The 57,671-nt window shown below is 61.8% G+C and carries 53 protein-coding genes and 2 tRNA genes (2 of these 55 cut by a window edge); 6 read left to right on the forward strand and 49 right to left on the reverse strand.

Annotation, left to right across the window (positions count from 1 at the left end; genetic code table 11):
- The 14 genes in view from GDJ93_RS05425 to cobM are tightly spaced (at most 1 nt apart) and all read right to left on the reverse strand, a layout consistent with a single transcriptional unit that may run on beyond the window.
- Positions 1-1,039: the 5' portion of a cobyric acid synthase gene (locus tag GDJ93_RS05425; RefSeq protein WP_226812487.1), read on the reverse strand. It extends 461 nt beyond the left edge of the window; the window shows 1,039 of its 1,500 coding nt (coding positions 1-1,039); it begins with the start codon at positions 1,037-1,039; its stop codon lies beyond the left edge, outside the window.
- Entirely contained in the window at positions 1,032-2,255 is a 1,224-nt protein-coding gene (locus GDJ93_RS05430; protein WP_193221463.1) for a pyridoxal phosphate-dependent aminotransferase, read from the reverse strand. Before GDJ93_RS05430 ends, GDJ93_RS05425 begins: the two co-directional genes overlap by 8 nt.
- Positions 2,252-3,226 (reverse strand): adenosylcobinamide-phosphate synthase CbiB, encoded by a 975-nt coding sequence (cbiB, locus tag GDJ93_RS05435; RefSeq protein ID WP_152068034.1) that lies wholly within the window; start codon positions 3,224-3,226, stop codon positions 2,252-2,254. Before cbiB ends, GDJ93_RS05430 begins: the two co-directional genes overlap by 4 nt.
- Positions 3,226-4,227 carry a histidine phosphatase family protein gene (locus GDJ93_RS05440; RefSeq protein ID WP_152068035.1) on the reverse strand — a complete coding sequence of 334 codons (1,002 nt, stop codon included), beginning with the start codon at positions 4,225-4,227 and terminating at the stop codon, positions 3,226-3,228. The genes cbiB and GDJ93_RS05440 overlap by 1 nt, the downstream gene beginning before the upstream one ends.
- Positions 4,224-4,991 (reverse strand): adenosylcobinamide-GDP ribazoletransferase, encoded by a 768-nt coding sequence (locus tag GDJ93_RS05445; RefSeq protein WP_193221464.1) that lies wholly within the window; start codon positions 4,989-4,991, stop codon positions 4,224-4,226. Before GDJ93_RS05445 ends, GDJ93_RS05440 begins: the two co-directional genes overlap by 4 nt.
- Positions 4,988-5,536 carry a bifunctional adenosylcobinamide kinase/adenosylcobinamide-phosphate guanylyltransferase gene (locus GDJ93_RS05450; RefSeq protein WP_152068037.1) on the reverse strand — a complete coding sequence of 183 codons (549 nt, stop codon included), beginning with the start codon at positions 5,534-5,536 and terminating at the stop codon, positions 4,988-4,990. The genes GDJ93_RS05445 and GDJ93_RS05450 overlap by 4 nt, the downstream gene beginning before the upstream one ends.
- Entirely contained in the window at positions 5,533-6,675 is a 1,143-nt protein-coding gene (locus GDJ93_RS05455) for a nicotinate-nucleotide--dimethylbenzimidazole phosphoribosyltransferase (protein ID WP_152068038.1), read from the reverse strand. The genes GDJ93_RS05450 and GDJ93_RS05455 overlap by 4 nt, the downstream gene beginning before the upstream one ends.
- Positions 6,668-8,050 carry a cobyrinic acid a,c-diamide synthase CobB gene (locus GDJ93_RS05460; RefSeq protein ID WP_226812488.1) on the reverse strand — a complete coding sequence of 461 codons (1,383 nt, stop codon included), beginning with the start codon at positions 8,048-8,050 and terminating at the stop codon, positions 6,668-6,670. The genes GDJ93_RS05455 and GDJ93_RS05460 overlap by 8 nt, the downstream gene beginning before the upstream one ends.
- Positions 8,047-9,327, reverse strand: coding sequence for a precorrin-6y C5,15-methyltransferase (decarboxylating) subunit CbiE (gene cbiE / locus GDJ93_RS05465; RefSeq protein WP_152068039.1), 1,281 nt, complete (start codon positions 9,325-9,327; stop codon positions 8,047-8,049). Before cbiE ends, GDJ93_RS05460 begins: the two co-directional genes overlap by 4 nt.
- Complete coding sequence (gene cobJ / locus GDJ93_RS05470) at positions 9,315-10,058, reverse strand: precorrin-3B C(17)-methyltransferase (RefSeq protein WP_152068040.1); 744 nt, start codon at positions 10,056-10,058, stop codon at positions 9,315-9,317. The genes cbiE and cobJ overlap by 13 nt, the downstream gene beginning before the upstream one ends.
- Positions 10,058-11,191, reverse strand: a complete 1,134-nt coding sequence (locus GDJ93_RS05475; RefSeq protein WP_152068041.1) for a cobalt-precorrin 5A hydrolase — start codon at positions 11,189-11,191, stop codon at positions 10,058-10,060. Before GDJ93_RS05475 ends, cobJ begins: the two co-directional genes overlap by 1 nt.
- A complete protein-coding gene (locus GDJ93_RS05480; protein ID WP_193221465.1) occupies positions 11,192-11,425 on the reverse strand; it encodes an SAM-dependent methyltransferase in 234 nt (77 codons plus the stop codon).
- Positions 11,418-12,602 carry a cobalt-precorrin-5B (C(1))-methyltransferase CbiD gene (gene cbiD / locus GDJ93_RS05485; RefSeq protein WP_226812490.1) on the reverse strand — a complete coding sequence of 395 codons (1,185 nt, stop codon included), beginning with the start codon at positions 12,600-12,602 and terminating at the stop codon, positions 11,418-11,420. The genes GDJ93_RS05480 and cbiD overlap by 8 nt, the downstream gene beginning before the upstream one ends.
- Position 12,603: 1 nt before the next feature.
- Positions 12,604-13,395: a precorrin-4 C(11)-methyltransferase gene (gene cobM, locus GDJ93_RS05490; protein WP_152068042.1), complete on the reverse strand. Its 792-nt coding sequence runs from the start codon at positions 13,393-13,395 to the stop codon at positions 12,604-12,606.
- Positions 13,396-13,853: 458 nt separating this feature from the next.
- On the opposite strand from cobM, the gene GDJ93_RS05495 reads away from it, so the two are divergent.
- The 5 genes from GDJ93_RS05495 (at position 13,854) to GDJ93_RS05515 (ending at position 19,396) form a co-directional block, all read left to right on the forward strand.
- Complete coding sequence (locus GDJ93_RS05495) at positions 13,854-14,780, forward strand: sirohydrochlorin cobaltochelatase (protein WP_152068043.1); 927 nt, start codon at positions 13,854-13,856, stop codon at positions 14,778-14,780.
- A 144-nt stretch (positions 14,781-14,924) separates the two neighbouring features.
- Positions 14,925-15,458, forward strand: a complete 534-nt coding sequence (locus tag GDJ93_RS05500; protein ID WP_035138217.1) for a hypothetical protein — start codon at positions 14,925-14,927, stop codon at positions 15,456-15,458.
- A gap of 4 nt (positions 15,459-15,462) precedes the next feature.
- Positions 15,463-17,034: an ABC transporter substrate-binding protein gene (locus GDJ93_RS05505; RefSeq protein WP_152068044.1), complete on the forward strand. Its 1,572-nt coding sequence runs from the start codon at positions 15,463-15,465 to the stop codon at positions 17,032-17,034.
- Positions 17,035-17,056: 22 nt separating this feature from the next.
- Positions 17,057-18,079, forward strand: a complete 1,023-nt coding sequence (locus GDJ93_RS05510) for a FecCD family ABC transporter permease (protein WP_152068045.1) — start codon at positions 17,057-17,059, stop codon at positions 18,077-18,079.
- Positions 18,080-18,130: 51 nt separating this feature from the next.
- Positions 18,131-19,396, forward strand: a complete 1,266-nt coding sequence (locus GDJ93_RS05515) for an ABC transporter ATP-binding protein (RefSeq protein ID WP_226812491.1) — start codon at positions 18,131-18,133, stop codon at positions 19,394-19,396.
- Between the two features lie 112 nt (positions 19,397-19,508).
- Here GDJ93_RS05515 and GDJ93_RS05520 read toward each other — a convergent pair whose 3' ends face one another.
- The 10 genes from GDJ93_RS05520 to GDJ93_RS05565 all read right to left on the reverse strand — a co-directional run bounded on the left by GDJ93_RS05520 (position 19,509) and on the right by GDJ93_RS05565 (position 30,345).
- Positions 19,509-20,120, reverse strand: a complete 612-nt coding sequence (locus tag GDJ93_RS05520; RefSeq protein ID WP_055286458.1) for a TetR/AcrR family transcriptional regulator — start codon at positions 20,118-20,120, stop codon at positions 19,509-19,511.
- 116 nt (positions 20,121-20,236) lie between these two features.
- Positions 20,237-21,544: a lysylphosphatidylglycerol synthase transmembrane domain-containing protein gene (locus tag GDJ93_RS05525; RefSeq protein WP_152068047.1), complete on the reverse strand. Its 1,308-nt coding sequence runs from the start codon at positions 21,542-21,544 to the stop codon at positions 20,237-20,239.
- 150 nt (positions 21,545-21,694) lie between these two features.
- A tRNA-Glu gene (locus tag GDJ93_RS05530) sits at positions 21,695-21,771 on the reverse strand.
- A gap of 22 nt (positions 21,772-21,793) precedes the next feature.
- Positions 21,794-21,870 (reverse strand) — tRNA-Glu (locus GDJ93_RS05535).
- A 127-nt stretch (positions 21,871-21,997) separates the two neighbouring features.
- Positions 21,998-23,392, reverse strand: coding sequence for a CCA tRNA nucleotidyltransferase (locus GDJ93_RS05540; RefSeq protein ID WP_152068048.1), 1,395 nt, complete (start codon positions 23,390-23,392; stop codon positions 21,998-22,000).
- A 195-nt stretch (positions 23,393-23,587) separates the two neighbouring features.
- Positions 23,588-24,520 (reverse strand): 1-phosphofructokinase family hexose kinase, encoded by a 933-nt coding sequence (locus GDJ93_RS05545; protein ID WP_152068049.1) that lies wholly within the window; start codon positions 24,518-24,520, stop codon positions 23,588-23,590.
- Between the two features lie 188 nt (positions 24,521-24,708).
- Positions 24,709-25,641: a 1-phosphofructokinase family hexose kinase gene (locus GDJ93_RS05550; protein ID WP_006233969.1), complete on the reverse strand. Its 933-nt coding sequence runs from the start codon at positions 25,639-25,641 to the stop codon at positions 24,709-24,711.
- A gap of 74 nt (positions 25,642-25,715) precedes the next feature.
- Positions 25,716-27,419, reverse strand: a complete 1,704-nt coding sequence (ptsP, locus tag GDJ93_RS05555) for a phosphoenolpyruvate--protein phosphotransferase (RefSeq protein ID WP_152068050.1) — start codon at positions 27,417-27,419, stop codon at positions 25,716-25,718.
- A 133-nt stretch (positions 27,420-27,552) separates the two neighbouring features.
- Complete coding sequence (locus GDJ93_RS05560) at positions 27,553-27,816, reverse strand: HPr family phosphocarrier protein (RefSeq protein ID WP_022094575.1); 264 nt, start codon at positions 27,814-27,816, stop codon at positions 27,553-27,555.
- A gap of 525 nt (positions 27,817-28,341) precedes the next feature.
- The gene (locus GDJ93_RS05565) at positions 28,342-30,345 is read right to left on the reverse strand and encodes a fructose-specific PTS transporter subunit EIIC (RefSeq protein ID WP_152068051.1); all 2,004 of its coding nucleotides are present in this window, start codon (positions 30,343-30,345) and stop codon (positions 28,342-28,344) included.
- A 272-nt stretch (positions 30,346-30,617) separates the two neighbouring features.
- Between GDJ93_RS05565 and GDJ93_RS05570 the strand changes: the two genes are divergently transcribed.
- Positions 30,618-31,475, forward strand: coding sequence for a MurR/RpiR family transcriptional regulator (locus GDJ93_RS05570; protein WP_226790721.1), 858 nt, complete (start codon positions 30,618-30,620; stop codon positions 31,473-31,475).
- Positions 31,476-31,696: 221 nt separating this feature from the next.
- Here GDJ93_RS05570 and recN read toward each other — a convergent pair whose 3' ends face one another.
- The 25 genes from recN to ileS all read right to left on the reverse strand — a co-directional run.
- Entirely contained in the window at positions 31,697-33,325 is a 1,629-nt protein-coding gene (gene recN, locus GDJ93_RS05575) for a DNA repair protein RecN (RefSeq protein WP_152068052.1), read from the reverse strand.
- Positions 33,315-34,175 carry an NAD(+)/NADH kinase gene (locus GDJ93_RS05580; RefSeq protein ID WP_117746039.1) on the reverse strand — a complete coding sequence of 287 codons (861 nt, stop codon included), beginning with the start codon at positions 34,173-34,175 and terminating at the stop codon, positions 33,315-33,317. Before GDJ93_RS05580 ends, recN begins: the two co-directional genes overlap by 11 nt.
- Positions 34,172-34,975, reverse strand: coding sequence for a TlyA family RNA methyltransferase (locus GDJ93_RS05585; protein WP_226812498.1), 804 nt, complete (start codon positions 34,973-34,975; stop codon positions 34,172-34,174). The genes GDJ93_RS05580 and GDJ93_RS05585 overlap by 4 nt, the downstream gene beginning before the upstream one ends.
- A gap of 35 nt (positions 34,976-35,010) precedes the next feature.
- Positions 35,011-35,250, reverse strand: a complete 240-nt coding sequence (locus GDJ93_RS05590) for an exodeoxyribonuclease VII small subunit (RefSeq protein ID WP_006233978.1) — start codon at positions 35,248-35,250, stop codon at positions 35,011-35,013.
- 2 nt (positions 35,251-35,252) lie between these two features.
- Positions 35,253-35,837, reverse strand: coding sequence for a transcription antitermination factor NusB (gene nusB, locus GDJ93_RS05595; protein WP_152068054.1), 585 nt, complete (start codon positions 35,835-35,837; stop codon positions 35,253-35,255).
- A gap of 3 nt (positions 35,838-35,840) precedes the next feature.
- On the reverse strand, positions 35,841-36,203 hold the full coding sequence (locus GDJ93_RS05600) for an Asp23/Gls24 family envelope stress response protein (RefSeq protein ID WP_006233982.1): 363 nt from the start codon (positions 36,201-36,203) through the stop codon (positions 35,841-35,843).
- Positions 36,204-36,227: 24 nt separating this feature from the next.
- Complete coding sequence (efp, locus tag GDJ93_RS05605) at positions 36,228-36,791, reverse strand: elongation factor P (RefSeq protein WP_117806186.1); 564 nt, start codon at positions 36,789-36,791, stop codon at positions 36,228-36,230.
- A gap of 159 nt (positions 36,792-36,950) precedes the next feature.
- Positions 36,951-38,081, reverse strand: coding sequence for a M24 family metallopeptidase (locus GDJ93_RS05610; RefSeq protein ID WP_152068055.1), 1,131 nt, complete (start codon positions 38,079-38,081; stop codon positions 36,951-36,953).
- 132 nt (positions 38,082-38,213) lie between these two features.
- A complete protein-coding gene (locus tag GDJ93_RS05615) occupies positions 38,214-39,323 on the reverse strand; it encodes a hypothetical protein (protein WP_152068056.1) in 1,110 nt (369 codons plus the stop codon).
- Entirely contained in the window at positions 39,320-39,853 is a 534-nt protein-coding gene (locus GDJ93_RS05620; protein ID WP_006233986.1) for a shikimate kinase, read from the reverse strand. The genes GDJ93_RS05615 and GDJ93_RS05620 overlap by 4 nt, the downstream gene beginning before the upstream one ends.
- 8 nt (positions 39,854-39,861) lie before the next feature.
- Positions 39,862-40,359, reverse strand: a complete 498-nt coding sequence (locus tag GDJ93_RS05625) for a YqeG family HAD IIIA-type phosphatase (protein WP_152068057.1) — start codon at positions 40,357-40,359, stop codon at positions 39,862-39,864.
- A gap of 1 nt (position 40,360) precedes the next feature.
- The gene (mltG, locus tag GDJ93_RS05630) at positions 40,361-41,794 is read right to left on the reverse strand and encodes an endolytic transglycosylase MltG (RefSeq protein WP_226812493.1); all 1,434 of its coding nucleotides are present in this window, start codon (positions 41,792-41,794) and stop codon (positions 40,361-40,363) included.
- A complete protein-coding gene (gene ruvX, locus GDJ93_RS05635; RefSeq protein ID WP_152068058.1) occupies positions 41,787-42,215 on the reverse strand; it encodes a Holliday junction resolvase RuvX in 429 nt (142 codons plus the stop codon). Before ruvX ends, mltG begins: the two co-directional genes overlap by 8 nt.
- A 17-nt stretch (positions 42,216-42,232) precedes the next feature.
- Positions 42,233-44,890 carry an alanine--tRNA ligase gene (alaS, locus tag GDJ93_RS05640; protein WP_152068059.1) on the reverse strand — a complete coding sequence of 886 codons (2,658 nt, stop codon included), beginning with the start codon at positions 44,888-44,890 and terminating at the stop codon, positions 42,233-42,235.
- Positions 44,891-45,042: 152 nt separating this feature from the next.
- Complete coding sequence (locus tag GDJ93_RS05645; RefSeq protein WP_152068060.1) at positions 45,043-46,452, reverse strand: AI-2E family transporter; 1,410 nt, start codon at positions 46,450-46,452, stop codon at positions 45,043-45,045.
- The gene (locus GDJ93_RS05650; RefSeq protein WP_117564127.1) at positions 46,449-47,240 is read right to left on the reverse strand and encodes an RNA polymerase sigma factor SigF; all 792 of its coding nucleotides are present in this window, start codon (positions 47,238-47,240) and stop codon (positions 46,449-46,451) included. The genes GDJ93_RS05645 and GDJ93_RS05650 overlap by 4 nt, the downstream gene beginning before the upstream one ends.
- Before the next feature lies 1 nt (position 47,241).
- Positions 47,242-47,619 carry an ATP-binding protein gene (locus tag GDJ93_RS05655; RefSeq protein WP_152068061.1) on the reverse strand — a complete coding sequence of 126 codons (378 nt, stop codon included), beginning with the start codon at positions 47,617-47,619 and terminating at the stop codon, positions 47,242-47,244.
- Positions 47,612-48,205, reverse strand: a complete 594-nt coding sequence (locus GDJ93_RS05660) for a hypothetical protein (protein WP_152068062.1) — start codon at positions 48,203-48,205, stop codon at positions 47,612-47,614. The genes GDJ93_RS05655 and GDJ93_RS05660 overlap by 8 nt, the downstream gene beginning before the upstream one ends.
- A 95-nt stretch (positions 48,206-48,300) precedes the next feature.
- Positions 48,301-49,650 carry a replication-associated recombination protein A gene (locus GDJ93_RS05665; protein WP_152068063.1) on the reverse strand — a complete coding sequence of 450 codons (1,350 nt, stop codon included), beginning with the start codon at positions 49,648-49,650 and terminating at the stop codon, positions 48,301-48,303.
- A gap of 60 nt (positions 49,651-49,710) precedes the next feature.
- Positions 49,711-50,958 (reverse strand): deoxyguanosinetriphosphate triphosphohydrolase family protein, encoded by a 1,248-nt coding sequence (locus tag GDJ93_RS05670; protein WP_152068064.1) that lies wholly within the window; start codon positions 50,956-50,958, stop codon positions 49,711-49,713.
- Positions 50,959-50,989: 31 nt separating this feature from the next.
- Complete coding sequence (locus GDJ93_RS05675; RefSeq protein WP_152068065.1) at positions 50,990-51,412, reverse strand: prepilin peptidase; 423 nt, start codon at positions 51,410-51,412, stop codon at positions 50,990-50,992.
- Positions 51,413-51,493: 81 nt separating this feature from the next.
- Positions 51,494-52,789: a glycosyltransferase family 2 protein gene (locus GDJ93_RS05680; protein WP_152068066.1), complete on the reverse strand. Its 1,296-nt coding sequence runs from the start codon at positions 52,787-52,789 to the stop codon at positions 51,494-51,496.
- Between the two features lie 82 nt (positions 52,790-52,871).
- Positions 52,872-53,885 (reverse strand): RluA family pseudouridine synthase, encoded by a 1,014-nt coding sequence (locus GDJ93_RS05685; protein ID WP_152068067.1) that lies wholly within the window; start codon positions 53,883-53,885, stop codon positions 52,872-52,874.
- Positions 53,885-54,412, reverse strand: a complete 528-nt coding sequence (gene lspA, locus GDJ93_RS05690) for a signal peptidase II (protein WP_264297882.1) — start codon at positions 54,410-54,412, stop codon at positions 53,885-53,887. Before lspA ends, GDJ93_RS05685 begins: the two co-directional genes overlap by 1 nt.
- 468 nt (positions 54,413-54,880) lie before the next feature.
- Positions 54,881-57,671: the 3' portion of an isoleucine--tRNA ligase gene (gene ileS / locus GDJ93_RS05695; RefSeq protein ID WP_152068068.1), read on the reverse strand. The gene runs 11 nt beyond the window's last position; the window shows 2,791 of its 2,802 coding nt (coding positions 12-2,802); its start codon lies beyond the right edge, outside the window; its stop codon occupies positions 54,881-54,883.

Genomic DNA, 57,671 nt, shown 5'->3' on the forward strand with positions numbered 1-57,671 from the left:
CGTGCGGGTCGGAAAGCTCGTCTCCCAAAAGCTGGTAGCCTCCGCATATGCCGAGCACCGGCGTGCCCGCGCCCGAAAGCGCGCGTACACAGGCTCCGATGCCGCTAGCGGCAAGCCAGCGCGCGTCGTCGAGCGTGGTCTTCGAGCCGGGAAGCACCACCAGGTCGGGTCGGCCCAGATCGGTCGTCGAGGAAACGTAGCGCACGCCCATGCCGGGCACGCGCGAAAGCGGGTCGAAGTCGGTGAAGTTCGACAGATGCGGAAGGCGCACGACGGCGACGTCGATGACGCCGCGCGCCTCGCGGGCAGATAGGCGCGGCGCGAGCGAGTCCTCGTCGTCCAGGTCGAGCGTAAGATACGGCACGACCCCCACGACGGGAACCCCGCACATCTTCTCGAGCGGGGCCAAACCCGGGCGCAGGATTTCCACATCGCCGCGGAACTTGTTCACCACAAGTCCCCGCAAAAGCGCGCGATCCTCGGGCGCAAAGAGCGCGACCGTACCGTAGAGCTGGGCAAACACCCCGCCTGGGTCGATGTCGCCCACGAGCAGCACGGGGGAGGACACGGCGCGCGCGAGCCCCATGTTGACGATGTCGTTTTCGGAAAGGTTGATTTCGGCGGGGCTGCCGGCGCCCTCGATGACGATGACGTCGTTATCCTCCACGAGCGAATCGAACGCCTCCAAAATCTGCGGCATGAGCGCCTTCTTTCGCGCGAAGTAGTCCCTCGCAGCGAAGGCTCCCTGCGCCTTGCCGGCCACGATGAGCTGGCTTCGGTGGTCGCTTTCGGGCTTGAGCAGGATGGGGTTCATGCGCACGTCGGGCGCGATGCCGCACGCCTCGGCCTGCATGATCTGGGCGCGCCCCATCTCTAGCCCGTCGGCCGTGACACCGCTGTTGAGCGCCATGTTCTGGCTCTTGAAGGGAGCCACGCGCAGGCCGTCCTGCGAAAGCACACGGCACAGTCCCGCCGCAAGCAGGCTCTTCCCCGCGTTCGACATGGTGCCCTGGATCATGATGGGCTTCGCCCTACCCACGGGTATCGACCTCCTTCGCCGAGCCTCGGCCATCCGCGCCCGCCATAGCGCCGCCGCAAGAAGCACCGCCCCGTTCGTCGGGTTCGCCTTCGCCCGATGCGCCTTCCGCCCGAAGCACGCGGCTGAACGCCATCGCAAGCCGGGCATTCTCCTTGCGCGTGCGCACCGCGACGCGGCACCAGAAACGGGACAGTACCGAAAACGAGTCGCACGTGCGGACCAAAACCCCCTGTTTATACAGGCGCTCGGGGATGTCTTTCGCCGGCGTGCGGACTAAAAGGAAGTTCGCATCCGACGGCACGACGGAAAGCCCGAGCGAGGAGAGCTCGTGGGAAAGCCACGCTCGCTCGCCCGCCAATACATCGCGCGTGCGCGAGACGTATTCAACGTCTTCCAGGGCGGCGATGCCCGCGGCCTCGGCGACCGAGGAGACGGGCCACGCCTGCCCCGCCCGGCGAATCCCCTCGATGAGTTGGGCGTTTCCGCTGATCAGATATCCCAACCGCAACCCCGCCATTCCGTAGAGCTTGGTAAACGCGGAGAGCACGGCCACATGGCGCGAACACGCGGCGCGTGCGGCCACGCTCCTTTCGCGGGCGTCGGGCGCAAATCCGAGGAAGCACTCGTCCACGACGAGCAGCGCGCCCACCTGCTCGCAGCGGCGAGCCGCGGCATCGATCACGCTGGGGTCGACGAGGCGCCCCGTCGGGTTGTTCGGATTGCAGAGGTACGCCACGTCTCCCGGCCCCTCAATCGCGCGGGCGAAGGAGGCGGGCACGTCGAAATCGTCCGCTTCGGAGAGCGGAAACTCCTGTACGCATGCGCCGTAGTACGATGCCGCCTCCGCATATTCAGAGAACGTCGGCGCGCACACGACGATGCGTTTCGGGCGCACCGCCGCGGCGAGCCGCCAGATGATGTCGGACGCGCCCGCGCCGCAGACGATAGTATCTTCGGAAATGCCCTGGGCGCGCGATAGGGCGCGAACAAGGGCGAGGCTTTCCCTATCGGGGTAGACGTCGATTCGAGAAAGCGCCTTGCAAGCTGCGGCGACGGCGCGCGGCGAGGGGCCTGCCGGATTCACGTTCACCGAGAAGTCGATGAGGTCGGAGGCGCCTCCTTCGCAAGCGATGCCGAGCGATTGCGAGCTGCCCCCATGCGCACGGGCGCGCAGGATTCCCCCGGCAGCCCGGGACGCGGCGTGGTCTTCCCTCATGCCATCGCCCCCACGGCGAGCACGACCGCCGCGCGCGCGGCGCCGAAGACGACGAGCGCGCATACGGACGCGGCGAGCATGAGCCTCGTCGCCCGGGCGATGTCGCCCCACTCGATTTCACGGGACGCGTCGCCTATCGTCGGTTTCTCAACGAGCTTGCCGAAATACACCGCGGGTCCTGCCAGGCGCAGCTCGAGCGCGCCCGCGCACGCTGACTCGGTCTGCGCCGAGTTGGGGCTCGCATGGCGACGCCTGTCGCGGCGCCAGATGCGCGCCGCCCCGCACGCGTCGAGCCCGACGATCGGGCACACGGCGATCATGAACAGGGCCGATAAGCGCGAGGGAATCCAGTTCACCGCATCGTCGAGGCGCGCCGAGGCACAGCCGAAGTCGATGTAGCGCTCGTTTTTGTAGCCCACCATGCTGTCGAGCGTGTTCACCGCCTTGTACGCCATGCCCAAGGGCGCACCCCCGATCATAAGGTAGAACAGCGGCGCGATGACGCCGTCGCTCGCGTTCTCCGCCACCGTTTCCACAGCGGCGCGCACGACGCCCTGCTCGTCGAGAACAGACGTGTCGCGTCCCACGATGAGCCCGACGGTTTCGCGCGCCGCGACAAGGCCGCCCTTCGAGAACGCGCGGGCCACGGCCAGGCTCTGGCGGCGCAGCTCGCATGCCGCAAGAATCTGATAGCTCGCCCATGCCTCGGCCACGAAGCGCAAGCCGGGGTGAACCATGCCGCAAAGATACAGGATTCCCCAGGTCAAAAGCCCACACGCAAGCGGAAGCGCCACGGCGAGCACAAGCCCTGCGGCGCGCGTGCCCGCGGACGTTTGCGGGCACGCGCCCCGCAGGCGGCCTTCGGCCCACGTGATCGCGCGCCCCATGGCGACGACGGGATGGGGAAGCCAGCGCGGGTCGCCGAAGGCAAGGTCGGCCGCGAACCCGGCGGCGACGGCAAGAATCGTCATCACCGGGCATCGCCCCCCGAAGCGGGGCGAACGTCGCGAAGGCAGCGCCCATCCCAGGTGGCGGCCCATGCGCCGCCCGGCTCGGTATGCACGTCGAAGTATTCCATTTTCGGGACAGCAAGCTCGGAAAGCAGCGCTTTCACGGTACCCGCGTGAACGACAAAGACGGCGCGCCCACTCCCCTGGGCGCGCTCCGATTCGCACGCCTCCCGAAACGCCGCGACGACGCGGCGGGTGAAATCGCTCTTGCCCTCGCCATGCGGGCAGCGCGTCTCGCACCAGGAGTCTACCCAGGCGCGGTAGCGCGCATCCTCTTTAAGCTCGGCGGCGCTTCGCCCCTCGAAGTCACCGAAATCCATCTCGCGCAGACCGGGGCATGCCATAAGCTCCGCATTCGGGAAGAGGATGCGTGCCGTCTGGTCGGTGCGGGCCATGCCGCTCGTGATAACACGGAACACGTCACGATCGCACGCGAGCTCGCGCAAAGCGCGCTCGCCCGCGCTCGACAGGGGCTCGTCGGTGCCCGCCCCGCTGTAGCGATGGTCTTCCGTGCCCGCCGTGGCACCATGGCGCACGAAGACGACTTCCAAAGGCGCGCCCGCGCCCTGCGTCCCTCGAGGCGCATCGGCAAGGTTTCCTTTGATCACCTGGGGAATCCCGCACGTCATGCGTACGACGACGTCGGCGCGCGCAGCGAGCGCGCATCCCAGGCGCCCCGCGCGCTCGCGCCATTGGGCGTCTTCCGCACGCATGGGGACGACCCCCGAGCCGACCAAGGGCAGAATTACTGCGTCGAAGCCAATCAGCCGCTCGAGCGCCCGGTCAGCGTCGAGCGCGCGTACGAGTTCCTCAGCACGGTACGCGACACGGCCGGCAAAAGCCGCGGGCACGCCGCCCTCCGCAAGCTGCGCCGCGTCGACGAAATCGTTCGCCGCGAACCCGAGCTTTTCGCGCACGAAGGTCCTCTTCCCCGAATGCGCGCCACCTACCACGAGAATCATAGGAGCATGCCCCCCGCCACCAGCATGGCAAGCATCGCGAGCTCGGCCCATTGCAGAAACCATCCGGCCAAATCACCCGTCACCCCGCCGAAGCGGGACAGGGCAACATGGCGGTACCACGCGAGCGCCAAAAGCCCCGCCACCGCCATAAGGGCGCCGACGGCCTGAGCGCACGCGACCATCCCTGCAGCCGAAGCCGCAGCGAAAGCGCAAAGCGGCACGACGATCGCCGCGCGCTTCTTCGCAGGCGAGAGCCCCGCGGCCATGCCATCCGCCCGCGCGGCAGGCCAGCATTCAACGGCGAGCCCCGAAAGCGAGCGGGAGAACACGAGCGAGCACAGAAGCGCGAGGAACTCCCCCGCCGTAAGCGGCAGCGCGGTGAACAGGGAAAACTGCAGAATAAGGTACACAACAACACCAATGACCCCAAAGGCGCCCGCCCGCGGGTCGTGCATGATCTCGAGCTTTCGCTCGCGCGGGGCCCAACTTGCAAGCGCATCGGAGGTGTCGCAGAGCCCGTCTAGGTGGATGCCTCCCGTCACCGCCACAGGCAGCGCCACGAGCACGGCCGCGACGATGGTCGCAGGCACGCCGAGCAGGTTCGCAACGTGTCCCCACGCCGTCATGAGGAAGCCTTCTGCAAGGCCCACCAGGGGAAACGCGGCAAGCGCATGGGTTGACCCGAAATCGGTCCAGGCCGATTTCGGGACGGGGATGCGCGAGAACGTTCCGAACGCCGCGCAGATTGCCTCTACTATCTTCACCTTGTAGGTCCTTCGCCTTTCATCCACACGGGAATCCCGCATACCACTTCGACTGCGCGGTCTGCCAGCGCCGCCACGCCCGCGTTCACGCGCGCGAGCGCGCGCCTCCATGCCTCGGTCCCTTCATCGTAGCGCATCCCATCGACGAACACGTCAACGGTGACCACCACCGTATACTCAGCGGCCTGGGCGAGCCGTTCGATGCCTCCGAGCACCTCGCGCGCCGCAGCGTCGGGGTCACGTGGGGACAAGCCGCCTTCCGCGAAGAGCTCGTTCGCAACAAGGTTGCCCACGTCCTCCAAAAGAAGCGTGCAGCCGCGCGGAAGCCCGGGCGCTGCGGCGCCCACGTCACGCGTGCGCTCGAGGGTGGAAAACCCCTTGCCCTCGCGCAGCGCCCGATGGCGCGCGATGCGGCGGGCGCCCTCTTCCCCGAAGGGCTCCATCGTTGCCAGGTACACGCGAGGGCCGTCGTGCCCGAGGCACAGGGACTCGGCGTAGGCGCTCTTGCCGCTCGCGGCGGCGCCGATGACGAGCGTCACCGTCATTTCCCGGCCTCGAAATGTTCGTAAGCAGCCATGCCAGTCGCCGTGAACGTCTTACCATCCCGGTACACGCGCAGCGCCGAATCCAGAAGGGGCAGATACGCCATGGCGCCCGCGCCCTCGCCCAAGTGCATGCCTGCGACGAGGGGTGCCTTTATGCCGAGCTCGCGAAGGAGCTCCTGGCTTGCGGGTTCGCTTGATGCGTGGGTGCCCACGAGGTAGCCCAAGGCGTTGGGGCAAAGGCGCACCGCGCACAGGGCCGCCGTGCAGGATATGACCCCGTCGAGGAGCGCCGGCGCCTTCGAGGCCGCGGCCCCCAGGTAGAAGCCGCACATCGCCGCGATGTCGAAGCCGCCCACCTTCGAGAGCACGTCGATAGGGTCGGCGGGATCGGGCGAGTTCGCATCGATAGCGCACTCGACCACGTCGCGCTTGCGCGCGAGCGAGGCGTCCGAGAGCCCCGCGCCGCGCCCGACGAGGCTCCGCGCGTCCGCCCGGATGAGCACTGCGGCCACCGCCGCCGAGGTGGTCGTGTTGCCGATGCCCATCTCGCCCGCGGCGAGAAGGCGCACGCCGGCGCGGGCAAGCCCGCACGCGACGGCGATTCCGACCTCGATCGCGCGCACGGCCCCATCGCGAGACATGGCGGAGCCGTGCGCGATGTTGCCGCTCCCCCGCCGCACGTTCGCGCGCACCATGCGCGCGTCTTCTATGCCCCGGGCCATACCCACGTCGACGGGCACGACCTCGGCACCCGCGAACGCCGCCATGCGGCAGGCGCTCGTGGCCCCCTCGCACATGTTGCGCGCGACGGCTCGCGTCACGTCTTGCCCGCTTTGCGACACGCCCTCGGCAACGACCCCGTTGTCGGAGAAGAATACCGCGAGCGCACGGGGGAACTCGGCCACCTCGGCGCTCCCCTGAGCTGCAGCGATACACGCGACGGCGTCTTCAAAGTCGCCCAATCCCCCCAAGGGGTGCGCGATGGAGTCCCACGCGGCGTACGCGGCGGCGCGGGCGCACTCGTCTGCGGGCGCGATGCGGGAGAGCGCGGCTTCGAGCACGGCGCCCGGCGCCGACGAGAACGCGCGCTCGACTTCCTCGCGGATGCTGGCAAGCGCGGTTTCGGTTGCTTCAGCCATGCCGTCTCCTCTCTGCGAATGACGCTGCGGCAGACGCGAACGCGCGCGCAACGTCGGGGTTCGCAGGATAGTACACATGCGGGAAGCCCGCAACCAGGGACGGGGTGGTCGTCATGCACGGCCAGCCCTTGTCGCGCCGGGGCTTCTGCGCCCAGAAGTCGCCGCCCGGGCAGGTGGACTGCCAGTAGTGGAACTCGTGCGCGCGGATGCGTGTGCCGCACGGCCCGTAGAGCCCGTCGCGTTGGGAAGTGAGCTCCACGTACCCGAAATGGGACAGCCTTCCCCCGTTCTCGCTTGCGCCCTTAAGGGCGCCCGCAACAGGCCAGCGCCGCCCCTCGCTATCGGAGATTTCGCGCTGCAGGTACAGAAACCCACCGCATTCGGCGACCGTCGGCATGCCGGATTCAACCGCGCGCCGCATCGCCTCGCGCATCGGCGCGTTCTCGGAGAGCTGCCGCGCATGGAGCTCCGGGTAGCCGCCCCCCAGATAGAGGGCGCTTGTCCCCCGGGGCAACTCGCTATCACACAGGGGGCTGAAAAAGGCCAGCTCGCAACCCAGGTCCTCGAGCGCGCGCAGGTTCTCCTCGTAGTAGAACGAGAACGCCTCGTCACGCGCGACGGCGATGATGGGCCGCGCTCCCGCGATCGGCTCCAACCGGTAAGGATCCTCGCGGATATCGGGTGCCGTCGCCGCTATTTCGAGCAAGCGGTCGACGTCGACGCTCTTTTCCACCAGCTCGGCCATCTTGTCGATGCGCGCGGAGAGCTGCTCGACCTCGTCGGCGGTCACAAGCCCCAGATGCCGGCTTTCGAGCGAGAACGCCTCGTCGGCGGGAATATTACCCAAAACCGCGACGCCCGTGTGCTTCTCGATCGCAGTCGCCGCGTAGGCGCAGGCAGCGGCGCTCGTCTTGTTCAGCACGACGCCGCGCACGTTCGCACAAGGCAGGAACTCGGCGATGCCGCGGATTACGGCGGCGAGCGATAAAGACGCCCCGCGCCCGTTCACCACTAAAAAGACTGGCGTTTCCGTGTCGCGCGCAACCTGGTAGCTGCTCGCGTCGGCCACGCCGGGCGCCATGCCGTCGTAGAAGCCCATGACCCCCTCGAGCACCGCGACATCCGCGCCCGCAGCGCCGCGTGCGAGCAGGGCGCGCAGCGTCGGGGCCTCGGTGAAGAAGCCGTCTAAGTTGCCCGAGCGCGCACCCACGACGCGGCGATGAAAGAGCGGGTCAATGTAGTCGGGGCCGCATTTAAAAGCCGCACATGCAAGGCCGCGGCGCGCGAGCGCACGCAGGAGCGTGCACGTTACGACCGTCTTGCCGCTCCCGCTCGAGGGCGCAGCGACCATGAAGCGCGGAATGGACGTGCTCACCGGGCACCGCCTTCCCCACCTGCACCACGCGCGCTGACGAGGAACACGGGGTTTTGCGCCTTCATAAGATGGTGCGAGCCTACAGCCTCGGCGCGGGCGGCCGACACCTGGCACGCCTCGAACCCCTTAAAGCGTGAACCCGAGAGGAGCGCGCACGCCTCGGTGAGCGTCTCAACGGTGACGCATGGCACGCACAGGCGAACCTGCGAGTTCTTCTCGAGCGCCGCCTCCACGATGGAGGGAAGCTCGCCCGCGCTCCCGCCGACGAACACGGCGTCGGGGACGGGCAGTTTCGCGAGCGCTTCGGGGGCGACACCGGGGACCGCATGCACGTTGCCGCACCCGAATGCATCCGCGTTCTCTCGGATGAGCCGCACGCCGGTCGCGTTGCGCTCGACCGCCCATACCGACCCCGCTCGCGCGACGAGCGCCGCCTCGATCGACACGCTCCCCGTGCCGGCGCCGATGTCCCACACGGTGTCGGTCACGGCAAGGCGCAGCTTCGCGAGCGCGACGGCGCGCACCTCCTGCTTGGTCATGGGAACGTCGCCGCGGATGAAGAGCTCGTCGGGAATGCCCGAGGAAGCGTACGGCCAGCGGGAGCTCGCGGCGCGGGATGCGCTAGAGCCCACAGGCGACCCGGCGCCGCCTGCGAACTCGATAAGCATCACGTTCAAATCGTCGAACGTCTGACCTGCGATTTCACTTGCGGTCGCGCAGGTGATGCGCTCGTCGGGGTACGACAGGCGCTCGGCCACCGTCACGCGCGCGTCCCCGAAGCCCGCCTGCACAAGCTCGCCCGAAAGCCGCGAGGGGTCTTCCCCGCCCGACGTGGCGAGGAAGAGCTCACCTGCGCGCTCGGCCTCGGCCACGATGTCGCACGCCGCGCCGTGAGCGCTCGCGAAGCGCCAATCCTGCCATGGACGCGCGAGACGCGCGGCGAGATACGACGCTGAGCTTATGCCAGGAACGACGCGCACGTCCACCTGCGCGTCACCGGAGAGCGCCTCCACCAGGCGGCGCGCGCCGCTGAACAGCCCCACATCGCCCGTCATCACGACCACGGCGCGCCGCCACGACGCCGCATCGGTGAGCGCGGCGACGATGTCCGCCGTCTTCACGAGCTCGCATCTCACCACGTCGGGCGGCACGTCGATGCCGGCAAGCGCGCGATGAGCGCCGATGACCACGTCGGCGATGTCGATCGCGTCGAGCGCCGAGCGCGAGAGCAAGTCGGGGTTTCCGGGCCCCGCCCCGATGATCGTTACCTTTCGCATGGAATCTCCCGATACCCGCGCGGCGTGACCATACGGCCGTCTACGCGCTTCGTGTCAGCGTTGCCGACGAACACGGTGGTGAACATGTCGGCGTCGATCTCCCCCAGCTCAGAGAGCCTGCACATGCCCGACTGCTGCCCCTCGCGCCCGATGTTGCGTACCCAGCCGCAGAGCGTGTCGGGGGCCTTCCATTCGAGCATAATCTTCGCCGCGCGTGAGAGCCTGTCGGCGCGCTTTCTGCTGCGCGGGTTGTACAAACAGATGCAGAAGTCGGCGCTCGCCACGGCGGCGAGCCTGCGCTCGATGACCTCCCATGGCGTGAGCAGGTCGGAGAGCGACACGACCGCGAAGTCGTGGGCAAGCGGGGCGCCGAGCACCGCCGACCCGCTCTGAGCCGCGGTGGCCCCGGCGATAACTTCCACGTCTACATCGGGGTAGTCCTCCGCAAGCTCCAGCACGGGGCTCGCCATGCCGTACACGCCCGCGTCACCGCTGCACACGAGTGCCACGGCTTCTCCGCTCTGCGCGCGCGAAAGCGCCAGGCGGCACCGTTCGACCTCGTGCATCATCGGCGTCGCGAGATGCGCCGCGTCGGGCACGGCGGCGAGCGCGAGCTCCACGTATTTCGTGTACCCCACAACGATGTCGGCCGCCTCGAGCGCGCGCCGAGCCGCAATCGTCATGCCGTCGGGGCCGCCCGGGCCGATCCCCACCACGAAGAGCTTTCCCATCACCGCTCCTTAAACGAAAGTTTGATAGTTACCTTGGAAAACGCGACGGTCACGCCGCCGTGAGCGAGCTTCGGGAAGATAAGTTTGCCCCCGTCCGCGAGCGCCGCGCGCTCGCACACGTTGTCGACCCCCACCGTCGCACGCACGAAATCAGATGGCGAAACGCTGCCTTCGACCTGCGACAACTCCTCTGCGGAATACGTCGCAAGCGGGATATTGCGCGCGCGGCAGAAGGCGAGCAGACCCTCCTCGTGCGCCTTCACGTCGATCGTCGCCGCCTCGCGCACGGCCGAAGGCGAGATGCCCGCCTGCCCGCACGCGAGAAGAAACGCCTCCCCGATGGCTTCGGCGCACGCACCGCGACGACACCCTATGCCCGCAACGATGCAGGGCACGACAAGGCGAAGCGGCTCGGGCGCAGGCGCCTGCGCCCGCACGCCCGCCGGCTTCCACGTCTCACCGTCGGGCACGACCTCGCCCGTTGTCTCCGCCGCACGAACGGGCGCACCTGCATTCGCGTCAGCGAACGGCGATACGACGATATCGACCCGAGCGCGGTCGGACGCAATGTCAACCCCCTCAGGCGGCTGTCCCGAAATCGGCATGTCGGAATAGAGCGTCACGCGCCCGCCCGAAAGCAGCCGCGCCGACACTCGCTTGATAGCCTCGGGATTCGAAACAGCGAGCCCCGCACAGCGCGCCCACGTATCCACCGCCCACACGCCGCGGACGTCGGTCGCCGTGGTGATGACGGGGATGGCCCCTACCGCGCGTGCCACAGTTTGCGCAAGCTCGATCGCACCGCCCAAATGCCCCGACAAAAGCGGGATGGCAAAGCGCCCCGCCTCGTCAATCACCACAACCGCGGGATCGGTTGCCTTCGAGGCGACATGCGGCGCGATCGCCCGCACGGCGATGCCCGCCGCGCCCACGAACAGAAGCGCGTCCGACGTTTCCCACGCGAGCGCCGTCCATGCGCGCAGGTCGGCCTTCCCCTCACCGAACCCGCGCGAAACAGAAACGTCCCAGCCAGGGTCATCTTCACCTGTCTGCGCGCAATCGGAAAGCGCGCGTGCGGTGCGCTCCGCCAACGCATACCCCCTCTCAGTGAACGCTATGCAGGAAACCCTCATCTAGCGCACCACCATCGTCGAGAAGTAGCTGCCCCGATCGGGCACATCGTCGAGCGAGCGGTACACGCGCTCGCTCGGAAGCCCACAGTCCTCTACGAGCTCGGCACCGTCGAAGGCACCCTCCTCGCGAAGGATGCGCTTCGTGTCCGCAAGCGAGCGGCGCGCCTTCATGAACACCTTCGTCCCAGGCCAGCCGATTGCGCGGCGCACCCCGTACAGAACGCCTTTATTCATACGTCGCCCCCAATTCCCCGATAACTGCATCGGCGCCCGACGTGCGAAAAAGCTCGCGGCGCTCGGCGTCGAACACGACCGCGGCGATGTCGCATGCGCCCGCCGCGCGGCGGCGCAACCTGTCCTCGATTGCCGCAGCGAGCGAGGCGCGCGCAGCGTCCCCCGCGCCGGCGGCCTCGATTACCTCGAGCGCCGCCGTGGTCGTGACGGACGACATGATCTCGCGCACGGTCTTCGCGCCCGCGCCGGCCATGGCCGCGTGGGCGGCCAGAATCTCCGCGCGGCAGTCGGCGGTACGCGAATGGGTGTCCATGATGCCGCCCGCGACCTTCACCAACTTGCCGATGTGTCCCACAAGAAGGACATTGGTAAATCCCTCGCGAACGCAGCAATCAATCGCATCGCCCACAAAGTTGGAGATGAAGACCACCGGCGCACCGTTTAGATGAAAATGCCCCGAGATGAACTGCGCGCCGTAGTTGCCGGGCGTGAGCACGACTCCGCGCCGCCCCATAGCCGCATGCTGCCGGATCTCGAGCTCGATGCTGTCGCGCAAGGCAGCGAGGCTGCGCGGCTCGACGATGCCCGTCGTGCCCAGGATGGAGATGCCGTCCTTAATCCCCAGGTGCGGGTTAAAGGTCTTTTCGGCAAGGGCAACACCCTCGGGTACCGAAATCGTCACAGCAATATTTCCAGAAAAGCCGTGCGCGGCGCACACCTCGCGCACCGCCGAAGTGATCATCGCGCGCGGCGTCGCGTTGATGGCGGCCGCCCCAACCGGCTGCTCGAGCCCGGGCAACGTCACGCGCCCCACGCCCACGCCGCCATCGACGGAAACTTCCGATTCGCGCGCGGGCACGTCCTTGCCGCCCGCAGCACCCGTGCCCGACCCCGCATGTTCCACGCGCGCGTACACAAGCACGCCGTCGGTCACATCGGCATCGTCGCCTGCGTCCTTTCGCACGGCGCACTGGGCGCACCCCTCGCCGATGCATGCGTCGATCACGTTCGCCTCGACGGGCAGCCCGCCGGGGGTGACGATCGACACGAGGCCGACGGGCTTTCGTGACAAGAGCATCTCGCAGGCTGCCTTCGCCGCGAGCGCGGCGCAGCTCCCCGTGGTGTAGCCGCAGCGCAGGCGGGTCGTCCCGGTATATATGTAATGCTCGAAGGCCACGCTAGCTGCTCGCCTTCCGATACCCCGTGGCAAACGAAGGGTCGTAAAGCTTGCTGCGCTCGTACGACTCCGTTTGCGCGCCGTTGTGCGAAAGCCCGCCGCGAGCTCCGAGCACGCGGCCCACCACCACGAGCGCCGTGCGGTCGATGCCCTCTCGCGCGCCCGCGTCGGCGAGCGTGCCCACTGTGCATCGCACCACGCGCTCCTCAGGCCAGGTCGCCTTGTACACGAGCGCGGCCGGCTCGTCGGAGCTGCGGCCCGCGGCCAAAAGCTCGGCGGAAAGCTCGGCGAGCATACCCGAGCTCAGGAAGATGACCATAGTCGAGCCACTTTCCGCCATGGTGCGCATGCCCTCGCCCGCGGGCATGGGGGTACGTCCGGAAAGCCGCGTGATCACGACCGACTGGCTGATTCCCGGCAGCGTGTATTCCTGGCGAAGCGCCGCCGCGGCACCGCAAAAGCTCGACACGCCGGGCACCACCTCGTAGTCCACGCCGCGCGCGTCGAGCGCGTCCATCTGCTCCTGGATGGCGCCGTACAGGCACGGGTCGCCCGTGTGCAGGCGCACCACTTCCTCGCCCCGCGCATCTGCCGCGCACATCACGTCGAGCACTTCCTCCAAGGTCATGTGCGCGCTGTCGTAGACGATGCAGGATTCCTTGCACTCAGCGAGCAGCTCGGGGTTCACAAGGCTTCCCGCCCAAACGACCACGTCGGCTGCGCGCAGAAGGCGCGCCCCGCGCAGCGTGATAAGGTCGGCGGCGCCCGAGCCTGCGCCAACGATATGAATCATCCGAGCCTTCCCTTCCCGTTTCTCATCGCAACCGTTTACGCCGCCATTCGCGCAGCGGGCAAAACACGGCGCCTGCGGCGGCAATCGGCGCAAATACGCAGGCAGGAGGCGCAATGCCGCCCGCCCTGGCTTTGACACGTTCACAAGTGCCCATTATCATAGTAAAAGTTTCGGCAACGAGCATATGACAATCGGATAAAAGGAAATGACCGGCGCGGCGCCTGCACAGCCCGCGCTGGCTTGCGGAGGGAACCAGGTGGGAATCCTGGGCAAGGGACATTACTGTATAGGACGCGCGGGCGAACCGCCTCGCGCCCCAAGCCAGACTGCTTCGCCTTTTCCTCACGGCATCGCCGTGGCGTTAGCTCCTTGTGAACCCCGAGGGGTGCGCTTTTCTTTCGCTTGTGCCGACAAGCAACTGTCGCCGGGGGACCGGCAAACCGAGGAAAGGAAAAACCATGTCCGACCAGATGTCACGCCGCGGCTTCATGGGCGCCGCAGCAACCGGAGCCGTCGCGCTCGCCGGATTCGCGCTCGCGGGCTGCTCCAACACCTCCGCGAGTTCCGAGAAATCGAGTGAAAAGGAGAAGGCCGTGAAGCCGGTCATCCTCGTCACGAGCTTCGGCACGAGCTACAACGACTCGCGCCACATCACCATCGGCGCCATCGAAGACGCTATCCGCGAGAAGTACTGGCAGGACTACGACATCCGCCGCGCCTTCACCGCGCAGATCATCATCGACAAGCTGAAGAAGCGCGACGGCATCACGATCGACAACATGACTGAGGCGCTCGACCGCTGCGTGGAAGACGGCGTGAAGGAAATCGTCGTGCAGCCGACGCATCTCATGGGTGGCCTGGAATACACCGACGTGAAAGACGAGCTCGACAAGTACGCCGACAAGTTCGACAAGATCTCGCTCGGCGACCCGCTGCTCACCTCCGACGACGACTACAAGAAGGTGGCCGCAGCCATTAAGGAGAACATGGCATCCTTCGACGACGGCAAGACGGCGCTGTGCCTCATGGGCCACGGCACCGAAGCCGATTCCAACGCCGACTATGCCAAGATGCAGGAAGTGTTCAAGAACGAGGGCTTGACGCAGTTCTTCGTCGGCACCGTCGAGGCTGAACCGACCTGCGAGGATGTTATCGCCGCCGCGAGCGCCGCAGGCTACAAGAAGGCCGTGCTCGCGCCGTTCATGGTGGTCGCGGGCGACCACGCGAACAACGACATGGCAGACGAGACCGACCCCGACAGCTGGGCTGCGAAGTTCGTGGCCGCCGGCTTCGAAGTGACGTGCCTGCTCCAGGGTCTGGGACAGAACGTCGCGGTCGACGACATCTACGTCTCGCACGTGGACGACGCCATCGCCAAGCTGTAAACTCGCCGCGCACGGGGGCGCCGGTCGCGTCCCCGTGCAACGGGCATGCGCCTTCCCCGACTGACGGTGCATGCCCGTTGCATTCGCATCCCGCCCGCCCACCGCACGGCGCGGGCGGTCGAAGCGATTGAAAGGAACCCCTCCATGTTGAAGAAAACCCTTGCCTTCGCCCTGTCGGCGGCGCTTTTCGCGTTCTCGCTCGCCGGCTGCGGCGGAAATTCAATCGACAGCGCAAAGGCAAGCGATGCCGATTCCCAGGAAAAGACCGAACAGGCGGCCGATGCACCCGAGGGCGCAAGCGCTGCCCCCATCACCGCCGACAAGGTGGCCGACGGCACCTATCCGATCACCGTAGATTCCAGCTCGAACATGTTCAGGATTGTGGACGCCCAGCTCATCGTGGAAAACGGCTCCATGCACTGCGTGATGACACTTTCCGGCACGGGCTACGGCAAGCTCTTCATGGGCACGGGTGACGAGGCTGCCGCCGCGAGCGAGGCCGACTTCATCCCCTATGTGGAAAACGCGGAAGGCAAGTACACCTACGACGTGCCCGTTGAAGCGCTCGACGAGGACACCGCCTGCGCCGCGTGGAGTATTAGAAAAGAGCAGTGGTACGACCGCACGCTCGTGTTCGAATCCGCCGGCGTCGATCTGCGCGCCGACGCACTGAAGTAACGCCATGCGGTCGATTCTTCCCAAGGGGGAAAACAGGAAGCGCCACAGCATCGCGGCGCGCACGATCGCCTGCGTTCTCGTCGCTCTGCTCGCGCTTCCCTTCGCGGGGTGCAGTGCAAACCCAAACGCGACCGGTGGCACGGCGGGCTCTCAGGAATACACTGTGAGCGTCTCGCTTTCCGGTGGGTCAGGGCGTGCAAGCATCGCCTCGCCCACCACAATTGTGAAGGATGGCAACACCTACACCGCGACCATCACCTGGTCGAGTTCGAACTACGACAAGATGACCGTCGACGGCGTGGACTACGCGCCCGTAAACGACGGCGGCAACTCCACGTTCGAGATACCCGTCACGCTCGACGAGGACATCGCCGTATCGGCCGAGACCGTCGCCATGTCGACGCCGCACACCATCGACTACACGCTCTACTTCGACTCATCCACCATGAAGGAGAAATCGGGCGACGAAGCAAGCGGCGGCTCCCCTGCGGGAACGGCTTCAAGCGCCGCGGCCGACTTCCACAACGCCGATTTGGGCTGCGGATGGGAGCCGACGGGGACGCTTCAGCTTGAATACGCCGAGCACTTCACTGTCGACGAGTTCGAAGGCGGCCTGCGGCTTATCTGCATTTCGAACGGGGAGCGCTTCCTCGTGGTACCGCAAGATGCGAAGGTACCTGATGGGTTGAGCTCCGACATCGCGGTCATAAGGCGCCCCGCCGACAAGGTGTACCTCGTGTCGTCGGCGACGATGTGCCTGGTCGACGCGCTCGATGCGAACGACAATATCATCATGTCGGGCACGAAGGCCGACGATTGCTCGGTCGCGGGCTTCAAAAGCGCACTCGAAAGCGGGGCGATCGCCTACGGCGGCAAGTACAGCGCGCCCGACTACGAGCGAATATCGGCCTCGGGCTGCACGCTCGCCATCGAGAACACCATGATCAACCACACACCCGATGTGAAGGAAAAGCTGCAGAAACTCGGGCTCGTCGTGCTCACCGAACAGTCGTCGAGCGAGCCCGAAGCACTCGGGCGCGTCGAGTGGATTAAGCTTTTCGGCGTCCTGTTCGACAAGGAAGACGAGGCCGCGCACCTGTTCAACGAGCAGAAGGCCCGCGTCGAGCAAACGTCGGGGCTCGCGTCGTCAGGTAAAACCGTGGCGTATTTCTACATTAACTCGAACGGGGCCGCCGTCACGCGGCGGGCGGGCGACTACGTGGCGCAGATGATCGAGCTTGCAGGCGGCAACTACGCGCTCGATGACGCGCAGACGGCGTCGACGTCAGGTTCGTCAGTAACGCTCGAAATGGAGCGCTTCTACGCGACAACGAAGAATGCCGACATCATCGTCTACAACGGCACCATCGACGAATCGGTTGCCACCTTGAACGACTTCGTAGGCAAAAACGCGCTATTGTCGCAGTTCAAAGCCGTGAAGAACGGCAACGTCTGGGTCACAAGCGCCGACATGTACCAGCAGATGACTTCTACCGCCGACATTATCGACGAGCTGCACGGGGCGTTCACCGGCGATGACGCGAGCGACTTCCATTATCTGAGGAAGCTCGGCTAGCACCATGAAAAGCCGACTTTCCATGACATACGACGAATCGGGGCGCGCCGCGCGGTGTCGCGTCGTGACGGCGCTGCTCGCTGTTGCCCTCATCGTGCTCGTCGGGGCCAACCTGTGCATCGGGAGCGTGCTCGTGCCAGCAGACCACATCCCCGGCATCCTTTCGGGCGGCGCGGCCAATTCCATGGAAAGCCAGGTCATCTGGGAGATTCGCCTGCCGCGCGTGCTTTCAGCCGTGCTTCTCGGCGGGGCACTTTCGCTTTCCGGGTTCCTACTGCAGACGTTTTTCAACAACCCCATCGCCGACCCGTTCATCTTGGGCGTCTCCTCGGGCGCAAAGTTCGTCGTCGCGCTTACGATGATCGCACTTCTGGACGCGAACCAGGCCATGTCCTCGCCGGCCATGGTGGCCGCAGCGTTTCTGGGCTCGCTTATCACCATCGGCTTCGTGCTCCTCATCGCACGGCGCATAAGTTCCATGGCCATGCTCATCGTGGCGGGCGTCATGGTGGGATACATCTGCTCGGCGGCGACGAACTTCCTCATCGCCTTCGCCGACGACCAGTCCATCGTGAACCTGCACAACTGGTCTTTGGGTAGCTTCTCGGGTTCGAGCTGGAACGACATCGCGGTCATCGCGGTCGTGGTGATCACCGTGAGCGCATGCGTATTCGCGATATCGAAGCCCCTTTCCGCCTTCCAGCTGGGAGAAGCCTACGCGAAAAGCGTCGGCGTGAACGTCGCACGCTTCCGCGTGGTGCTCGTCCTTCTAGCGAGCATGCTCTCTGCCTGCGTGACCGCGTTCGCTGGTCCGGTGTCGTTCGTAGGCATCGCGGTTCCGCATCTCGTGAAGTCGGCGTTGAAGTCGTCGAAGCCCATCCGCGTGATTCCTGCGTGCTTCTTGGGAGGCGCCATCTTCTGCGCGGGCTGCGATTTGATCGCGCGCACGCTGTTCTCCCCCGTCGAGCTTTCCATCAGCGCCGTCACCGCCATCTTCGGCGCGCCGGTGGTTATTGCACTCATGTTGAAGAAGCGGGTGAGGTAGATGGGGGAATTCGTGCCGCGGACCAAAACGCTCGGAGGGAACATTCCATGCTTGGCCAGTCCTGAGCTCGCACGAAAGCGCCAGAAGGCACTTTCGGCTCGTGCGGAACTGCGCGCGGAACGCCTCCTTCGAGCGGAGTCGAACCTCGAAACCCCGGTCGAAACGCAGGCTGACGGAGCGCCGCTTTTCCGCATAAGCGACCTGTCGGCGGGCTACGACAAGAAGGTCGTAGTCGAAGGCGTCGATCTGGAGGTTCGAGCGGGCGACGTCGTGGCACTCATCGGGCCGAACGGCTCGGGCAAGTCGACCATCTTGAAAACCATCACACGCCATCTGGCACCGCTTGCCGGCGCGGTCGAGCTCGATGGACGGGAGATTTCCCGATGGAAGACGGCGGAGTTCGCAAGGAACCTTGCCGTTATGCTGACAGATCGCCCCCGGACCGAGCTCCTCACCTGCCGTGATATCGTAGAGGCGGGAAGGCATCCCTACACCGGGCGAATGGGCACACTCTCGCCCGACGACCATAGTCGGGTCGATGAGGCCATGAAAACCGCACATGTGGAAGAGCTCGCCGAGCGCGACTTCATGCAGATAAGCGACGGGCAACGCCAGCGCGTCATGCTCGCACGCGCCATCGCGCAGGATCCGCGTGTGCTCGTGCTCGACGAGCCCACGTCGTATCTCGATATCCGCTACCAGATCGACCTGTTGCGAATACTTCGCCACCTTGCGAAATCGCGGAATGTTGCTGTCATCATGTCCATCCACGAACTCGAGCTCGCGCAGAAAAGCGCCGACAAGGTGATTTGCATGAAGGACGGCCGGGTCTTCCGCGCCGGCGCACCCGAGGACATATTCATGCGCGAGACGATTGGCGAGCTCTACGGCCTTCAACATGGCACCTTCAACGAGCGCTTCGGAAGCGTGGAAATTGGGCGCCCGCACGGCGATGCGCACACGTTCGTCATCGCCGGCGCAGGTACGGGGTCGGCTGTGTTTCGCCAGCTCATCCGGCAAGGCAAGGCGTTCTACGCGGGCGTTCTGCACGAAGGGGACATCGACTGCGAGCTCGCGCGCGACCTGGCGGCGGAATGCGTGGCCGAGCGCGCCTTCGAGCCGATCGGGGATAAAACCATAGCCCGCGCCAAAGAGCTCCTCGTCCACTGCGCGCGCCTTATCGTGTGCCCCGCTGCCTTCGGCACCATAAACGCCCGCAACGCAGAGCTCGTCGAGTTCGCACGCTCACATGGTATCGAGGTCATGCGAGCGCGCGAAGGCGCATCGGAGGATTCCCATTTGGAATGGGAAGGATAAACTGGACTTTCTTTTAAGGATCCTCAGACTACAGCTCCTACGCCGGCGAGGTCTACAAGACGCCGGAGAACCTCGTGAACAGAAATTTCCACGCCGACGAGCCCAACTAGGCCTAATCCAAGCGAGATTCCAGACTCGACAGACCATTGAGAGTCAGATCGTTGGCGACCTCAGAGACGCGCTCGATAGGAACCGAGCCGTCAGACAGCGCCCATGTGCGATAGATACCGATAATACCCGACAGCAAAAACGCCAGATAGTAGTCGAACATCTCGTCCTTGAGACCTTGGGGCAGCAGATCGCGCTCGGCAATCTCGTGCTCGAGTGGCGCACGAAGACGAGCCATAAAATCATCGAGCGGAATGTTCTCGATCAGCTGACGATTGAGCACCAAGTTGTTGCACAGTGCCTCGTTAACGGTTTTAAAGAAGGTCGCCGCCGCGCCAAGAGCGCGCTCGCTGGTGTCACCGTCCATAGAAGCAAGCGTTTTCTCGACCGAGTCGACAATCATCTCCACCACATCGACGGCAATGGCATCGAGCAGGCCGTCAACCGTACCAAAGTGAACGTAAAAGGTCTTGCGGTCGACATTGGCCTCGCGCGCGATGGCACTCACCGTAATGTCTGCCAGCGGCTTTTCCATGAGCAGGCGCTCGAAAGCCGAAAGGATGGCATTACGGCTGCGAATGATGCGACGATCAAGACGCGGTTTGCTGGTTGCCATGGGCGTGTCCCTTCGATATGCAAGCATTCATCAACAGATGAGAGATAATCTACGTAAGAGGATTATCCCCCATACAGCACAAATATGCCTCGCATCATGAAGAACGCACGACTGCCCTACTGCGACTTGGGATGCTTCTTCTTATTGAGTGCCGACGGAGATACGCGAATACCATCGCCTGTCTGGCGCACATAGGCTTTATGAGCCGGCTTAGCGGTCCCAGAAGCCTTCTGAGCGCGCTTCTTGGGATCAACGGTAACAGCATTCGTGGGGTGGGGCTTTGTGGGCGCAGAGGGCGTTTGAGGCGTGCGACCGAGCTTGCGCATCACGCGATCCCAGCGCGCATGGATGCTCTCGTTGTGGGCACTCTTAAGGCCCAGCAGGGGCGCAGCCAAAATGGTCGGCGCAATAAACGTAATGAGGCGCCACAGCAGATAGCCGGCGGTCGAAGCCGACCCAAAGAAATGACCCAAGAACAATGCAAAGCCGCCCTCAGCGCCACCAGTTCCACCGGGCAGGGGGACCGCAGAGCTCAACAGCTGGACAAAGGCGCTCGCGGCCATGACCGAGAAAAAGTCGACCTCGTGGTGGCCAAAGGCAAGCATCAGGAAATACGGCACGAGGTAGAAAAACGCGAGCTGTAGCATGGTGATGACCACCGTGAGCAGCATGGACGAAAAGTGGCCAGCCGAAAGCTTGAACTTCTCGGAGAACGAGTAGATCTCGCCATCGACAAACGTGCGCCATCCCTCGATCTTAGTGGACGAGACGCCTATGCGCTCGAGCCAATTAATGATGCAATGGGCGACGCGCGTGACGGTCTTAGGCATGAGCGCGACGGCGAAGATGCCAAGCAAGATGCAGCAGTGCCCACCAAAGCTAAAGACGCACAGCAGCGTCATGTCGCCATAGCGCTCGGCAAAAAACGGCATGCGAGCAAGCAGGAGGATAGCGCCCCAGGCAACGAGGCCAAACTGGTACACGATAAAGCGCGTGAACTGCGTGGCTCCGGCCTCGCCGACATTTTGGCCCGCTTTGGTCAGGCGGTAGATCTGGGCGGGAGTCGAGCCCATCATCATAGGCGTCAAGTTGCCAAAGAAGATGCCACTCGCCTCGACCGAAATGAGGTCGCGAATACCGACGGGCGAATATGGGTCGAGCCAGACGGCGATCGCATAGGCCACAATGCCAAAGAACAGATACATGAACATGCAAAGACACGCGACAACGAGCCATGGCGCCTGGACGCTCGACATAGCGGCCCAGAACTGCCCCATCTGCCCGGTAACCACCAGATAGACGATATAACCCACCAGCACGACGCCGATAAAGATGGCGCCACGGCGTGCACTCTTATTGTCATCTCCGCCCGAGGCCTCAACCTCGACCTGGGGCTTAGACGTATGCTGAGAGGACTCCGTCATGAGACTCCTTCTAACAGTCAAAATATCTTGCATATTGTACCCGTAAGGGCCATAGGCAGAACGAAAAGCTCTGGTTCAAACGGGAATTGCAGACGGTTGTTTGATAATAAAAAACCCGGCCTTCCATGGGAAGTCCGGGTATCAGATGCGTGGTAGCCCGTACCAGATTCGAACTGGTGATCTCCGCCTTGAGAGGGCGGCGTCCTAAACCGCTAGACGAACGGGCCATAAGCCTCAGCAGAAAAGAAATGGTAGCCCGTACCAGATTCGAACTGGTGATCTCCGCCTTGAGAGGGCGGCGTCCTAAACCGCTAGACGAACGGGCCACATGACATCTGCACTGCCGTGCTGCGAGGAAATATATTACGGGACAAAAAACGTCAGCGCAAGAAGAAATTCCAAATTGCCGAAAAATTGTCGGCAGGTTATGGAACACGCAGGTAAACTGGGTAGCTAATTCAAGTTGAGATGGACCAAAAGAGCTTCGCGATCGTTGGGAATGTTGTCTTCGATCACGGCGTCGAGGGCGGCGTTGAGAAGCTGACCCAGTTCCGGCCCGGGCTTGACTCCGGCACGGATCAGGTCGCCGCCGTTGATGGCGAGCATCTTGAGCATATAGGGCTCCCCTGCCTTCAGCAGCTCGTGCGCCATCGCGCGCATCTCCTCAATCGTCTCAACGTAATAGAAGCACGACGGGGCCTTGCCGAGCGTGTCAGCACGCTTAAGGTCCATGAGCTCGTCAATCAGACGGGCCGTGTCGACGCCCTCGCCAGAAAGCGCACACATCATATTGAGCAGGCAGGATCGCTCGGGACGCAGCGGTTTGTCGTGATATTTGATGAGCAGGCACACGTCGCGCACCAGGTCGTGCGAGAGAGCCAGGCGATCCATAATGACGCGCGCTTTCTTGGCGCCGAGCTCGGGATGACCGTAGAAGTGTCCGCTGCCGGCGTGATCGACCGTAAAGCACTCGGGCTTGGAGACATCGTGCAAAAACGCCGCCCACATAAGGCTCGACGATGGCGCGACGCCGTCGCACAGCGCCAGCTCCCCTGCCACTGTCAGCACACGGGCGATATGCTCGTAGACGTTAAACGCATGGTAGACACTTCGCTGATCAAACCCGCGACCCGCTGCCAACTCGGGCACAGCGGCACAGATGAGCTCGGGATAGCGAAGCATCGCGTCTCCCCCATGACCGGTCGAAAGAATGCCCTCGAGCTCAATACCCACACGCTCGCGCGCCACGGCATCGAGCAGCGGCGCGCACTCGGCAAGCGCACGCTTAGTCTCGGGCTCAATCATAAAGTCCAGGCGGCAGGCAAAGCGCACCGCGCGCAGCATGCGCAGGGCGTCCTCGTTAAAGCGACGCTTGGGATCGCCGACAGCGCGAATCAGCTTGCGCCCCAAGTCACCCTGGCCGTCGTAGCGGTCGACAAGCCCGCGCTCGGGATGCCAGGCCATGGCGTTGACGGTAAAGTCGCGGCGCGCCAGATCGTCCTCGAGCGAGGCGGCACGCTCCACACTCTGGGGATGGCGCCCATCGGTATAGAAGCCATCCAGACGGTACGTGGTGACCTCGATACGCTCGCCATCGGAAATAGCCGTGATTCCGCCAAATTTAATGCCCGACTCCACGACCGCGATATCAGCGGCCTCGAGCGCCGCCTTGGACTCCTGCCACAGGCCACTACAGCACATATCAACATCGTGGCTGGGGCACCCCATCAGGGCGTCGCGCACCCAACCGCCCACGTACCAAGCCTCAAGACCAGCCGCCTCAAGCGCGCGCAGGACGCGTAGGGACGCATCGGACGGTTGCGTACCGTTGAGCGAAACATTGCACATGCCTATGGCCTCCTGCACTTGTGAGCGTTAATCGATGGTTCTCAAGAAGTCTAACAAGAAACGAGAAAGCGCGCGCACGCAATCGCGTCGTTGATTAGATAAAACGAGACAGCAGACACCACATATGTTCAGCGCGCAAAAAACACCCGCCTTGGTAATCCAAAGCGGGTGTTCGACAACGATGTATCGATGCGGCTAGCAGACCTGGCGAACCTCGATGTGCTTCTTATATTCGTCCACCTTGGCAAAATCGCCCAAACCGGGGCACTCGACCACGTTGGCGCCGGTGGCCATCGACAGGCGCAGGGCGTCCTCGACGCGCTCGGGGGCGTCGTGCCACACGGACAAGAAGGCAGCGAGCGAGGAATCGCCGGCGCACACCGTCGAAAGCAGCTTGACGTCGAAGGTGCGGTTGGCAAACCAGATATGCTCGCCGTTGGAGAAGTACGCGCCGTCGCCACCGAGGGTCAGCAGCACGTTCTTGGCGCCCTTGGCGTGCAGCTCGGCCATCGCGCCCTTGACGGACTCGTCGTCGCCACCGCTCACCTTGATGCCAAAGATGTCGAGCAGCTCGTCATCATTGGGCTTGATCAGCAGCGGCTCCATGGCAATGAGGTCTGCCAGCTGATGGCTCGAGATGTCGAGGACAAACTCGGCCCCCTTGGCCTTGACACGGCGCAGGACCTCGGCCAGGAAGCCCTCGGAAGTGTTGGGAGGCAGCGAGCCGCTGATGACCAGGCAGGTCATGTCATCGAGCGAATCGATGAGCTCAAACATCTCTTGCTCGTTGGCCTCGTTGATGGCGGCACCGGCGTTGACCATGTTGTACTCGGTGTCGGGGCCGGCATTGAGGAACACGTTGACGCGCGTGATGCCGTCGGTCCACACGGGCTTGACGGGCACGCCCAGGGCCTCGGCGCCCTTGACGATAAACTCGCCCGAGAAGCCAGCGAAGAAGCCCAGGATCGTGGTGTCGACACCGTAGTGGTCAAGCGTAAACGAGACGTTGAGGCCCTTGCCGTTGGGCGTATAGACGGCGTTGCGAGTACGCGTGACGGTGTTGGCAGCAAGGCCGTCGCAGGCGATGTTGTAGTCAATGGCGGGATTTGCAGTGAGCGTGTAAATCATGAATGTTCCTTTCACGAAGCAACGTGTTAATGAAAGTATATTCCACGCATCGGTAAAAGGCTAGGACAACTCGGTGAACGGTGTGGAAGCGATGAAGTACGGCAGGACATCTCTCCCCTATGACGGAACAAAAAGGCGCCCTGGCCGAAACCGGGGCGCCGCATGCGCACGAATATGTCGCGTTTCGATTACTGACGATCGAGCTTGCGGACAGCAACGCGCTTGCTGTACTCGTCGACGTGACCAAAGTCGCCAATACCGACGGACTCGGCGACGTTGGCGCCGGTGGCCATAGCGAGCTTCATGGCCTCCTCGACGTTGTCGCGATCCCTGTACCACTTGTGCAGGAACGCAGCGAGGGTGCAATCGCCGGCGCAGACGGAAGAAACCAGCTTGATGTTGAACTCACGCTTGGCGTACCAGATGTCCTCGCCGTTGGAGAAGTAAGCGTCGCCGCGGCTACCGCGGGTGAGCAGCACGTTCTGAACGCCAGCGTCGTGAGCCATCTTCATGGCAACGCGAACCTCGTCGTCGGTATCGACCGGCACGCCGAAGATGGCCTTCATCTCGTGATGGTTCGGCTTGATGAGCAGCGGCTTCTTGTGAGCGAGCTCCTTGAGCTTGTCGGAGGACAGGTCCAAGACGACGTCGGCGCCACGAGCCTGAGCGTGCTCCATGACCTGAGCCAGGAAGTCAGGCGTAGCTTTGGGAGGCACGGAGCCGGAAACGATCAGGCACTCGAGATCGCCCGCGGTGTCCAGGATGTTGTAGAGCTCCTCCTGGTGCTGCGGCGTGATCGGAGCACCCGGGTTCAGGATGCCGTACTCGTGCTGGCCATCGTTGACGTAGGTGTTAATGCGCGTGATACCGTCGGTCCAGACCGGGCGGCAGAGGCAACCCAGGTTCATGACCTCCTCGACGATGAACTTGCCCGTAAAGCCAGCGAAGAAGCCGAGCGCAACGGTGTCGACGCCCATCTTCTTAAAGGCGAAGGACACGTCGAGGCCCTTGCCGTTAGCCGTGTAGCTGGCCGAGCCGGTGCGGACGTTCTCGTCGGGCTCGAGCGGAGAGCTCGAAACCGTCATGTCGACAGCCGGGTTAGCGGTTAGCGTGTAGAACATTTACAGTACCCCCTGTATATGTGAGGGCCGCGTGGCCGGCCCATTCCAACCACGCGGTTACCTCTGATACCAAATTAGCGAGCTGCGGACTCGAGCAGTGCCTTGACCTCGGCGGCGGTGTTGCAGGCGAGTGCCTTCTCGGCGAGCTCGTCGCACTCGGCCTTGGTCCACTGGCTGATGGTCTTGCGGGCGCGCAGGATCGACGGAGCGCTCATCGAGAACTCCTCCAGGCCCCAGCTGATCAGCAGCGGCTCGAGCAGCGGATCGGCAGCGGCCTCGCCGCACATACCGACCATGATGCCGGCCTTCACGCCGCTCTCGATGATGTTCTTGAGCGAGCGGAGCACGGCGGGATAGTAAACCTGGTACAGGTTGGAGATGGTGTCGTTACCACGGTCGGCGCACATGGTGTAGCCGATCAGGTCGTTGGTGCCGATGGAGAAGAAGTCGGCGACCTCGGCAAGACGGTCTGCGAGCAGCGAAGCGGCGGGCGTCTCGACCATGATGCCGACCTCGATGTTCTCGTTGAACTTGCGACCCTCTTCGGTCAGCTCGGCCTTGCACTGCTCGACGAGCTCCTTGACAGCCAAGACCTCCTCGACGCAGGTGACGAGCGGGATCATGATCTTGACGTCACCGAAGGCGCTAGCGCGCAGCAGAGCGCGGAGCTGGACCTTGTACTGGTCGGGATTGGCCAGGCAGTAACGCACGGCGCGGAAGCCCATGAAGGGGTTGTCTTCCTTGACCATATGCAGATACGGAATCTCCTTGTCGCCACCCACATCGAGCGTGCGGATGATGACCGGAGTACCCTTGAGCGCGCTGGCGACCTTACGGTAGGCGTTGAACTGCTCCTCCTCGGAAGGAAGCTCAGCAGAGTCCATGAACAGGAACTCGGAGCGGAACAGACCGATGGCCTCGGCGTCGTGATCGAGCGCGTTGGGCACGTCATCGGGGTTACCGATGTTGCAGGCGATGATCTTCTTGATGCCATCGGCAGTCACGGACGGCTTGCCGCGGAAGGCCTCGAGGGCTGCCTTCTCGGCAGCGAAGGCCTCGGCCTTGGCGGTGTAGGCGGCGAGCGTCTCCTCGTCGGGATCGGCCTCAACGATACCCTTGCCACCGTCGACGACAACGGTCATACCGTTGCGCAGCGCGGTGCAGCTATTGGAAACCGAAAGGACAGCCGGGATCTCGAGGGCGCGCGCAATAATCGCGGAGTGCGACGTGCGGCCACCGGTCTCGGTGACGATACCGGCAACGTGGGCCTTATCGATCGTGGCGGTCATGGACGGCGTGAGGTCGTGAACGACAACGACAGTATTCTCGGGCAGGACGGAAAGGTCGACGACCTCCTTGCCCAGCAGCTCGGCCAGAATACCGGTGCGGATGTCGGCGATGTCGGCCGCGCGCAGACGAAACATCTCGTCGTCCATGGACAGGAACATGTTCTCGAACATGGTCGAGGTGTCCATGAGCGCCTGCTCGGCGCAGGTACCGCCGTCAATGGCGGCGTTGATGGCGTCGGTCATGCCCGGGTCCTGAGCCAGGACAATGTGTCCGCTCATGATCTCGGCCTCGGCCTCGCCCACCGTCTCCTTCATGTGGTCGGCCTGAGCCTGGGTCTTCTCGCAGAAGACCGAAAGAGCGGACTGATAGCGCTCCTTCTCTGCTGCCGAATCGGCAACCTCGTGCGGCTCAAACGTCAAGTCGGGATCGACGGCGACCATGACGGTGCCGATACCGATGCCCTCGGAAGCGTTGACTCCCTGATACATTCCCATTCCTCTCTCCGTGTCATGTGATAAAGCGTTTTGCCATATCCATGACAAAAGAGCGCAGCTACCTTACAACAGGTCACTGCGCCCCCAAATATGAACTTAGTTGTTCAACATGCGACCCGTTTGAGTTCTACTCGCCAAGACCGCTCTTGATGAGCTCGATGGCAGCAGCCAGAGCCTCGGCCTCGTCAGCGCCGTCGCACTTGACCTCGACCTCGGTACCGCAGGGGATACCAGCAGCCATAAGTGCCATCGGGGACTTGCCGTTGACCTCCTTCTCGGGGGTGACGACCGTCACGTCACAGGCGTACTTGCCCATGGTGGAGGCGAACAGACCAGCCGGACGCATGTGCAGACCCTGAGGATTAACGAGGGTAGCCTTCTCAGAAACCATAATTGACTCCTTTTTGTGTTTAACCCCTGTCATGCATGTGGCAGGAGTCAGATTCACGACGTTGTTTATATTAACTCACATCAAACGGTTTTTCATTGTGTTTCACACGAATTGTTGGACAGATGTCGTATCCCTGCGCTCGCCCGCCGGGCGGGGCGGTTAAGTTTGCTGCTCTACAGTCCTGCGCAAGACGGAAAGCACATTAAGTGCTTTCCTTTGCGTGCGGAACTCGCGACAAACTTAACCGCCCCGCCCGGCGGGCGAGCTGCGGAAACTCGGTCGGTCCAGAGCAATATCGGCGGAACGGAATTCTGGCTGAGGATCTGTTCGCGACAAAGACTCAATGGGCAGTTCCCTCTATGTCCTTCTGTAAGTTGCGGTGAAATAGGGACTGATTTTGCGGTTGAAACGTTTAAACAGTCCCTATTTCACCGCAACTTACAGAAGGGAATGAAAAAAGGCGGGGGCTCCGGGTAAAGTCCTCGCCTTTATTACAGGGGGCGATGTTATTCGCGTACCGTGGAATTAGACCAGGCGGGCGTTGATCGTCTTGGCGATCTCGGCGGCGTCGGTGGAACCCTTGACGGTGGCACGGAAGTCCTCGTCCATGAGCGCCTCGGCGACCTTGGACAGGATCTTGAGGTGCGTAGTGCCGGCCTGGGCACCGGGGATGAGCAGGGCGATAGCCACGTTGACGGGAGCGCCGTCCATGGTGTCCCAACCGGTCACGCCGGACTCGTCCTTGACGACGATGACGGCAGCCTCGGTAATGGCGTCGGACTTGGCATGCGGGATGGCGAAGCCCTCCATCATGCCCGTGGTGCCCTCGGCCTCGCGGGCCAGGAAGGCGTTCATCACGGCGTCGGCGTCGCTGGCGATACCGGCCTTGACGGCCTGGTTGGAAACGAAGCTCAGAGCCTCGTCACGAGAAGCGAAGTCCTCGGCGACAAAGACATTCTCGACCTTCACGAAGTCGGCAGCCTCGGCCTTGGGGGCCTCGACGGCAGCGGCCTTGGGAGCCTCAACCGGCTTGGCTGCAGGAGTGGCCTTCTGGTTCTTCTCAAAGTCGTACTTCTTGAAGGCCACGAAAAGGATGCCACCGACCACAGCGCCGATGAGGATCGCGAGGACCCAAAGCGGACCGTTCTCGACAACGGGCAGGACCAGGAAGCCACCGTGAGGCGCCGGATCGTGAACGTTGAACATAATGGTCAGGATCGAAGCGATAGAGGAACCGAGCATCATGATGGGCATGACGGGCCAGATGTTCTTGGTCATGAACGGAATGGCGCCCTCGGTGATGTGGGTGCAACCAAGGATGAGGTTGACGACACCGGCGTCGTGATCCTCCTGGCTGAAGTACTTCTTGCCGACAACGACGGCAAAGGTGGTGATCAGCGGCGGAACGATGCAGGCGGCGGAGACGGCAGCCATGAAGTTGGTGCCGAAGTTATAGGTATCGGTGCCAACACCGGCGGCCAGAGCCTCGGTGAGCATAGCGGTACCGGTGACGTAAGCAGCCTTGTTGACCGGGCCGCCCATGTCAAAGGCGCACATGCAGCCGATGGCAAGACCCAGGACAACGGCGCCAGAGGCGGACAGGCCCTTGAGGAAGTCCATCATGGCGGTGTTGATGGCAGCCATGGGGCCGGAAATGCCGAGCATGACCAGGCCGACGATAGCCGTCGAGAACAGCGGGTACAGGAAGATAGCCTTGAGGCCGTCCAGATTCTTGGGCAGACCGGCAAAGACCTTCTCGAGCAGCAAGATGACATAGCCGGCAAGGAAGCCGCCGACGATGCCGCCCAGGAAGCCGAAGCCCACGCCGGCGCCACCGGCATCGATCATGCCGGTCTCGGCGTTAACAGGCAGGCCCTGGATGGCGATCATACCGGCAACAAAGCCGGGGACGAGCGCCGGGCGCTTGCCGATGGATTCGGCGATGTAGGCGGAAAGCACCGGAACCATAAGGTTCATGGCGATGCCGCCGATGATCTTGAGCATCGCAGCAAAACTGTTGTAGTCAGACGCCGTCGAATCGAAGGACGTAATGCCCCACAGGAACGAGACAGCGGTCAGAACACCACCAGCAACAACGAAGACCAGCATGTGGCTGACGCCGTTCATGAGGTGCTTGTAGATGACGTGGCCGATGGACTCCTTCTCCTCGACCTCATCCTCGACATCGGCAGCGGCTGCAACCGTGCTGTCGCCCTTGGCGGCGAGCGCGCGGTCAATCAGCTTACCGGCGGCCTCAACGGACAGGGCCTTGGAAACACCAACGGAAACCATGGGCTTACCGGCGAAACGCTCAGCCTGGACATCCTTGTCGGCTGCGACGACGACGGCCTTGGCACCAGCGATCTCACTCTTGGTGAGCTCGTTCTCGACACCGACCTGGCCATGAGTCTCGACCTTAATGGTCAGACCGCGCTCGGCAGCTGCCTTCTCCAGCGCCTCCTTCGCCATGAAGGTGTGCGCAATGCCGGTCGGGCAACCGGTCGCGGCGATGATGTCAAACTTAGCCATGTGTCCCTCCTTCTTGAGTACAGCGCCCGCGGGCGCTCCCCTACACGCGCTTCGATGCGCGTTTTTCCACAACTGAAAGATACCAACCTACCGTCCGCGTGAGAAGAGCTAAGGTGCAAATCTCCGGTGAAAGGTTCTTTCATAACCGTAAACGGTAAGTGAAAGTTTACCATCAACACTTGAAACGGCAAGGTGTATCTTGTAATTGAAAATGCCCGTATACTATGGCATTGCAAATCAAGCTAGATTTTCATGCCAACCAGGAGCCATCCATGACCGATAGTAGCAAGAGCGCACTTTCCCTCATTAGCACCCATCAGGGATACAGCGAGTCCGAGCAGCGCATTGTCGACTATATATTGGAGCACCAGTCCGAGGCGCCACGCCTCACGGCCGCTCAGCTCTCGCGCGCCGCCGCCACGTCCGAGGCGACCGTTTCGCGCTTCTGCCGCAAGCTTGGCTTTGGTAGCTTCCGCAGCTTTCAGTTTTCGTTGGCGAGGGATTTGGAAAGTCAGCGTAACGAGGGCCTGACTGACGAGGTCTCGCTCGACAATATGGAGCAGAGCCTCAAGAATATCCTGGCTGCCAAGGTGAGCGAGCTTAATGCGACCATCGACGGGATCGACCACGATACGCTGGCGGCTGTTGTGCATGCCCTTAAGCATGCAGGGGTTATTGAGTTTGCAGCTGTGGGCAATACGAACGCGGTCGCGCTCGATGCGACGTTTAAGTTTTCGCAGCTGGGCCTGCGCTGCATGGCGAGCACCATTAGCGAGACATCAATCGGCTTTGCGCTCACGTTACGCCCGGGTGACGTCATCGTGCTTATCTCAAACTCCGGCAAATCGCGCCGATTGAATCGCATGGCAAAAGCGGCTCGCAACTGCGGCGCAACCGTAGTCGTCATCAGCAGTGACAGCAAATCCCCACTCGCGCGCCTGGCAGACTACACTTTTAATACCGTCAACCACGAAGCGCTGCTGACGACAGGCGACTTTGCGTTCTCCAAGATCAGTGCCACGATGATCATCGAAGTCATCTACAACTTTCTGCTGCCCGAGATTGAAGACGCGCGTGAGCATATCAGCTACTACGAGGAGCTCATCCAGCCGGATAAGGTCGTTGAGTAGGTAGATTGGGGAGCCGATAGACGCCCCTCGCCACGAAATCCGCCCATCTACTACGTTTTAACCTCAAGCGCCAACCATACACCCAAAATAGAGAAAACCGCAGGCGTTCTACCTGCGGTTTTCTTTTTGCAATTCTTGGCGTGGTTGCCGATGCCCTGCCAAACGTAGTAGATGGACCCGTTTCGTGGCGGCCGGATTGGACATACATGTGGCGGCTCGGCCTAGGCACGCGCCTCCGCAAGCATCTGTTTGGCGTGCGCCAGGCTTGCCTCGGACTGATCGCCGCTCAACATGCGGGCGATCTCGGCGGTACGCGCTTCGCCGGTTACCTCGTCCAAATGCGTCTGGGGAACATCGCCCGGTTCCTTACTGACAACATAATGCTTGTCGGCCATGACGGCGACCTGCGCCAAGTGGGTTACGACAATCACCTGATGCGTAGCGGCGAGATCTGCCAGCACGCCCGCGAGCGCACGCGCCGTGGAGCCACCGACACCAGCATCGACCTCGTCAAACACCAGCGTATCGACACCGTCCGCGTTACCGAGGACAACCTTGCTTGCCAGCATGACGCGGCTGAGCTCGCCGCCCGACGCAATGCGGCGCAGGGGGCGTGGCGTCAAGCCGGCACCGCTGCGGTATAGCAGCTCGTAACTCGAAGGACCAACCGGCGTCCACTCAGCACGGGGAAGATCGCGCGACTCCCAGACGAGCTCGGCACTACCCATCTCCAGGCGAGCCATCTGGCGGCCAACCTCGTGACAGAAGCGCGGGGCCGCCGTATTGCGAGCGCGCTTAAGCGCCTTGGCGGCAGCAAACAGTTCGTGCTCCGCCGCGCCAAGCGCTTCACGCGCCATTTTGATCTGTTCATCGCCATTATCAACCAGCGAAAGCAGCTCTTGCGAGCGATCACGCATGGCAAAAACATCGTCCATGGTCGGACCCCACTGACGCAGCAGGCCCTTGAGGTCGGAATACCGCTCGCGCATGCGAGCGAGCTCGCGAGGATCGAAGGCGACCCCATCGCGATAGGCGCGCAGCTCGTTGGCACAATCCTCAAGCGAGATGCAGGCATCCGAAAGCGTCTCGGCAATGTCGCCCAGTTTGCGATCGACGGTAGCCATTCGGGAAAGCTCTGCCACGGCGCTGTTCACGGCATCGAGCGCTCCCCCTTCGGCGGCAAGCGATGCATGGGCATCGTTAGCTGTGGCAACCAGTACCTCGGCATGTTCGGAGCGCGGCAGCAATTCCTCGAGTTCCTCATACTCGCCCGGCTTAGGGTCGACCTCGCCGATGCGCTCGAGGGCAAAGCGCGCCTCCTCGACACGACTCCCCTGCGCACGCGAGGCCTCCTCAACGCGACGGACCTCCTTGGCAGCCGCGCGCGAGGCTTTAAAGCAAGTACGGTAGTGCTCGAGTGCCTCGAGCGCAGAGCGCCCCGCCCAGGCATCGACCATGGCAACGTGATGCGCCGGGTCGAGGAGGCGCTGGTGCTCGTGCTGACCGCACAGATCCATCATCACGCCGACGCACTCCGAAAGCTCGCGCACGCTGGCGATGCGGCCGTCAATCCTCACGCGGCTGCGGCCCTCGGCAGAAAGGCTGCGCTGGACCGTGAAGCCCTCCGTGTCGTGCGGGCCGTCAAACAGGCGTGCCTCGACGCTCGCCAGCGCCTCGCCCTCGCGCACCGTCGACGAATCCGCACGCTCGCCCAAAATAAGCTTAAGGGCCGAGAGCAGCGCGGTCTTGCCGGCGCCGGTCTCGCCTGTCAGGACAGTCAGGCCGGCACTCGGCACCAGCGTCGCCTCACGAATGAGTGCAATGTTAGAAACCTGCAGCTCATCGATCATGACGAACTCCGTAGAATACGCGGCTCACCGAGTTGTAAAAACTCTCGGGGCCGTAGTCGAGCAGCAGCACATCGCCTGGGCCTCGGCGCACGGCCACGCTCTCGACCGTGCCGTCGCAGGTAATAAACTGTCCATCGATAGCGATCGCCGGAACGCTCGGGCGATCATCGGACATAAAGATTTCGACGACATCACTCGGCGAAGTCAAGAAGGCACGGGCCTGAATGGTGTGCGGCGCAATGGGTACGCAGACCATACCCGTATAGTCGGGGCTCACAATGGGGCCACCTGCACTGAGCGCGTACCCCGTAGAACCAGTCGCCGTGGACACGACCACGCCGTCGCCACGCAGTCGATCGATATGGTGGCCCGACACCGTGATGTCGAACTCAACCATATCGGACAGGGGGCCGCGCGTGAGCGCCATGTCGTTGAGGGCGAACGTGCGCACGACATCCTTCGTGCCATCGTCGCGCACGGACACGATATCCGCGGCGATGGTGGCGCGACGGCTCACGTGCAGCTCTCCGGAAAGGGCGTCGCTCACGACCTGCAGAATGTCGCGCTCCTCGGGGCTCGCAGCAGTTAAAAAGCCCAGGTGACCATAGGAAAGACCGAGGATAGGAATCTCGCGATGGTTGAGGATGCGGGCAGCACGTAGCAACGTACCGTCGCCGCCGAGCGTAATGACCAGATCGGAGCCGTCAATATCAGGCGTGCTCTGAATCTTGGATCGCTGGTCGGCAGCCCATGCGACCTCATAGCCCTGGCGCGTCAGCCAAAGCTCGAGCATCAGGCCGCTCTCGACCGCCTCTTGCTTGTAGTAATTGGGAACCAGAAAGACCTTCATAGCGTTGCAGCTTTCTCGCTCAAAACCGATACCTGGGATTGCAGCTCATCGTCGGTGCGTTCACCGGGGGCAAACCTCGTGCCGTACAGGAAAAACTCAACGTTGCCCTTGGCACCATGAATGGGTGACACGCACACATCGACCGGGAACAGGCCCTTGGCAGCAAAGAGTTCAACCGCCCTCACGAGTGTATCGCGGCGCACGGCGGGATCGGTCACAATGCCGCCCTCGCCCACCAGCGCCGCCGGAGCCTCAAACTGCGGCTTTACGAGCGTGCAGAATGCACCCGTAGGAGCCAGGCACGCCAGTACCGCATCGATAATGTTCGCGATGCTGGTAAACGAGACATCACACACAGCCAGGTCGATGGCGCCGGCATAGCCAAGCTCAGGCAGCTGCGTCACATTTGTGCGCTCAAGCAGCGTCACGCGATCGTCCTGACGCAACGACCAATCGAACTGGGCGCGACCCACGTCCACCGAGACAACGGTCGCAGCTCCGCGCTTGAGCAGGCAATCGGTAAAACCGCCGGTAGAGCAGCCCACATCCAGACAGGCAAGGCCCGTCGGATTGATGTCAAACGCATCAAGCGCGCCTTCGAGCTTAAGACCGCCGCGGCCAACATAGGGAATGCGCCCCTTCACGTGCAGCGGCAGCCCCGGGATCACCTTAAGGCCCGGCGAAGTCAAGCGCTCACCGCCACTCGAGACCAAGCCGGCCATAAGAGTGCGAAGGGCATCCGCGCGATCTGCGCAGATGCCCTGTGAAATCAGTTCGTCATCAAGACGCACGCGTTTCATGAATGCCATCAACCATTCGTATCCGGAGATGCGGCCTAGCTATCCTGGGATTCGTTTGCCGCATCCTCATCATATTCCTGCTCGAGCTTGTCGGCCTCACGCGGCGTCAACTCAAACTTGTCGACCATATCGACCGCGCGGGAGCCCAGCTCAATCGCTTCGTCAAACAGATCGAGCGAACGCTCCAAGGAGGTATCCTTGGAGCGAACGGTAGCGATGATCTGATCCAGACGGTCCGAGATCTCATCAAAGTTACGGACAGAACCCTCTGGCATGACTACTCCTCGACGGAGTCGACAACAGCCTCGGCGGCGTCCGCATCCTCGGCCAGCACGCCAGCCTCAGCCTGAGCAACCGCAACCTTGGCGGCAGCCTCGACGGCTTGGGCCTCCTCGCGAGCGCGATCTTCGGCCAGCAGCTCCTGGTACAGGTCCTCACCCGGCAGCTCCTCGCTACGAGCGATCTTGCCCAGCACGCCGTTGACGAACGACGCAGACTGGTCGGTGCCATAGGCCTTGGCAAGCTCGACAGCCTCGTTGATGACGATGGCGTCCGAGACCTCTTCGTCGGTGAGGAAGCGCATCTCGTAAACGGCGATACGCAGCAGGTTGCGGTCGGCACCGGGCATGCGCATAAGATCCCAGTTCTTGGCGACGGCGCGCAGGGCACAATCGATGCGATCAATGTGCTCGTAGGCACCGCGGCAAAGCTCCAACGCATAGGGGTCGAGGGGACCCTTCGAAATCAGGAAATCGCCCTCGAGGACGCGCTCGAGCGGGCTGTCCGTGGCCTCGGCCTGGAACAGCAGCTGCAGCGCCTGACTGCGGGCAAGCGTGCGCCCGCGATAAACCTTAAGGCTCAAAGGTTACTCCTTGGGGAAAACGAGGCCGTCGATGCAAACGTCAACGCGTTCGACCTCGACGCCCACCTGGGCATCGATGGCGGCGACCACGGCGGCGCGAACGGCCTCGGCGAGTTTCTTGAACGGATAGCCAAAGAACACCACGACACGCACGGTGAGTGCGAGCTTGTCGCCGACGACCTCGGCCTCGACCGCCGGCTCGGAAGCCGGGGCCTTGGACGAGAGCATCATGGAGACAAGGTTGGTGGCAAGGTCCTTGACGCCAACGGAGGCGATGCCCTCGACATCCGACACGGCGCGCGAGACGATGGCGGTCAGAACATCGGGCGAAATGCCGATGCCGTCAATCTTGATTTCCTGGGGCATGAGTCCTCCTAGAAGAGTTGGTTGCTAGACGCGGGAGACGAACTTGCCGTCGCGGGTGTCAACCTTGATGACCTCGCCCTCGTTGAGGTACATGGGGACCTGGATGACAGCGCCGGTGTCGATCGTGGCCGGCTTGGTGGAACCCTGGACGGTGTCGCCCTTAAAGCCCGGGTCGGTCTGGACGATGGTGGTCTCGATGAACATCGGCGGGGTCACGCCCATGAGCTCATCGTCGGCAAAGAGCAGCTGGCAGATGTCGTTCTCGCGCAGCCACTTGGAGTTCTCGCCCACCATGTCCTCGGGAACGGGAACCTGCTCATAGGTCTCGTTGTCCATGAAGATGTAGTCGGCGCCATCGTTGTAGAGGTACTGGAACTCACGGGTGGTGAGCATGACGCTCTCGAACTTGGTGCCGGCGTTGCAGGTGTTCTCGACGACGCGGCCGCTCTTGATGTCGCGGGTCTTGTAGCGCACAAACGCGCCACCCTTGCCCGGCTTGACATGCTGGAACTCGACGATGGTGTAGACCTTGTCCTTAATGCGGAGACCGAGGCCGTTCTTGAAGTCGGCGGTAGAAATGGTAGGCATAGCGACCTTTCTTGTTATGGGCAGAACGCACAAGCGTCCAAATTACATACGACCGAAATTATACACTTGCAGACGGCGCCTGCAGCGAGCGCATAAAAAGAGAACGCGGGGCGCCCGAATTGCTCCGGACGCCCCGCCCCAAAAATCTATCGAAATGGGCTAGCAATCGATGACGTGCAGGTCGTGCGGGGTCTTGGTGAAGGGCTCGTAGCCGTTCTCGGTGACCACGCCGTAGTCCTCCAGACGCACGCCACCCACACCGGGCAGGTACACGCCGGGCTCCATGGTGATAACCGAGCCGACCTCGATGGTGTTCTTGCTGCGGTTGAAGTTGGGCAGCTCGTGGATGTCGATACCAACGCCGTGGCCCAGGCCATGGTTGTAGTAATCGCCATAACCGGCATCGCCGATGATCTTTTTGGAAAGCTTGAAAATGTCGTTGCCCTCGACGCCCGGATGGATGGCAGCGACGCACTCCTCGTGCGTACGGCGCACGAGCGCGTACAGGTCGAGCTGCTCCTGGGTAGGCTCGCCCATCACGACAGTGCGTGTCATGTCGGAGCGATAATCGCAGTAGCCCGCGCCGTAATCCATGAGGACAAAGTCGCCCTTCTCGATCACGCGGTCGCTCGGGACGGCATGCGGGTTGGCGGTGTTGGGGCCGCTCGCCACGATGGAGCCGAAGGCAAGGCTGTCAGCACCGTTGGCGAACATAAAGTTCTCGAGCTCGTTGCGTACCTGCTTCTCGGTCATACCGGGCTTAATAAAGCCGAGCATGTGCTGGAAGGCGGCATCGGTGATCGACTGCGCATGGCGCATGAGCTCGATCTCCTCGGCGTCCTTGATGGCGCGCATCTTGCGGATGTCGTCATGCATCAGCGGCAGCATGCAGGCGACGGAGCGGTCCTCCAGGCCGCGCTGAATACCCTGGTAGAAGTTAATCTGCATATCGTCCTCGACAGCGCAGACGCGGCACTTGTTGGCCGTAATCTTGCCGGCGACCCAACCGGGGATGGTGCCTTCGTCCATGTCGTAGACCCAGGGGCTGCCGGCGGGCGTGTTCTCCTCAAAGCTGTTGAGGTAGCGCGAGTCGGTGTGGAACAGGCACTGGTCGACCGTAATAAACGCAGCGTGCGGGAACTCGAAGGTGTAGTCGAAGACGCCCTTCACGCCCGTAAGCCAACGAAGGTTGGCCTCGTCGCGCACCACGATGGCATCGTAGCCACGCTCGGCCATCAGGGCACGGACACGCTCGATACGACCGGCAGGACCGGCAGCAAACTCAGACATGCAGATTCCTTTCTTGTTGTCTCTATATAGACGGGACGGGTCTCAATCGAACGACGGAATCGCATGCGATCCGCAACCGATTGAAAACCCGCCCCTCAACATGATACGAAAGACAATGGATGTCAATAAATCTTAGAGAAGTTCTTTGCGTGAAGCCAAGTAGGCGTGAGCATGGCGCTCAAGAACCTCGTCCTCAACGCTCGTTAGACGAATGGCGCCGAGTGCCGCGGGCAGCGGCAACATACTGCGGTTCGAGCGGACAAACTGCTGCCCGCGGAACTCCTCGATAAACGTGGCGGGCTCCAAATCGAAGGCAAGCTCCTCGATACCAAAGTCCTCCAAGCAGTCATCGACCTCAAAGACGTAATCGATATCGAAGTCGCAGGCATCATGTGCTAGGCGCGCCTCAAAACGCATGCCCTCGGATAACAGCTGATAGGCAGGGACCTGCGAAGCGGCATCGCCCAAGCAAGCGCGCAAGGTACGCTCCCCCGTCTTACCAAAATCGAGCGCATGGCGGGCGCTCGGGTTCGTGGCCATCAGTACGTCCTTGCGGGCAGTCTGAGACCATTGAACGGCATTGACGAGCGCGACCTCCTCGCCCGCGAGAATCTCGGGGACGGTCTCAGTAAACTGATTCCAGCGGGACTTACTGCTCGAAAGCATGGTGCCAACAAGTACCACAAAGCCGAGCTTGAGGTCCTCGGGGTCCGCCTCGCGAACAAGGTCGAGGTCGCACACGACCAAGCCCGGTTCGGGACGGCACGCGATAGCGGGAAGCGCATTGGCCGACGAGGCGACGAGCGGCTTCATGGTCGTCGCGACCGTGAGCATGGCGTCGAAGGTCGTCGGCAGTAAGGCGCACTCGGTGCGACCGCACCACTGATTGGCACACCAACAAACGACCGAGCAGGTCGCCGTGTCGCCGACAGCGACAACGAGATCGTCGCAGGTAATGCCGTTAGCCGACAGGGCGCCAAAGATGGTATCGGCGTCGACCAGCGTCGCGCCATCAGGAGAAACCTCAAGCAAAAGCTGCGACACGGCAAAACCGGCGTCGACCAGCGCATGCTCGACGACCTCACCAAAGCGCTCGGATGTAGCGTCGTTCCAAACCACCATCGCGCGCTTAGGCTTGCCCACAGCCGAGGAAAACATGCGCGACAGCTCATCGAACGCGCCCAATCCGACGCGGACATCGACACTGCGGTTTTGGAAATTGATCAGTTGACGGCGAATCATAGCAGCCCACGCTCCAAAAGCATCTCGGCACAAAGGTAGGAAACGTCCTCGAAGGACTTGTTGCGAATATCAAGGGTAAGGTCGGCGGCCTGGCGATACAGCGGACGGCGATGCTCAAACAGGCGCGCAGCATGCTCGGGCGAACGGAAATCGGGGCGCGTGTCGGACCGACGAATCTGGCGAATCGAATCCTCGAAGTCGCCCTCGAGGTACACGCACGTACCCATTTCGTGCATCAGTTCAATATTCACCGGCGTTTCGACGATACCGCCCCCGCACGAAACCAACAGGCTGCGCTCGCTTTGGAGCGAACGGAGCGCCGAGGTCTCGAGCTCGCGAAAACGATCCTCACCCTCGGTCTCAAAAATCTCGGTTACCGACTTGCCGCAACGGCGCACGACCAGACGGTCGGTATCGATAAAACGCCGCTTGAACATGGTGCCGACGTTGCGCGCGAGCGTCGATTTGCCCGCGCCCAAAAAGCCGATAAAGAAGATATGGTCGCAGCCGTGTTTGGTGTGCTGGGACATGACGAGACCTATTCCTCGCAGGGAAGGTCGCGCAGGGCCCGGCGCTCAAAGATACGGAAGATCTGCGTATACCACAGGTCCTGCGTCGCCTGCGGCTTGACCAGAATAGTATCGACGCCGGCGAAGTTGCCGCTCCACACGTCCGTGTAGAGCTGATCACCGATCAGCACAGCCTCGCCGGCTGTGGCGCCGAGGCGCTTAAGGCCCGCCTTGAGGGCAAACGGCGCCGGCTTCATGGCGTGGCTGATGGCCTCGAGTCCCAGCTCGCGTGCAGAGCTCATGACCTGGTCGCGATGCCAGTTGTTGGACACCATGCACAGCTTAAAGCCTTTGGCGCGGGCGGCGTCGAGCCAAGCGGAAACCGCGGCGGGAACCTGCTCGGTGTCGCGCGGCACCAAGGTGTTATCGCGATCGAGCAGAATGGCGCGCTTGCCGTCGGCCCACAGGGTATTAAGGTCGATGCGATCGACCGAGGCAACGTATCGTTTGGGGCTAAAAATCCTCATGCTAATTCCAAGACTGTTGATGCTCTTCGTAGGTTTGCGAGAAGTACTCCTCGTCCTGCGTAATGTAGAAATACAGGTCATCAGAGTCGGTCGGCTCAAGGGTGGCCTTGAGCGCCTCGAGCGACGGAGAGCAGATGGGCGTGGGCGGCAGGCCCTCATGCTTATAGGTGTTATACGGACTATCGCTCTGCAGGTCGTCGGCGGTAACCTCGCCACCGGTGACATACATCATGGTCGCATCGCTGTTGAGATAGCGCAGACCGTCGAGTTTGCCGGCAAGGCGGTTGTAGAAGACCGAGGCCACGTGCGCACGTTGATCGGCGTTGAGGCCCTCGCGCTCAACGATAGAGGCCAAGTTGACGATGTCGTAGTCGGACATCTCCACACCGTAGCGTTCCTTGATCTTGGCTTCGCAGCTCGCAAAGTCAAGCGACTTGTACTCGGTCTTAAACTGATCGAGCATAGCGCGAATCACGCCATCGGCCGTCGGCGAATCACCCAACGAATAGGTCTTGGGGAACAAGAAACCCTCGAGCGAGTCGTTGGCGGCGCCCTTAAGGAAGCTATAGTCGTCCACGTAGTTGGAGGCCTTGGCCTGGTTGAGGAAGTCTTCCTTAGAGATGCTGTCATAGGCCTGGGCCACACGGTCGGCGACTTGATCGACCGTCAGGCCCTCAGGGATAGTCAGCGTATTGGAGCCCGCGTTGGGGCCTTCCATGAGCTGCTGAACAACCTCGGTCGCATCCATGAGTGTGGTGAACGAATAATCACCAGGCTTGAGCGACATATCGGCGTTGAGCTTTTTCACCGCCGCATAGTAATCCTTGGGATTTTCTACGATATGGTTCTCGGAGAGAATCGAAGCGATGCTGTCACCCGAGGCACCATCGGGAATCGTGATAGTAACCTGCTGGCCTGCAACGACTTTCGCACCCTCACCGCCAAAGAAACCCTTGACGGCTGGCACGACAAAGAAAACGATCGCGACAAGCGCAAGCACGGCAACAACGCCACCGATAATCATAGGCACCGGGGAGCTTTTCTTTTGAGCACCGCGACGAGCATGCGTGTTGTAGCTCGAGCGGGTCGCCGGAGCAACGCCATGCGAACCACGAGCGTGATGCGAATGCGATTGGGGGGCCTGCGTTCGCTGGGTAGGTGCCTGCTGCTTAAAGCGGGTGCCGCCTGCAGGCTGGGCCGTACGAGCAGTGGGCTGCTGAGCCGCGTGAGAAGCCGAATGCTGAACCGAACGAGCAGAAGGCTGCTGACCCGTCCGTTGAACAGGTTGGGCCGAACGAGAGAAGGACTGCGCCGGGCGCGCGGCAGACTGAGCTGCGCGCTGCGTCGGCTGTGCCGGACGCTGGCCAGGCTGGGCAGGGCGCGACGCCGGCTGCTGTGTACGATTCGGCTGGCGCGGATCGGAAGCACTAGGCATGCGAAACCTCCTCGTTTTTACGATCGAGCCACGTCTGCAAAAACAGGCTGGCGGCAATCATGTCGATCTTGCCCCTCATCTGCTTTTCGTTGAGTCCCTGCTCGCGCAGGATACGCTTGGCCTCTTGCGAGGACAGACGCTCGTCCTCAAACTCCAACGGAAGATCGAGCTCGTCGGCAATCTTGTGCGCCACAGCGGCAACGCGCTCGGCCTGAGGGCCAGGTTCACCGGCCATGGTCAGGGGACGTCCGCTTACCAGGATGTCGGGCTCATAGTCCTCAACCAGGTAGCGGAACGTCTTGGCCATACCGGTGACCTCGGCAGCCGGAAGCACCTTGACAGGCATCGCCATCTTGCCATCACGGCTCGAGACGGCGATGCCAATCCTGGTCTCCCCTATGTCCAGCGCGAGCGCAACCACAGTGACTTCTTAGATTCTTAGGCACCGAGCGCGGTCTTAGCGGCCGCGAGGGCATCGGCGATGCCGGCAGCATTCTTGCCACCGGCCTGGGCCATGTTGGGACGACCGCCACCGCGACCGTCGACCAGACCCGCGATCTGCTTGATCACGTTACCGGCGTGGAAACCGGCCTTGACGGCGTCATCGGAGCCGGCAGCGAGCAGGGCCGGAGTGCCCTTCTCAGTCACGCTGGCGACGACACAAGCGACAGGGCCGGCGACCTTCTGATGCACGGTATCCCATACGTTGCGCAGGTCGGCAGCCTCAAGGCCCTGGAGCTCAGCGACAACGAGCTTATAGCCGTCGAGCTCGACGGCGCCCTCGATGGCGCTGGAGATGGCGTCGGAGGAGCCACCGGTCAGAGCCTTCTTGAGCTTATTGAACGTCTCGCGCAGCTCGGCCTGCAGGTTCTCCACGCGAGCGGGAACCTCATCCACGCGGCACTTGAGCGCAGTAGCAGCGGCGTCAACGAGTGCCAGGCGGTCGGCCATATAGTCGAGGGCACCCTTAGAGGTCACGGCCTCGATACGGCGGACATTGGAGCCCGTGGAGGACTCGGAAATGATCTTGAACAGGCCGATCTCGGCGGTGTTGGCAGCGTGTGTGCCACCGCAGAGTTCGCGGGAGAACGGCTGGTCCTCGGCGCCCACGGAGACAACGCGGACGACGTCGCCATACTTCTCGCCAAACAGGGCGACAGCGCCGGCGGCCTTAGCCTCGTCGATGCCCATGACACGGGTCACGACCGGCTTGGAAGCGAAGATCTGCTGGTTGACCAGGTCCTCGACAGCCTTGAGCTGCTCGGAGGACAGGGCCTCGAAGTGCGTAAAGTCAAAGCGCAGGTGCTCGGGCGTCACCAGCGAGCCGGCCTGGGAGACGTGCTCGCCCAGGACCTGCTTAAGGGCGGCGTCGAGCAGGTGCGTGGCGGTGTGGTTGCGGCGCAGGAAGCCACGGCGCTCGGCGTCGAGCGCGGCGGTCACGGTAGCACCGACGGCCAGCGTGCCCTCGGCAACGTGGGCGACGTGAGCATACAGGCCGTTGTGGTTCTTGGTGTCGGCAACGGTCAGAACAACGCCCTCGGCGGAAAGCTTGCCGGCATCGCCCTGCTGACCACCCATCTCGGCATAGAACGGGGTGCAGTCGAGCACAACCTCGACATCCTCGCCGGCGGCAGCGGACTCGACGGACTCGCCGTTGCGCACGATGGCGACAACCTTGGCGCCCTCGATCACATCGTTGTCATAGCCGTCGAACTCGGTCGCTGCGACCTTGTCGGAAAGCTCAACCCACACGTCGTTGAAGCTGCCCCAGGCGTCGCCCTTGGCATTGGCGCGGGCGCGGGCCTTCTGGTCCTCCATGCAGGCAGTGAAGCCGTCCATGTCGACGTCGTGGCCAGCGGTGCCGGCGATCTCGACGGTTAGGTCGATGGGGAAACCAAAGGTGTCGTGCAGCTTAAAGGCAACATCGCCCGGAAGCACAGCGCCCTCGGCAAGCGCTGCCAGTGCCTCATCCAGGTAGACGCGACCGTTGTCGAGCGTCGTGGAGAAGCGCTCCTCCTCGGAGGCAACGATACCCTTGACGAGCGCGACGTTCTTGAGCAGCTCGGGATAGGCCTCGCCCATCTGAGCGTTAACCTCGTCGATGAACTTGGTCAGGAAAGCGCCCTCGATGCCCAGCAGGCGACCGTGGAACACGGCACGACGGAGCAGACGGCGAAGGACGTACTCGCGACCCTCGTTACCGGGGAGGATGCCATCCGAAATCATAAAGTCGACGGCACGGGAGTGGTCGGCGATGATGCGCAGCGAGCGGCTGGCACCGGAGTAATCGTCGGCGTCATAGGTCTTGCCGCTGATCTCCTCGCCCAGTTTGATGAGATGCTGCATCAAGTCGCCGTCGTAGTTAGCGGTCTTGTGCTGCATGATAGCGGCCATGCGCTCCAGACCCATGCCCGTATCGAGGTTGCGGTGCGGCAGCTCCGGCATGGAGCCGTCCTCCTGGCGGTCGTACTGGGTAAACACGAGGTTCCAGAACTCAAGGAAGCGGTCGCAGTCGCAGCCGGGCTTGCAGTCGGGGCTGCCGCAACCGACCTCCTCGCCCATGTCAAAGTAGATCTCGGAGCACGGACCGCAGGGACCGGTGGGGCCAGCGGCCCAGAAGTTGTCGTCCTCGCCCAGACGCGAGATGTGATCCTCGGCAACGCCCAGGGAGCGCCACACGTCGTGAGTCTCGTCGTCCTCGGTAAAGACGGTAAAGTACAGGCGGTCGAGCGGCAGCTTGAACTCCTTGGTGATGAGCTCAAAGGCCCAAGCGCAGGCCTGCTGCTTGGAGACGCCGCCAAAGGAGAAGTCGCCGAGCATCTCAAAGAAGGACAGGTGACGGCCGTCCTCGCCGATGCAGTCGATGTCGTTGGTGCGGACGCACTTCTGGCAGGAGATCGCGCCGATCTCCTTCATGGTCTTCTTGCCCTGGTAGTACTCCTTAAACTGGTTCATGCCAGCGTTGGCAAGCAGCAGCGAAGGATCGTCAGGAACAAGAGACGAAGAAGGATAGAGCTTAAGACCGCGCTCCTCAAAGAAGTTGAGGAACTTGGAGCGGATCTCGGCCGTAGTCATTGACGGGTAGTCAGCACTCATAGAGGGAATCTCCTCGGTTTCACATCGAAACAGTTCAAACGTAACGATATTACCATCCCACCGCGCAAGTGCAAAAAAGAGGGCCGGCACAATGCCGGCCCTTCAGCGAAATTGCATGTTAGCGCGTATGAATGTTAACCCGAATTACCCCGCTAGTTGTCGTCATCGTCCATGGAGCCGTCGATGCCGGTTTTGGTGTCGTCGTCCGAGTTGGAGTCATCGTCCTTGGCGAAGGGGTTCTTGAAGAAACCCGTCGCATCGGGCTGCAGGCCCGAAAGCTTGATCCAAGGATTATCGAGCTCGGGCTTGGGCATAGCCTGGGCCTCGGGCGCGGTCTCATTGCCGATGAGCTCGGACTCGTAGATGAAGGTGTCGTCGCCGAGTGCGTCGTAGGCGGCGACCGGGTTGCCATCGGCATCGCGGTACGGTGTGCCCTTAAACACGGCGCCGTCATAGGCCACAAGCTGGCGGCCGGTCTCATTCTCGAAGTAGTACACAAAGATACCCTTGAGGGCCGCACACAGCGGGATGGCAATAAACATGCCGATGGGGCCCATGAGTGCCGAGCCAATAACGAGCGCCGTGAGGCTCATGATGGGATGCACCTGCACCGAGCTCTGCATGACCTTAGGCGAAATCACGTTATCGGTGACGTTTTGCGCGACCATCGTCACGATAAGCGTCCATAACGCCAACATGGGGCTGAACATAAAGCCGAGTACCGTGGCGATTGCTGCGCTCACCCAGGGACCGACGACCGGAACCAAATGCATGATGCCGGTAAAGATAGCCATGAGCGCCGCATACGGATGGCCGATAATCATAAAACCGATAAGGGCGAGGAAACCACCGCAGATGGACGTCACGACCATGCCACGCATGTAGCCGCCGACCGAGCGAGAAAGGATGGCGACCATAAAGCGGTACGAGGTCTCCTTCTCCTGACCGATGATGGTGCAAATCTCATGGTGCATGCGAGGGTAGTCGCAGGCCATCCAGTACGCAAGCACCAGACCAAGGAAGATCACGAACAACTGCGAGGCCGTATTGGTGATGAGCGGGAACACACCGCGGCCAAGCTCGGCAGCGATCTGAGACACATACTTCGATGCCACGGTAACCAGCGACGAAAGATTATCGTCCAAATACTCCTTGAGCGGCGTGTTGTTGAGCGTCTTGGCATGCGAGATCATCTCGTTGAGGTCGCCACCCGCAACACGAAGCTGTTCGGGCAGGCGGCTCAGGACTTCCATGATCTGACCAAAGAGAATCGGCGACAAGATGCAAACGACACCGACGAGCACAGCAACAACAACAATAAGCGCGATAAGCGAACCGATGCCGCGATTCACGCCATGGTGCTCGAGCCAGTTGGTGATCGGGGACATCACAAAAGCAATGATGGAACCGACGGCAAGAAACTCAATAACCGGTGCCAAGATGCCCATAAGGTTAAAGATGACAGCAGCAATAACAATGCAGCCGACAACAGCCCAAATGCGCAGCGTCAGAATGCGGGTGTCACGCAGCACGCGATCGGTTTGTTGGGGGTGCTCACTCATGAACGAACCATCACTCCGTCGGGATCGATCTTGTCCTGAATCTTCTTAAGCGTGCGGCGCAGTAAACGCGAAACCTGCACCTGAGAAATACCCAGCTTCTTGGCGATCTCGATCTGGGTCATGCCCTTCACAAAGCGCAGCTCGATCACCTCGCGCTCGCGCGGCGAGAAATCACGGATGGCTTCCTCGATCACTAGGCGGTCATCGGTAAAGTCGAGCTCGTTGTCATCGTCGGCGTAACGGTCGAGAATCGAGGGGGCATCGTCGGAATCGGACGCACCAGGAGCCTCGATGGGCACCGAGGTATAAGCCGAAGACGATTCCATAGCCTCGAGGACCTCATCGACAGTCACATCTAGATACTCAGCGATCTCCTCAACCTTGGGCGAACGCTGCAGCTCGTTGGTAAGTTTGTCAGTAGCCTGGTTGACCTTGGCGGAGAGCTCCTGCAGACGACGCGGTACGCGCACGCTCCAGCCCTTGTCGCGGAAATGGCGTTTGATCTCGCCCAGGATAGTGGGTGTCGCAAACGTCGTGAACTCGAGTCCGCGCTCGGGATCAAAGCGGTCGATTGCCTTGAGTAGACCCAGGTATCCGACCTGCATCAGGTCGTCGAGCGGCTCGCCGCGGTTCTTAAATTTGTTGGCAAGAAACCTTACCAGGTTCATATGGGACATGACGAGCTGCTCACGTGCGTCCGGATCACCGGTCTCTTTGTAGCGACGAAACAGCTCGCGGGTTTTCTCCTTGTCCCAAGCGGTCTTACCGCTCCGGGAACGTTCGGTCATATTAGATATCCGCCTTGAGGTCGAGGGAAAGCGTCAGGGGCGCCACAGTCTTTTCGTAGGAATCGCACACGCTCGCCAAAATGAGCTCGGCATATACGGCAGCCTGGTCATCCTCATCGACAGTCGCCTGATCACCAAAGGTAAAGGTCATGCCTACGTGAGATTCGTCGACATCGAATTTGATCGAGATATCGTCGGAATCAACAGCCGTACAGCCAAAGATAAAGGCTTCCTCGGCGGCCATACGAATATCCTCGATGCGATCGACGGACATAGAGCACAGGGCGCCGACATTAGCCGCCGTCATACGTACGAGGCGTGCCAGACGCGGATCCCCGGCAACAGTCAGCGTGATGGGGCAAGTTGCTTCGCTACTCATCGCAGGACTCCTCGGAGGTCTCGGCGGGCGTGTAGGTGTAATACTGGGCTGCTTTAGCAGCAGGCTTCTGTGCATCATCGTCACCAGCAGCGACATCGTCCCCGGCTTCGCCAATCAGGACGCGCTCGGTCGGCTGCTCGGCTTCTTCGGCGGCAGCGGAAAGCTTGCGCTCGGCGTCGGCCGCGGGAGCCTTCACCTTGTTAAAGAGCTTCTGAACGGCACCGGCCGCAGAGTCGGTCACGCTCGACACAGCATTGCTGGCCTCGGCCATGCTGCCCGTAACCTCGGAAATGTCGCGGACAACCGCCTCAACCTCGACGAGGTTGGAGGTAAGGGCATCAACTGCCGTCTTGCTCGACTTGAGGAGCGGCTCAACCTGCGCCAGCGCGGGGGTGAGCTCATCGACAGCGCCATCGAGCTTTGCCACCACGGGCTGAGCCTCGGCGATCGTGTTGTTAAGGTCGCTCACCGTCTTGTCGAGCGAATCAACGACGGTGCGGGTCTTTCGCAGCGTGAGCGCGAGCTCGATAACAGCCCACACACCGGCAACGGCGAGTAGCAGCAGGGCGATTTGAATGGGACTCATACAAGCCTCCCGAAGGAATCGAAATACAGACGCTTTTCATGGTACCCCAAAGAAGGGGAAAGATACCCTAAGGGAATGTGGGAGGTCCCAAGGACCTACTTGGGCGCATTGCCGCTACGGTCGCGCTCGCTTTGCTCTACGCGCCATTCTTCCCAACCGCGGCCGGCAGGTTGCCAGAACGCGCCGCGCTCCAGTCCCTCGGGCAAATAGCGCTGATCGACCCAGCCTTCGGGATAATCATGTGGATACTTATACACACCGTATTCATCGCTGCCCGGGCGATGGCGATCGCGCAGATAACTCGGCACCTCGCGAAGCCCACTAGAATGGATATCGGCCAGCGCCGCATCGATCGAAGCCTCACACGCGTTGGATTTTGGCGCCAAGCACACATAGAGTGCAGCCTGAGCCAGGTTAATGCGGCACTCGGGATAGCCAATGACCTCGGCAGACTTAAACGCGGCATGCGCCACCAAAAGCGCCTGCGGGTCGGCGTTGCCAACATCCTCAGAAGCGTGAATCATAATGCGGCGAGCGATAAACTTAGGATCCTCCCCAGCATCGATCATGCGCGCGAGCCAATAGATCGTGGCATCGGGGTCGCTACCGCGCATGGACTTGATGAACGCACTGATGATGTCGTAGTGCATGTCGCCGTTTTTGTCATACGTAAAGCCGCGACGCGGGTTGGCGATCTTCACGTCATCCACGGTGATGGGATAGCGCTCCCCCGCCGCAGGCGCTGGCGTTCCCTCGGTATCGGGACGCGTGACGGCAATCTCGCTCGCAAGCTCGAGCGTCGTGAGCGCCGAGCGAGCGTCACCCGCTGCCAGCGTGCAAATGGTCTTGACCGTATCCTCATCGGCCGAGAACTTACCGTTCAAGCCCTGGGGTGCCTCAAGCGCACGTTCAATAAGCGTGGCGATATCCTCATCCTTCAGATGCTCAAGCTCCACGACGCGACCACGTGAGAGCAGTGCCGAGTTGACCTCGAAGTACGGGTTCTCTGTCGTAGCGCCAATCATAATGACGGTACGGTTCTCAACTGCATGCAGCAGGGCATCCTGCTGCGACTTAGAGAAGCGGTGAATCTCATCGATGAATAGAATGGTGCGGCGGTCGTACGTATTCAGGCGCGTCTTGGCCTCATCAATCACGCGACGCAGGTCCTTCACGGTACCCGTGACGGCGCTGACCTCGACAAACTCGCTCTTGGTATGGTTGGCGATAATGTGGGCCAGCGTCGTCTTGCCCGTACCGGCAGGCCCGTACAGAATCACGCTCGAAAGCACGTCGTGCTCGATCGCGGCACGCAGCCATGAACCCTTACCGACGGCCTTTTGCTGGCCCACGTACTCGTCGAGCGAATTGGGGCGCATGCGCACCGCAAGCGGCGCATTCTGAAAGGAACGCTCGCGCGTCGAAGCAGAAAAAAGATCGTCCATAGCCATCCCGTGTATCAATCAAATACTTTTTCCACTAACAGTATACCGAATTAATACGAACTACCGTTCGTTAATATAGGTACGGTGCGGAAACTTCAGACCAGGGAACAGCTTGCTCGTCAGCTCGCAGAAATAACCGTCCGTCATACTCGCGATATAATCCACCACGGCTTGATCCTTGTCGTCCTGCCAGGCATAGGTGCGATCATAGTAGGAAAGCTGCTGCTCAATGCGCGAAATATGGTGCTTAAAGATGTAAGAGGACTCGTCGCCACTGTTTAGATCCCGCAGGCAACGGTCGTAGAGCTTTACGAACGCCTCGCGCAGCTCCGCCTCGGAATCGCCTTCGATACCGCCCTTGCTATAGATCTTCTCGTAGTTCTCGCGCTTAGCTCGGCGGATTTCCTCAAACAGGTCCTCGCTCATCTCGATGCGCGGCTTACCATAGCTGTGCTCAACGATATCGATGGAGGCATGCGTGAGGATCCAACTGTTGTAGGCACCGCCCCGGCCATCATCAAAAGCGTCGGGCGAAAGCAGGCCCGCCGCGATCGCATCCTGACGGTCACGACCGACGTAGGCAAGAATATCCGAAATGCGAACGATGCAGCCCTCGAGCGTCATGGGACGCAGATGCTCAATTGCGCTATAGCCCGTGGCAATGCAATCCTCAACCGTCTGGTCAAACTGGTCAAAGGAGCTCATCTCCGAGAGCTCAAACACACGCTGCTCGTACTCGCCGTTATGGCATAGCACGCCGTCGAGCGTCTGGAGCGACACGTTGCGGCCATACAACGCGTCGAGCACGCGGACCGACTGCACGTTATGGAAAAAATAACGCCCCGTACGCTCGTGATAGATATCGTTGAGGAAGCGCTCGCCGGCATGGCCGAAAGGCGTGTGTCCCAAGTCGTGGCCCAGGCCAATCGCCTCGATCAGATCGCAATTGAGCCCCAGGGCGCGACCGATATCGCGCGCAATGCGCGAGACAAGCTGCACGTGCAAACCGCGGCGTGACAGATCGTCATTGCTACGGAAGCTAAAGACCTGCGTTTTACCTGCATAACGGGTATACGCCGGAAGATGAAGTATCTTTTCGGTATCGCGCATAAACGCCGGACGCATAAGCGTGCCTTTGTCGGCGGCGCGATCAATACGACGAATAGCCTGATCGTCGTTGCAACGATACGAGTTGACATAGCCCGAAGCACGATCGGCGGCAATGCGTTCGACAAGTTCGGGCGACAACGCCGAGGGGATACGGTCCATGCGCGCCTTAATGACGGCCGTTTCTTGATTAGATGCCATGGCATGCTCCTTAAGAAGGATGCGCAATCGGTTACAAAGTGCAGCCCACGACCTCGATTATGGCAAAAATCGGCACTAAAAACGGGAGCAATGGCAGGGAACGCGATTTTATGAAGAGGCAGGAGAGGGCCAGGACCAGGAGCGAGACGGCAAATGCCACGATGCCGCCCATAGGGTCAAGCGTGCAAAGCGCGAAGAGTGCTTTGGCGTCCCCCATGCCAATCCCCGGGGCTTGGCGAAGGCGCCGCCAGAGCGACTCAGTAAGCACAAGGGCAAGGTAGACGATGACCGCAAGACCGGCGTGGTCAAGCGCCGTGGTAACACCCTTGTCGAGCCAGACGCCTGCCAACGCCGCCACCGCACACACGCCGGCAAGCTCATTGGGAAAGCGTCGCTCACGGGCATCAATCGCCGCGCCGGCAAAGATGCAAATCCAAAACGGGATATAAAACATCGAGTACCTCCTCGAGCTGCATCGCAAAAGCAAAAACCACCACAAAGGTGCCTGTCCCCTTTGCGGTGGTTTTGGTGGTGGTTATTTGGCGCCTTGCATGACCTCGTCGAGGGTGACGTTTACGGCATGCTGGGTAGGAACCCAGTCGACCTTCAGGAACAGCGCGGCCACCGTGATGGGGATATAGCTGAACATAAAGATCGGGAAGGTAAACAGGTTAGTCACCAGACGCCACTTTTGCGCGCAGTGAATGTGCTTGTACTCAAAGATAGTCGTGAGCAGCGCCAGGATAAAGAAGGTCTGATACATCATGGCGAAGGTCATAATGAGCGAAGCGGCACACGCCTGCATCTCGACTTCGGTAGCCAAGAAACCATGCGAAAGGCCACCCACAATCAAGAACGTAGCATTAGCGAGCATCGAGATCAGCGATAGCAGCATACCCGGGGCGATCGTCATGAACATGTCGTAGGCGGCAAAGCGATGATAGCGGAACGTCGACTTGACCAGATGCTTGCCGTAGGTAAAGAACACCTGGTAAAAGCCCTTGGTCCAGCGCATACGCTGCTTCCAGGATGCCTTGAACGTCACGGGTTGCTCGTCAAAGAACTCCGCCGGCGCATAGCCAATGCGAATACCGTGAATAGCGCAGAACGTAGTGAACTGAATGTCCTCGGTCAGCGTGTGGAACTGCCAACCGTGCATGCCCTCGATCACGCTTGCGGAGATGAGGTAGCCCGAACCCGAGACGGCGCAAGACGTCTTGCAGATGTTACGCGCGTTGTTGAGAAAGCGCGCCTCGCGCAGATACCAGGTGGCATTAGCTGCCGAGATCCACGAGCTGCCGAAGTTCTTAGAGTTGCGATAGCTCGTGACCACATGGAATCCCTGGTCAAAGGCATCGTTCATCTTGGAGACGTAATCGCGGGAGATAACGTTATCGGCGTCGAAAATAAAGTAACCCTCAAACGTGTCGGGATACTCGTTAAGGATGCGGTCAAAACCAAAGTCCATGACCCAGCTCTTACCCTTGCGGGCCAGGTCGTTGCGTTCAAAAACGACGGCGCCCGCCTCGCGCGCGAGCTGCGCCGTATTATCGGTGCAGGCATCGGCGACCACGAAGACTTCGATAAGCTCGGACGGATAATCCTGATCCTTGATGGAGCGAACGAGGTTGGTGATCACGGCCTCCTCGTTATGCGCCGCGATAAAGAAGGCATAACGATGGAGTTTTTTGGCCTTGGGAGGTGCGACCTCGCCACGAAGAGCGCCAATGACAAAGAAGACCACCTGGTACAGAAAGCAGACCGTGAGCAGCGTGACGACAATTTGATTGAAGATCACGATGGGTGTGTTGGTTTGTAAAAAGGCGAGCATGTAGGCTCCCGAGAACGCGTTACGTAAACAATCGTATATCTTACCGCAGGCTTACCGAGTTCAAGAAACCACCTAATACTGGCTAGGCTTCGAGAAGACCGAGCTGCGGAACGATTTCATCTCCAGCGGCCGTGCGACCGAGCGAGCGCGGAGCCAGATCGTCGAGAACCGCAGCGAGATCCCACGGCAACTCGTCGCGGCACTCAATGCGCTCCCCCGTCACAGGATGGTCGAACGCCACGCGCCAAGAATGCAGGAACTGCCTGGTCAGGCCCTGATCGGCGCGTGCATCGCACTTGCCGTAGAGTTGATCGCCCACGCAGGCGTGGTTGATATGGCGCATATGCACGCGAATCTGATGTGTGCGGCCCGTAAACAGGTGGCACTCGACGAGCGTATAGCCGTCGTCAAAACGCATGGAATCGAAGCGCTCGAGGACCTTAAAGGTCGTAATGGCCTGGCGCGCGAAAGGATCGTCAGAAACCGCCATCTTGACACGGTCGCGCGTCGATCGGGCAATACCGGTGTTAATGGTTCCCTCGTCCATGGCGATGTGCCCGTGGACAAGCGTGATATAGCGGCGGTCGAGTGTGCGCGTACGGATAAGATTTTGGAGCGCGCGCTGGGTGTCGTCGTCCTTTGCCGCAAGCATGAGACCCGAGGTATCGCGATCCAAACGATGCACGATACCGGGGCGATCCTCGCCCTGCACGGTGCCCAGATGGTCGATACCGCAGTGATAGACCAGAGCGTTCGCAAGGGTGCCGCTCTCGTGGCCATGGGCGGGATGGCACACCAGGCCCCGCTGCTTGGAGAGCACGATAAGGTAGTCGTCCTCGTAGCGGATATCGAGGGGAATGGCCTCGGGAATCACGTCGGTCGGGTCGTGCGGCTCGGGCAAGTCGACCGAGATGCGATCGCCGGCGCGTACGGCGTACTTTTTAGAGAGACAAGTCTCACCGTTGACGGCAACGGCGCCTCCCTCGATCAGATGCGCGCAGGCAGAGCGCGTGGGACAGCCATCGTTGGCGCCCAAATAGGCGTCAAGACGCTGGCCAGAGCAATCGTCGGCAACAAGAATATGGATGTCGGCCATTAACGCTCATTCCTTTCGCGAATCTTGCGGGCACGCTCCCCACGCTGTTTGGCTTTGCGTTTGGCGCGGGCTTCGTCACGGGCGTTGAGCTCGGCGGTCGCATCGACCTCGCGAGCAGCGGGACTCAAGAACATGTACCCGATGAGTGCCAGTACCACACCGACCGTAATGCCGATATCGGCCACGTTAAAGACGGGAAAGTCGATGAACGTGGTGGCTATAAAATCGGTCACGAAGCCAAAGACCAAACGATCGATAGCGTTGCCGATAGCACCGCCCGCAACCATTGCCATGCCCACAACCTCAAGATGGGCGAGCTGGGGCGCACGAACGAGGTACACGGCAATAGCGATAATGACCGCCAACGCCAGCACGGCAAACGCAATGCCATGCCCCTCGCCCATACTAAAGGCAGCACCGATATTGCGGACAAACATAAAGTCGATGACACCGGGGATGACAGTCACATGCAAAGCTTCGCCCACGGCACGAACCGCAAGCTTGGTCAGCTGGTCAACAAGCAGCACAACGAGCGCTACCCCACCAGCAACACCCAACCGCCAACGCAAAGGCGGCGTCATATCCCCAGCACGACCCAAATCAATCCCCTACCCTCAAGATCATCGAATTACGTTTAATGCGAAGAACTATTTTATATTGCCATACGCAGAACGCACGACATATCCACCAACGCAATCGAAATAACCAGCTAAAAAGGAAAGCGGCATTCCGAAAAACAGAATGCCGCTTGAATGTGACACAGGTGGTCATTGGGGACGTTCTTGTTTGACTAGTCATTTAAGAACGTCCCCAACAACTAAACAATAGAAACGCCGCATTACCGTCGCCAACAGCGAAAACGCCTCTAAGCGAGCAAGGTGACGTGAAAGAGGAGGGAAGCGTACTTTGGTACGCGACCGACGATTGAACGTCAGATTGCCGCTTAGGGGCGTTTGCAGCGTCGGTAGGTTACGGCGTTCTAGGAACGCCGTAACCTACAAAGCGTCGGCGCAGCGCTTGCAAATATGCGCGTGGCCGTTGTACTCGCCGACGGTGGTGCGGTAGTTCCAGCAACGGTCGCAGCACTCGCCCTCGGCAGCCTCGATGGCAACGGAGAGCTCCTCGCCCTGGGTCAGCTCAACATCGGAGACGATGTAGAACTCGGCCAGGTCGACGGCCTTGTCGCCGGTCAGCAGCGCGTACATCTCGGCGGGAACGACCGCCTTGACGCGAACCTGCTGGCTCTTGGTGAAGGTGCCGGCAGAACGGGCATCCTCAAGGGCTTTGGTCACGGCGCTACGGAGCTCGAGGGAAGCCTCGAGCACACCCTCGAACTCATTGGCCTCGTCGACCGTGATGGGCGACTTGTACCAATCGAGCAGCGCGGCGTACTTCTGGTGATCGACGCAGCCGGCGGGCGCATAGGCCATGGCCTCATCGACCGTGTAGGACAGGATCGGCTGCAGATCGCGCATGAGCATCGAGAAGAGCTCGGCCAGCACGGTCTGCGCGCTGCGGCGCTCGAGCGAGCCGGGCTTGTCGCAGTACAGACGGTCCTTCAGGGCGTCAAGGTACACGTTGGAAAGCTCGGTCACCACGAAGTCGTAGAGCGCACGGTAGGCGCGCGGGAACTCATAGCTGGCGTAGGCGTCGTCGACCTCGGCCTGGACCTGGGTCATACGGGCAACCATGAGCTTGTCGAGCGGCAGTAAGTCAGCAAAGGCGACGCCGTCGGTCTCGGGTTCAAACTGACCCTCAAGCTCGGAGAGCAGAAAGCGCAGCGTGTTGCGGAAACGACGGTAGGCATCGGACGTACGGGCAAGGATCTCATGGTCGATGGAAACGTCGGAGCTGGTATCGACAGACGCAACCCACAGACGGATGATGTCGGCGCCCATCTCGTCGCAGACCTTGTTGGGGTCGATGACGTTGCCGAGCGACTTGGACATCTTGCGGCCCTGGCCGTCGAGGGTGAAGCCCTGCGAGACGACTGCCTTGTACGGGGCGTGGCCGTTGGCACCCACCGAGGTGAGCAGCGAGCTCTGGAACCAACCACGATGCTGGTCGGAGCCCTCGAGGTACACATCCGCCGGGTACTCAAGCTCAGGGCGATACTCGCAGACGGCCTTCCAGGAGACGCCGGAATCCCACCACACGTCGAGAATGTCCTTATCGGCCTTGAGGTGATGGCCGCCGCACTTGGGGCAGACGCAGGCCTCGCCCAGGTAGCTCTCGGGAGCGTCGGTGAACCAAGCGTCGGAGCCCTTCTCGTGGAAGAGCTTGATGACGGCGTCGAGCGTAACGTCGTTCATGACCTTCTCGCCGCAGTCGGCGCACGTGTAGCTGGGGATAGGCACGCCCCAGTTGCGCTGGCGGCTGATGCACCAGTCGGGACGTTGCTCGACCATGGCGCCAATGCGGTTGGCGGCATGGGCCGGATACCACTTGACGTTCTCGCGGACCTCCTTGCCAGCCTGCTCACGCAGACCCGTCTTGTCCATCGAGACGAACCACTGGTCGGTAGCACGGAAGAGCACCGGGTGCTTGCAGCGCCAGCAGTGCGGATAGCTGTGCGTGATCTTCTTCTCGAGGACCAGGGTGCCGCGCTCGCGCAGGAACTCGATGATATGCGGGTTGGCCTCGTCGGTATCCATGCCGCTGAAGGGGCCGCCGGTACCAAACTCCTCGCCGGTGTAGAACTTGCCGTCGTCATCGACCGGCATGCAGATGTCGGTGATGCCCTCCTTTAGGCAGGCAAAGTAGTCGTCGACGCCGTGGCCGGGCGAGTTGTGGACGATACCGGTACCGTCATCGACACCGACGTAATCGGCCAGCAGCGCCACGCCCTCAACACCGTCAAAGATCGGCTGCTTGTAGTGGATGTGGTGGAAGATCTCGGCGGGAACCGCATAGGGCTTACCGTCGACCATGACCGGGGTGTACTCCCAACCAAACTCCTCGCAGCACTTGGGAGCCAGGTCCTCAAGCATGACCTCGGCACGGCCATCGTGCTCAACGGCGACATAGGCGGCGCCGGGCTTGAGGGAAACGGCCTGGTCGGAAGGGATGGTCCACGGCGTGGTCGTCCAGATGATAAAGTCAACCGGGCCGTCGAAGTTCTCGAGGCCGGCGGGCTTGGAGGTCATCTCAAAGCGTACGAAGATGGACGGGCTCGTCTCGTCGGAGTACTCGATCTCTGCCTCGGCGAGTGCGGTGTGGCAGTGCTTGCACCAGTGGACGGGCTTGTGGCCGCGATAGATCATGCCCTTATCGAACATGGCCTTGAAGACCTCGATGTCGGCGGCATCATGCTGGTGATAGAGCGTCAGATAGGGGTTGTCCCAGTCGCCGAGCACGCCCAGGCGACGGAAGCCCGCCTTCTGCAGCTCGATGTTCTCGACAGCGAACTCGTTGCAAAGCTCGCGGATCTTGGCCGTGGAGGTCTTGTTGAACTTCTCGGTGCCGAGCTTCTCCTCGACCTTATGCTCGATCGGCTGGCCATGGCAGTCCCAACCGGGGACATAGGGAACCTCATAGCCCTGCATCATCCAGTAGCGGTTGATCATGTCCTTGGAGATCTTGTTCATGGCATGGCCGATGTGGATCGGGCCGTTGGCGTACGGAGGACCGTCGTGCAGCACGAACTTCTTGTGACCCTCGTTCTTCTTCAGAACCTGCTCGTAGACCTTGTTGTCCTGCCAGTCCTTAAGTCGCTTGGGCTCGGACTTGGAAAGACCGGCACGCATGGGAAAACCGGTCTTGGGCAGATTCATCGTCTGCTTATAC

This window comes from Collinsella aerofaciens (assembly GCF_902501475.1).
Classification (GTDB): Bacteria; Actinomycetota; Coriobacteriia; order Coriobacteriales; family Coriobacteriaceae; genus Collinsella; species Collinsella aerofaciens_AL.

Excerpts from the sequence above, each read along its gene's own strand:
- GDJ93_RS05670 (WP_152068064.1), bottom strand. The coding sequence starts at position 50,958 with ATGGCATCTAATCAAGAAACGGCCGTCATTAAGGCGCGCATGGACCGT.
- recN (WP_152068052.1), bottom strand. The coding sequence starts at position 33,325 with ATGATCGATGAGCTGCAGGTTTCTAACATTGCACTCATTCGTGAGGCG.
- cobM (WP_152068042.1), bottom strand. The coding sequence starts at position 13,395 with ATGATTCATATCGTTGGCGCAGGCTCGGGCGCCGCCGACCTTATCACG.
- GDJ93_RS05600 (WP_006233982.1), bottom strand. The coding sequence starts at position 36,203 with ATGCCCCAGGAAATCAAGATTGACGGCATCGGCATTTCGCCCGATGTT.
- efp (WP_117806186.1), bottom strand. The coding sequence starts at position 36,791 with ATGCCTACCATTTCTACCGCCGACTTCAAGAACGGCCTCGGTCTCCGC.
- GDJ93_RS05510 (WP_152068045.1), top strand. The coding sequence starts at position 17,057 with ATGACATACGACGAATCGGGGCGCGCCGCGCGGTGTCGCGTCGTGACG.
- cbiB (WP_152068034.1), bottom strand. The coding sequence starts at position 3,226 with ATGACGATTCTTGCCGTCGCCGCCGGGTTCGCGGCCGACCTTGCCTTC.
- GDJ93_RS05545 (WP_152068049.1), bottom strand. The coding sequence starts at position 24,520 with ATGATTTACACGCTCACTGCAAATCCCGCCATTGACTACAACATCGCC.
- mltG (WP_226812493.1), bottom strand. The coding sequence starts at position 41,794 with ATGCCTAGTGCTTCCGATCCGCGCCAGCCGAATCGTACACAGCAGCCG.
- GDJ93_RS05455 (WP_152068038.1), bottom strand. The coding sequence starts at position 6,675 with ATGGCTGAAGCAACCGAAACCGCGCTTGCCAGCATCCGCGAGGAAGTC.
- GDJ93_RS05585 (WP_226812498.1), bottom strand. The coding sequence starts at position 34,975 with ATGAAACGCGTGCGTCTTGATGACGAACTGATTTCACAGGGCATCTGC.
- GDJ93_RS05685 (WP_152068067.1), bottom strand. The coding sequence starts at position 53,885 with ATGGCCGACATCCATATTCTTGTTGCCGACGATTGCTCTGGCCAGCGT.
- GDJ93_RS05560 (WP_022094575.1), bottom strand. The coding sequence starts at position 27,816 with ATGGTTTCTGAGAAGGCTACCCTCGTTAATCCTCAGGGTCTGCACATG.
- cobJ (WP_152068040.1), bottom strand. The coding sequence starts at position 10,058 with ATGGGAAAGCTCTTCGTGGTGGGGATCGGCCCGGGCGGCCCCGACGGC.
- GDJ93_RS05655 (WP_152068061.1), bottom strand. The coding sequence starts at position 47,619 with ATGAGTAGCGAAGCAACTTGCCCCATCACGCTGACTGTTGCCGGGGAT.
- GDJ93_RS05570 (WP_226790721.1), top strand. The coding sequence starts at position 30,618 with ATGACCGATAGTAGCAAGAGCGCACTTTCCCTCATTAGCACCCATCAG.
- cbiE (WP_152068039.1), bottom strand. The coding sequence starts at position 9,327 with ATGCGAAAGGTAACGATCATCGGGGCGGGGCCCGGAAACCCCGACTTG.
- GDJ93_RS05665 (WP_152068063.1), bottom strand. The coding sequence starts at position 49,650 with ATGGACGATCTTTTTTCTGCTTCGACGCGCGAGCGTTCCTTTCAGAAT.
- GDJ93_RS05650 (WP_117564127.1), bottom strand. The coding sequence starts at position 47,240 with ATGACCGAACGTTCCCGGAGCGGTAAGACCGCTTGGGACAAGGAGAAA.
- GDJ93_RS05440 (WP_152068035.1), bottom strand. The coding sequence starts at position 4,227 with ATGATTCTCGTGGTAGGTGGCGCGCATTCGGGGAAGAGGACCTTCGTG.
- GDJ93_RS05520 (WP_055286458.1), bottom strand. The coding sequence starts at position 20,120 with ATGGCAACCAGCAAACCGCGTCTTGATCGTCGCATCATTCGCAGCCGT.
- GDJ93_RS05450 (WP_152068037.1), bottom strand. The coding sequence starts at position 5,536 with ATGACGGTGACGCTCGTCATCGGCGCCGCCGCGAGCGGCAAGAGCGCC.
- GDJ93_RS05590 (WP_006233978.1), bottom strand. The coding sequence starts at position 35,250 with ATGCCAGAGGGTTCTGTCCGTAACTTTGATGAGATCTCGGACCGTCTG.
- GDJ93_RS05505 (WP_152068044.1), top strand. The coding sequence starts at position 15,463 with ATGCGGTCGATTCTTCCCAAGGGGGAAAACAGGAAGCGCCACAGCATC.
- GDJ93_RS05680 (WP_152068066.1), bottom strand. The coding sequence starts at position 52,789 with ATGCTCGCCTTTTTACAAACCAACACACCCATCGTGATCTTCAATCAA.
- GDJ93_RS05540 (WP_152068048.1), bottom strand. The coding sequence starts at position 23,392 with ATGTGCAATGTTTCGCTCAACGGTACGCAACCGTCCGATGCGTCCCTA.
- GDJ93_RS05550 (WP_006233969.1), bottom strand. The coding sequence starts at position 25,641 with ATGTTCTACACGCTAACCGCTAACCCGGCTGTCGACATGACGGTTTCG.
- alaS (WP_152068059.1), bottom strand. The coding sequence starts at position 44,890 with ATGAGTGCTGACTACCCGTCAATGACTACGGCCGAGATCCGCTCCAAG.
- GDJ93_RS05500 (WP_035138217.1), top strand. The coding sequence starts at position 14,925 with ATGTTGAAGAAAACCCTTGCCTTCGCCCTGTCGGCGGCGCTTTTCGCG.
- GDJ93_RS05615 (WP_152068056.1), bottom strand. The coding sequence starts at position 39,323 with ATGATTCGCCGTCAACTGATCAATTTCCAAAACCGCAGTGTCGATGTC.
- GDJ93_RS05475 (WP_152068041.1), bottom strand. The coding sequence starts at position 11,191 with ATGAGGGTTTCCTGCATAGCGTTCACTGAGAGGGGGTATGCGTTGGCG.
- GDJ93_RS05610 (WP_152068055.1), bottom strand. The coding sequence starts at position 38,081 with ATGTCTGAGTTTGCTGCCGGTCCTGCCGGTCGTATCGAGCGTGTCCGT.
- GDJ93_RS05675 (WP_152068065.1), bottom strand. The coding sequence starts at position 51,412 with ATGTTTTATATCCCGTTTTGGATTTGCATCTTTGCCGGCGCGGCGATT.
- GDJ93_RS05580 (WP_117746039.1), bottom strand. The coding sequence starts at position 34,175 with ATGAAGGTCTTTCTGGTTCCCAATTACTACAAGCAAGAGGCGGTCGAG.
- GDJ93_RS05430 (WP_193221463.1), bottom strand. The coding sequence starts at position 2,255 with ATGAGGGAAGACCACGCCGCGTCCCGGGCTGCCGGGGGAATCCTGCGC.
- GDJ93_RS05660 (WP_152068062.1), bottom strand. The coding sequence starts at position 48,205 with ATGAGTCCCATTCAAATCGCCCTGCTGCTACTCGCCGTTGCCGGTGTG.
- GDJ93_RS05625 (WP_152068057.1), bottom strand. The coding sequence starts at position 40,359 with ATGAGGATTTTTAGCCCCAAACGATACGTTGCCTCGGTCGATCGCATC.
- GDJ93_RS05620 (WP_006233986.1), bottom strand. The coding sequence starts at position 39,853 with ATGTCCCAGCACACCAAACACGGCTGCGACCATATCTTCTTTATCGGC.
- GDJ93_RS05645 (WP_152068060.1), bottom strand. The coding sequence starts at position 46,452 with ATGAGTGAGCACCCCCAACAAACCGATCGCGTGCTGCGTGACACCCGC.
- GDJ93_RS05565 (WP_152068051.1), bottom strand. The coding sequence starts at position 30,345 with ATGGCTAAGTTTGACATCATCGCCGCGACCGGTTGCCCGACCGGCATT.
- ptsP (WP_152068050.1), bottom strand. The coding sequence starts at position 27,419 with ATGTATCAGGGAGTCAACGCTTCCGAGGGCATCGGTATCGGCACCGTC.
- GDJ93_RS05480 (WP_193221465.1), bottom strand. The coding sequence starts at position 11,425 with ATGAATAAAGGCGTTCTGTACGGGGTGCGCCGCGCAATCGGCTGGCCT.
- GDJ93_RS05495 (WP_152068043.1), top strand. The coding sequence starts at position 13,854 with ATGTCCGACCAGATGTCACGCCGCGGCTTCATGGGCGCCGCAGCAACC.
- GDJ93_RS05525 (WP_152068047.1), bottom strand. The coding sequence starts at position 21,544 with ATGACGGAGTCCTCTCAGCATACGTCTAAGCCCCAGGTCGAGGTTGAG.